47 protein-coding genes (1 of these 47 running past the window's edge) are annotated in these 57,671 nt (G+C 44.9%); 16 read left to right on the top strand and 31 right to left on the bottom strand.

Annotation, left to right across the window (positions count from 1 at the left end):
• From ACP2WE_RS21905 to ACP2WE_RS21915, 3 genes are all read right to left on the bottom strand, one after another.
• Positions 1-5,059: trifunctional serine/threonine-protein kinase/ATP-binding protein/sensor histidine kinase (locus ACP2WE_RS21905; protein WP_425217658.1), on the bottom strand; the 5,059-nt coding region annotated here is incomplete at its 3' end.
• 49 nt (positions 5,060-5,108) lie between these two features.
• Positions 5,109-6,467, bottom strand: coding sequence for a cytochrome P450 (locus tag ACP2WE_RS21910; RefSeq protein ID WP_425217659.1), 1,359 nt, complete (start codon positions 6,465-6,467; stop codon positions 5,109-5,111).
• 23 nt (positions 6,468-6,490) lie between these two features.
• Entirely contained in the window at positions 6,491-8,353 is a 1,863-nt protein-coding gene (locus ACP2WE_RS21915) for an iron uptake porin (RefSeq protein WP_425217660.1), read from the bottom strand.
• 198 nt (positions 8,354-8,551) lie between these two features.
• On the opposite strand from ACP2WE_RS21915, the gene ACP2WE_RS21920 reads away from it, so the two are divergent.
• A complete protein-coding gene (locus ACP2WE_RS21920) occupies positions 8,552-9,034 on the top strand; it encodes a hypothetical protein (protein WP_425217661.1) in 483 nt (160 codons plus the stop codon).
• Between the two features lie 7 nt (positions 9,035-9,041).
• On the opposite strand, the gene ACP2WE_RS21925 is transcribed toward ACP2WE_RS21920, so the two are convergent.
• Positions 9,042-9,905 carry a response regulator gene (locus ACP2WE_RS21925; RefSeq protein WP_425217662.1) on the bottom strand — a complete coding sequence of 288 codons (864 nt, stop codon included), beginning with the start codon at positions 9,903-9,905 and terminating at the stop codon, positions 9,042-9,044.
• A 479-nt stretch (positions 9,906-10,384) separates the two neighbouring features.
• Between ACP2WE_RS21925 and ACP2WE_RS21930 the strand changes: the two genes are divergently transcribed.
• Positions 10,385-16,012, top strand: a complete 5,628-nt coding sequence (locus ACP2WE_RS21930) for a trifunctional serine/threonine-protein kinase/ATP-binding protein/sensor histidine kinase (protein ID WP_425217663.1) — start codon at positions 10,385-10,387, stop codon at positions 16,010-16,012.
• 41 nt (positions 16,013-16,053) lie between these two features.
• Here the strand turns inward: ACP2WE_RS21930 and ACP2WE_RS21935 are convergent, their stop codons facing one another.
• The 5 genes from ACP2WE_RS21935 to ACP2WE_RS21955 form a co-directional block, all read right to left on the bottom strand.
• Positions 16,054-18,441: a response regulator gene (locus tag ACP2WE_RS21935; protein WP_425217664.1), complete on the bottom strand. Its 2,388-nt coding sequence runs from the start codon at positions 18,439-18,441 to the stop codon at positions 16,054-16,056.
• A 162-nt stretch (positions 18,442-18,603) separates the two neighbouring features.
• Positions 18,604-22,002: a PAS domain S-box protein gene (locus ACP2WE_RS21940; protein ID WP_425217665.1), complete on the bottom strand. Its 3,399-nt coding sequence runs from the start codon at positions 22,000-22,002 to the stop codon at positions 18,604-18,606.
• A 705-nt stretch (positions 22,003-22,707) separates the two neighbouring features.
• A complete protein-coding gene (locus tag ACP2WE_RS21945; RefSeq protein ID WP_425217705.1) occupies positions 22,708-23,286 on the bottom strand; it encodes a transposase in 579 nt (192 codons plus the stop codon).
• A 268-nt stretch (positions 23,287-23,554) separates the two neighbouring features.
• Positions 23,555-25,024 (bottom strand): glycoside hydrolase 100 family protein, encoded by a 1,470-nt coding sequence (locus tag ACP2WE_RS21950; protein WP_425217666.1) that lies wholly within the window; start codon positions 25,022-25,024, stop codon positions 23,555-23,557.
• 32 nt (positions 25,025-25,056) lie between these two features.
• Positions 25,057-25,989 (bottom strand): cation diffusion facilitator family transporter, encoded by a 933-nt coding sequence (locus tag ACP2WE_RS21955; protein WP_425217667.1) that lies wholly within the window; start codon positions 25,987-25,989, stop codon positions 25,057-25,059.
• An 83-nt stretch (positions 25,990-26,072) separates the two neighbouring features.
• On the opposite strand from ACP2WE_RS21955, the gene ACP2WE_RS21960 reads away from it, so the two are divergent.
• The 4 genes from ACP2WE_RS21960 to ACP2WE_RS21975 all read left to right on the top strand — a co-directional run bounded on the left by ACP2WE_RS21960 (position 26,073) and on the right by ACP2WE_RS21975 (position 32,120).
• On the top strand, positions 26,073-26,828 hold the full coding sequence (locus ACP2WE_RS21960) for a sucrose-phosphate phosphatase (protein ID WP_425217668.1): 756 nt from the start codon (positions 26,073-26,075) through the stop codon (positions 26,826-26,828).
• A gap of 444 nt (positions 26,829-27,272) precedes the next feature.
• Positions 27,273-28,343: a glycosyltransferase family 4 protein gene (locus ACP2WE_RS21965; RefSeq protein ID WP_425217669.1), complete on the top strand. Its 1,071-nt coding sequence runs from the start codon at positions 27,273-27,275 to the stop codon at positions 28,341-28,343.
• 170 nt (positions 28,344-28,513) lie between these two features.
• The gene (locus ACP2WE_RS21970) at positions 28,514-29,851 is read left to right on the top strand and encodes a glycosyltransferase (protein ID WP_425217670.1); all 1,338 of its coding nucleotides are present in this window, start codon (positions 28,514-28,516) and stop codon (positions 29,849-29,851) included.
• A 25-nt stretch (positions 29,852-29,876) separates the two neighbouring features.
• Complete coding sequence (locus ACP2WE_RS21975; protein WP_425217671.1) at positions 29,877-32,120, top strand: amylo-alpha-1,6-glucosidase; 2,244 nt, start codon at positions 29,877-29,879, stop codon at positions 32,118-32,120.
• Positions 32,121-32,461: 341 nt separating this feature from the next.
• On the opposite strand, the gene ACP2WE_RS21980 is transcribed toward ACP2WE_RS21975, so the two are convergent.
• The 19 genes from ACP2WE_RS21980 to ACP2WE_RS22070 all read right to left on the bottom strand — a co-directional run bounded on the left by ACP2WE_RS21980 (position 32,462) and on the right by ACP2WE_RS22070 (position 47,761).
• Positions 32,462-32,917: a hypothetical protein gene (locus ACP2WE_RS21980; protein WP_425217672.1), complete on the bottom strand. Its 456-nt coding sequence runs from the start codon at positions 32,915-32,917 to the stop codon at positions 32,462-32,464.
• A 104-nt stretch (positions 32,918-33,021) separates the two neighbouring features.
• Positions 33,022-33,168, bottom strand: coding sequence for a lmo0937 family membrane protein (locus ACP2WE_RS21985; protein WP_330483207.1), 147 nt, complete (start codon positions 33,166-33,168; stop codon positions 33,022-33,024).
• A 50-nt stretch (positions 33,169-33,218) separates the two neighbouring features.
• Positions 33,219-33,689 (bottom strand): BON domain-containing protein, encoded by a 471-nt coding sequence (locus ACP2WE_RS21990; RefSeq protein WP_425217673.1) that lies wholly within the window; start codon positions 33,687-33,689, stop codon positions 33,219-33,221.
• A gap of 28 nt (positions 33,690-33,717) precedes the next feature.
• A complete protein-coding gene (locus ACP2WE_RS21995; RefSeq protein ID WP_425217674.1) occupies positions 33,718-34,284 on the bottom strand; it encodes a general stress protein in 567 nt (188 codons plus the stop codon).
• 184 nt (positions 34,285-34,468) lie between these two features.
• Complete coding sequence (locus tag ACP2WE_RS22000) at positions 34,469-34,651, bottom strand: CsbD family protein (protein WP_425217675.1); 183 nt, start codon at positions 34,649-34,651, stop codon at positions 34,469-34,471.
• Positions 34,652-34,842: 191 nt separating this feature from the next.
• Positions 34,843-35,301 (bottom strand): hypothetical protein, encoded by a 459-nt coding sequence (locus ACP2WE_RS22005; RefSeq protein WP_425217676.1) that lies wholly within the window; start codon positions 35,299-35,301, stop codon positions 34,843-34,845.
• A gap of 125 nt (positions 35,302-35,426) precedes the next feature.
• On the bottom strand, positions 35,427-35,915 hold the full coding sequence (locus ACP2WE_RS22010) for a hypothetical protein (protein ID WP_425217677.1): 489 nt from the start codon (positions 35,913-35,915) through the stop codon (positions 35,427-35,429).
• 80 nt (positions 35,916-35,995) lie between these two features.
• Positions 35,996-36,703, bottom strand: a complete 708-nt coding sequence (locus ACP2WE_RS22015) for a DUF4214 domain-containing protein (RefSeq protein WP_425217678.1) — start codon at positions 36,701-36,703, stop codon at positions 35,996-35,998.
• Between the two features lie 66 nt (positions 36,704-36,769).
• The gene (locus ACP2WE_RS22020; RefSeq protein ID WP_425217679.1) at positions 36,770-36,952 is read right to left on the bottom strand and encodes a hypothetical protein; all 183 of its coding nucleotides are present in this window, start codon (positions 36,950-36,952) and stop codon (positions 36,770-36,772) included.
• Between the two features lie 250 nt (positions 36,953-37,202).
• Positions 37,203-38,417 carry an FAD-dependent oxidoreductase gene (locus ACP2WE_RS22025; protein WP_425217680.1) on the bottom strand — a complete coding sequence of 405 codons (1,215 nt, stop codon included), beginning with the start codon at positions 38,415-38,417 and terminating at the stop codon, positions 37,203-37,205.
• 74 nt (positions 38,418-38,491) lie between these two features.
• Positions 38,492-40,063, bottom strand: coding sequence for a phytoene desaturase family protein (locus ACP2WE_RS22030; RefSeq protein WP_425217681.1), 1,572 nt, complete (start codon positions 40,061-40,063; stop codon positions 38,492-38,494).
• An 18-nt stretch (positions 40,064-40,081) separates the two neighbouring features.
• On the bottom strand, positions 40,082-40,768 hold the full coding sequence (locus ACP2WE_RS22035; RefSeq protein ID WP_425217682.1) for an ABC transporter ATP-binding protein: 687 nt from the start codon (positions 40,766-40,768) through the stop codon (positions 40,082-40,084).
• A gap of 36 nt (positions 40,769-40,804) precedes the next feature.
• Positions 40,805-42,100 carry an ABC transporter permease gene (locus tag ACP2WE_RS22040; RefSeq protein ID WP_425217683.1) on the bottom strand — a complete coding sequence of 432 codons (1,296 nt, stop codon included), beginning with the start codon at positions 42,098-42,100 and terminating at the stop codon, positions 40,805-40,807.
• A 6-nt stretch (positions 42,101-42,106) separates the two neighbouring features.
• Entirely contained in the window at positions 42,107-43,468 is a 1,362-nt protein-coding gene (locus ACP2WE_RS22045; RefSeq protein ID WP_425217684.1) for an efflux RND transporter periplasmic adaptor subunit, read from the bottom strand.
• 34 nt (positions 43,469-43,502) lie between these two features.
• Complete coding sequence (locus ACP2WE_RS22050; RefSeq protein ID WP_425217706.1) at positions 43,503-44,060, bottom strand: general stress protein; 558 nt, start codon at positions 44,058-44,060, stop codon at positions 43,503-43,505.
• 548 nt (positions 44,061-44,608) lie between these two features.
• Positions 44,609-45,136 carry a peroxiredoxin gene (locus ACP2WE_RS22055; protein WP_425217685.1) on the bottom strand — a complete coding sequence of 176 codons (528 nt, stop codon included), beginning with the start codon at positions 45,134-45,136 and terminating at the stop codon, positions 44,609-44,611.
• Between the two features lie 145 nt (positions 45,137-45,281).
• The gene (locus ACP2WE_RS22060) at positions 45,282-46,073 is read right to left on the bottom strand and encodes a M15 family metallopeptidase (RefSeq protein ID WP_425217686.1); all 792 of its coding nucleotides are present in this window, start codon (positions 46,071-46,073) and stop codon (positions 45,282-45,284) included.
• A 192-nt stretch (positions 46,074-46,265) separates the two neighbouring features.
• Positions 46,266-46,979, bottom strand: coding sequence for a TerC family protein (locus ACP2WE_RS22065; RefSeq protein ID WP_425217687.1), 714 nt, complete (start codon positions 46,977-46,979; stop codon positions 46,266-46,268).
• Between the two features lie 155 nt (positions 46,980-47,134).
• Positions 47,135-47,761 carry a hypothetical protein gene (locus ACP2WE_RS22070; RefSeq protein WP_425217688.1) on the bottom strand — a complete coding sequence of 209 codons (627 nt, stop codon included), beginning with the start codon at positions 47,759-47,761 and terminating at the stop codon, positions 47,135-47,137.
• Between ACP2WE_RS22070 and ACP2WE_RS22075 the strand changes: the two genes are divergently transcribed.
• The 5 genes from ACP2WE_RS22075 to ACP2WE_RS22095 all read left to right on the top strand — a co-directional run bounded on the left by ACP2WE_RS22075 (position 47,760) and on the right by ACP2WE_RS22095 (position 50,813).
• Positions 47,760-47,957 carry a hypothetical protein gene (locus tag ACP2WE_RS22075; protein ID WP_425217689.1) on the top strand — a complete coding sequence of 66 codons (198 nt, stop codon included), beginning with the start codon at positions 47,760-47,762 and terminating at the stop codon, positions 47,955-47,957. The two genes, ACP2WE_RS22070 and ACP2WE_RS22075, sit on opposite strands and share 2 nt — an antisense overlap.
• 363 nt (positions 47,958-48,320) lie before the next feature.
• Positions 48,321-48,851, top strand: coding sequence for a DUF1003 domain-containing protein (locus ACP2WE_RS22080; RefSeq protein WP_425217690.1), 531 nt, complete (start codon positions 48,321-48,323; stop codon positions 48,849-48,851).
• Between the two features lie 93 nt (positions 48,852-48,944).
• A complete protein-coding gene (locus ACP2WE_RS22085; RefSeq protein WP_425217691.1) occupies positions 48,945-49,658 on the top strand; it encodes a cadmium resistance transporter in 714 nt (237 codons plus the stop codon).
• Positions 49,659-49,689: 31 nt separating this feature from the next.
• Positions 49,690-49,995 (top strand): helix-turn-helix domain-containing protein, encoded by a 306-nt coding sequence (locus tag ACP2WE_RS22090; RefSeq protein WP_425217692.1) that lies wholly within the window; start codon positions 49,690-49,692, stop codon positions 49,993-49,995.
• Positions 49,996-50,006: 11 nt separating this feature from the next.
• Positions 50,007-50,813: a phosphate/phosphite/phosphonate ABC transporter substrate-binding protein gene (locus ACP2WE_RS22095; protein ID WP_425217693.1), complete on the top strand. Its 807-nt coding sequence runs from the start codon at positions 50,007-50,009 to the stop codon at positions 50,811-50,813.
• On the opposite strand, the gene ACP2WE_RS22100 is transcribed toward ACP2WE_RS22095, so the two are convergent.
• Positions 50,795-52,066, bottom strand: a complete 1,272-nt coding sequence (locus ACP2WE_RS22100; protein WP_425217694.1) for a tetratricopeptide repeat protein — start codon at positions 52,064-52,066, stop codon at positions 50,795-50,797. The genes ACP2WE_RS22095 and ACP2WE_RS22100 overlap by 19 nt on opposite strands.
• Before the next feature lie 328 nt (positions 52,067-52,394).
• On the opposite strand from ACP2WE_RS22100, the gene ACP2WE_RS22105 reads away from it, so the two are divergent.
• Positions 52,395-53,417, top strand: a complete 1,023-nt coding sequence (locus tag ACP2WE_RS22105) for a prohibitin family protein (RefSeq protein ID WP_425217695.1) — start codon at positions 52,395-52,397, stop codon at positions 53,415-53,417.
• A gap of 20 nt (positions 53,418-53,437) precedes the next feature.
• On the opposite strand, the gene ACP2WE_RS22110 is transcribed toward ACP2WE_RS22105, so the two are convergent.
• Positions 53,438-54,355 (bottom strand): LysR substrate-binding domain-containing protein, encoded by a 918-nt coding sequence (locus ACP2WE_RS22110; protein ID WP_425217707.1) that lies wholly within the window; start codon positions 54,353-54,355, stop codon positions 53,438-53,440.
• 195 nt (positions 54,356-54,550) lie between these two features.
• On the opposite strand from ACP2WE_RS22110, the gene ACP2WE_RS22115 reads away from it, so the two are divergent.
• The 4 genes from ACP2WE_RS22115 (at position 54,551) to ACP2WE_RS22130 (ending at position 57,169) form a co-directional block, all read left to right on the top strand.
• On the top strand, positions 54,551-55,279 hold the full coding sequence (locus ACP2WE_RS22115; protein WP_425217696.1) for a cadmium resistance transporter: 729 nt from the start codon (positions 54,551-54,553) through the stop codon (positions 55,277-55,279).
• Positions 55,280-55,322: 43 nt separating this feature from the next.
• The gene (locus tag ACP2WE_RS22120) at positions 55,323-55,970 is read left to right on the top strand and encodes a cadmium resistance transporter (protein WP_425217697.1); all 648 of its coding nucleotides are present in this window, start codon (positions 55,323-55,325) and stop codon (positions 55,968-55,970) included.
• Positions 55,971-56,002: 32 nt separating this feature from the next.
• Positions 56,003-56,617: a hypothetical protein gene (locus ACP2WE_RS22125; RefSeq protein ID WP_425217698.1), complete on the top strand. Its 615-nt coding sequence runs from the start codon at positions 56,003-56,005 to the stop codon at positions 56,615-56,617.
• A gap of 108 nt (positions 56,618-56,725) precedes the next feature.
• Positions 56,726-57,169: a YidH family protein gene (locus ACP2WE_RS22130; RefSeq protein ID WP_425217699.1), complete on the top strand. Its 444-nt coding sequence runs from the start codon at positions 56,726-56,728 to the stop codon at positions 57,167-57,169.
• A gap of 70 nt (positions 57,170-57,239) precedes the next feature.
• Here ACP2WE_RS22130 and ACP2WE_RS22135 read toward each other — a convergent pair whose 3' ends face one another.
• On the bottom strand, positions 57,240-57,671 hold the 3' portion of the coding sequence (locus ACP2WE_RS22135) for a sulfite exporter TauE/SafE family protein (protein WP_425217700.1). Its footprint extends 372 nt past the window's final position; the window shows 432 of its 804 coding nt (coding positions 373-804); its start codon lies beyond the right edge, outside the window; it ends in the stop codon at positions 57,240-57,242.

The raw sequence follows: 57,671 nt of genomic DNA on the forward strand, positions 1-57,671 counted from the left end.
TTAATGAATTCATGACTAGGTTGGTGACGATCTGAGAAATCATACCTGGATAGCTATCGATCTCAATATGGTCGTCACAGAGAATTTTGACGTTGATTTTTGTGCGCTTGAGTTTGGGATGGAGACTAGCCATAACATCTTCAAGATAGGCTTTGAGAGCAAACGGTCGCCTCGATTCGCTAGACTGATCGACGGCCACCTGTTTAAAACTTTGAATTAGTTCGGCGGCGCGATTTAAGTTGGACTGAACGATCGCGCTACTTTGCTGAGCCATTTCCATAAACTTTTCGAGATCGGAGCGTTTCATTGTTCCATTTTTAAGTATCTGGGCAAGCTCTTGGGTTTTATCGGCGATTAAAGAGGCTGCGGTAACCCCAATGCCAATCGGTGTGTTAATTTCATGGGCAACCCCTGCAACTAATTTGCCTAAGGCAGCCATTTTTTCGGATGCGACCAGTTCGTTTTGAGCTGCTTTAAGGGTTGTGAGTGCCTGAGATAGTTCTTGGGTGCGATCGCTGACCAATTGCTCTAAATTTTCGTTAAAACGTTTGAGGTTGGTATATAAACGGGCATTATTGATCGAAATTGCCGCTTGACTAGACAACAGGGTAAGAACTTCAAGGCGATCGCTTGTAAACGCATTGGTGACGAGATCGTTTTCCATATAGAGAATGCCAGCGAGTTCGCCCTGATTGAGCAAAGGGATACAAAGCAAGGATTTTGGTTGATGCGATTGAATGTAGGGATCGTTGGTAAACATACCTTCTTGTGTAGCATTACCAAGCACCATACTTTCTAAGGTACGGACAACATAGTTGATCGCTGAAGCAGGAACCATATTTTCCATAGAACGCGATCGCAGCACTTCCACCTCATCACTTTCAGAAGTACCCGAAGCCTCAATATGGAGTCTGCCCTCATTTTCAAGAATCAAATGACCCACCTGAGCGCCAGCATTCTCGATCAACAGTTTCATCAGTTTTGCTAAGAGCTTTTCTAGATCGATCTCATCAGAAAGAACTTGGAAGGTTTTCACCACGGAGACTAGATCGAGTTTCAGGGAGCCGCCCGTAGTTATGGGTGCGTTTGTGGTTTGGCTAGGGTTAAAGGAGTTAGCGCGAAAAGTAATCGAATTATTGCGAGGAAGGGACTTGCGGTTAGTCAATTGCAAATAGGTTTCTTCTAAGTGCAGCACTTTTGCCCGTGCGCCCCAGTTTTGATAGCACCTGCAAGCATCGGTAAAATAGGCTTGGGCGACTTTATCTTTATTTAGTTGTAGATAAAACTGAGTAGCAAGCTCATTGGCTAGAGCTTCCTCTTGGATATATTCGTTTTCTTGCGCTCCTTTGATGGCGCGATCGTAGAGTTCCATTGCCTGTATTTGTTTACCCTGCAAAGCCGTTCTTTCTGCTTCTACTAGATCGAATTTGTGTTGAAAGTTCATGGGGCAATGTTTAGCCCAACGTTGCATTTTCTTCTGATTTTTGGCAACCTGCCTTAGATATTTACGGCGAGCATGTTTGGGCAAGCTCTTACATAGACCCAAGCACGCAAGGGAATAGTAGAAATTATGGTTTGCAACACCAAATGCGCTGACAATCGATCGCTCAAAGGGCATAGCTTGACGGAAAGAAGCGATCGCGGTTTTGTAATCATAAAAGAAATAGTGAGATACACCCTTGGCAGCACAGGAATAGTAAACGGGAATTCCGTTTTTCTCTGCCAAATATGTCGGAAGGAGATCGAATTCATTGAACCCCTCCCCGACAAGGAAAGGCATATTCTCTCCCAGACCCGCAAAATTGAGGGCTAGCTGATGCCAAGCTCTGTGTTGATCGACAATCTGGGGTTGTTTAATTTTCTGTAATAGCAAGCCATTATAGTTTTGGAAATCTTGAATAACACCATCTAAAGGATCTCCGACAAAAAATCGATGGAGGCAATATGCTGATACGCCAAAGCCAATGGAGTCATATTCGCCAAGTTCGGTACCGAGGTGGATCGCCCTTAGTAAATTGGGTAAAGATTCTCTTAAATGTTCTTTCCAATGTCTCAAACAAGCTTCAAATGCTACGATCGTTAAAGAAGCACTACGCCGAATATTATGCTGCTGGATCAGTTGCAAGCTTACTAATCCAACGCGATAGCCACCTTCGATGTCTTGAAAAGCGACCCATCGGATCAATCCATAGGCAGCACCCTGAATAATTGCATTGGGTGAGATGCCATATTGCAGCGATAAGTTCACGATGCGGAGAATCACCATGCCTACCAGCAAGGGATTTAAATTAATCGCAGAGGTTGCAATTGTGGTCATGATATAGACCGCAGCAAGTTTGTAAGGATCGGTCATGGTTGGCAGAGTCCACCAGTCATCAATCCTTTTGATGCGAGTACGTATTTCCGTGCGTAATAGTTCTACTCCAACCTGAAGCTCGTTGGGATAAGCTGGGAAAGGTTCGCCTAAACGCAAGAGTATGGAATTTACGGTTGCAGGAACTTCGTGGAATTTCTTTTGGGAGGTATAGGCATCGATCTTTACCTTATAGGATTCAATCGTATCGAGAATATGGTGGGCATGGTGAACGATCCGCTCCACCAGTCGATGACATTCATCATAGTCCGTATTCAAATAGGCAGACTCGGCTGCTGCTTGATAAAGGGATAAGCTAAGCTGATAATGCCTTTGCCATCCATCATCGGGAAGAAGCCCAATCCCTATGGCTAGGTGCTTTTGGGCATCCGCATAAGCATTAGAATCCTTGGCTTTTTTACCCGCAAGTAAATTTAATTCGGCTAGTTCGAGACGTTCTTGGGCATCTGTAATCAATCCAATTCCCATATTGAGGTGGTTCGTAATACTAAAAACCTCCTCATCGATCGCCCCCATTTTTCCATTCGATCCCACTTTCTTTAAAAGCTGACGACCAATCTTGAGATGAGTAACCTGCTTTTCTGACTCAGGAATGAGAACATAAGCCGCCTGTTGAACGCGATCGTGGAGAAACTTGTACTCCACCACAAAATTTTCTGCTAGGTCTTGTTCATCATCGACACTCGCAAATTTGTAATTATCCGTTAGCGGTAAGATCAGTCCTTCCAATAAAACGGGTAAAAGATCCTTGGCAACCAATCGATGCGGACGGTCGGCAGCGATCGCCAGAGTCTGCGAATCAAAATAGTTACCAATACAGGCAGCAATTTGGACGATTTTCTGAGAATCGGGAGACAATTTCTGGATATTGTCTGACATCAGATCGACGACATTATCCGTAAACCCCGCCGACTGAATCTGGGCAAGATCCCAACGCCAAGCACTATTTCCTAAATCGAAATCGATCAAACCCTCCGCATAGAGAGACTTCAAGAATTCATTGATAAAAAATGGATTACCCGCAGTTTTATGGAGGACGAGTTCAGCCAAAGGAATAATCTTTTCGCGATCGCATTTCAGCGTATCCGCCAACAGACGATAGACATCCGAGCGTTCGAGCGGTAAAAGTTCGATTTCGTTAACAGATGTTCCAGCATCAGCAATATTCTTAAGCGTTAAACTCAAAGGATGAATCGCATCAACCTCATTACTGCGATAGGCCCCAATAAAAAAGAGAAACTGACTGTCCGCCGAAGTCACGAGTAATTGCAAAAGCTGTAACGAAGCCGCATCCGCCCACTGTAGGTCATCTAAAAAGATAACCAGAGGATGTTTCGGTCTAGTAAAAACCCGAACAAAATTCTGAAACACCAAATTGAAGCGATTTTGAGCCTCTGCGGGCGAGAGTTCTAGGACGGGAGATTGCTTACCAACGATCAGTTCCACTTCAGGAATCACATCGATGATGATTTGTCCGCTTTCTCCTAGGGCTGTAAGCAAGCGATCGCGCCATTTTTGCAGTTGGCTTTCGCTTTCAGTGAGGAGTTGCTTGACGAGTTCGCGAAAGGCAGTAACGAAAGCGCTGTAGGGGATATTGCGTTGAAACTGGTCAAATTTACCAGAAATTAGATAGCCGCGTTTTTGAGTAATTGGCTTGTAGATTTCGGAGACCAGTACAGACTTACCGATACCTGAGTAGCCTGTCACCATCATGACCTCAGATTTACCAATGCATACGCTCTCAAATGCTGTTAGTAATAGCTCAATTTGTGATTCTCTGCCATAAAGTTTCTGCGAAATTTGGAACTTATCGGAAATGTCCTGTTTGCCGAGTCCAAATTCTGAAATTTCGCAATGGTTTTCTAATTGTTTTTTACAGGTTATTAAATCTTCTTTGAGTCCTTGTGCGCTTTGGTAGCGGTCTTCGGCTGTTTTTGCCAAGAGCTTCATCACCATATCAGAGACGACCTTAGGAATCTCTGGATTGTGATTGAAGGGAGGGATAGGAAGTCGGGCAATGTGGCAATGGACTAATTCGATCGGGTCGTCAAATTCAAAGGGAAGGCGATCGGTGAGAAGTTCGTATAGCGTCACGCCCAAAGAATAGAGATCGCTGCGATAGTCGAGGGTGCGATTCATCCTCCCTGTTTGTTCGGGTGAGATATAGGCAAGGGTACCTTCGAGTACTTGGGTGTTGCGAATGGTAGGATTTTTTCGCGACAGGATGTTTGAAATGCCAAAGTCGATGATTTTGACTTGCGCTGTCCGTGGGTTAAGGACGAGGTTGGCTGGATTGATGTCTTTATGAATTACATTTGCGGCATGAATTTCGCTGAGAATGCCTGCTACTTGGGCGGCGATCGCTAAAATTTCTATGAGGGAAAAACTCCGCGAAGATTTTAAGATGCGTAAAGATTCACCGCCAAAATCTTCAAAGGCAATGAATCGAATCCGTTTGTGTTTTGTAAAGCTATAGGCTTTAACAACGCCCTCGATATGGTTTAGTCTGCTACAGATTTCGTATTCCAGTTTATAGCGAACGATTTCTTCGGGTGGCGGGTACTCTGACTTTAAAATTTTCAGGATGACTGGTTGGAAATCGTCTTGACGATTTCCTCGATAAACGATCGATAGATCGCTTTCATACACGAGCGAATTGATTTTGTAGCCAGGAATCTCAATCATGACTGCGATCTTCTAAGCATTCCCCTTATTGTACGGGCAATCCTTTTGCCTATCGCCTTTGGACACGCACAGAAAATTTATTTCCTGGTGAAAGGGTAGGATTGTTAATTGGCTTAACTGTATAGTTTGGAGATTCTAAGGAAAATTCAAACCAATGCAATAAAGTAGCCATAATTAACATAATTTGTACTTCTGCCAAACCCTGCCCTAAGCACAGGTGTGCGCCTGCGCCAAAAGGGGCAAAAGCCCCATTTTGTTTGTGTTCGCTACGTGGCGGCTGAAAGCGATCGATATCAAAATCATAGGGATTGGGGAAAAGCTGAGGTAAGAAATGTGGCACTGTCGTAGCAAGGATCAAATGGGTTCCTTTCTCAACCCGATAGCCTTTAAACACAAAATCAGCGATCGCATGGCGTTGAATTGCAGGAGCCGCAGGGTACATGCGCAGCGTTTCCATTGCTGTCCCATAGAGAGCGTTCAACCCGCGCAATCGATCGGCAGTGGGTATACCCTCCCGAAATAGCAGATCGACCTCCTGTTGCACTCTTGCAAGCGTGTTAGGAGACTTTAGCAGGGCGTAAAGCATGAAAGAACAGGTGTTGGCAACGGTATCGATCCCTGCAAGGTAGGGCCCGACAGCCGCAGCAACCATCTCAGCTTCAGAGAATAAGCGCTGCTGCTGCTTAGAGTCCGCAATCAGATCGTCGATTAAATTGGGCTTCGCATGGTTGAGGTTCCCTTTGCGATGTTTGGCGATCGCGAGCCGAGCCAGTTCGAGCGTCCTTTGTTTGGCACGTTTGTAAGAGGGTTGCCACAGGAGAAATGCTGGCCATTGCCTGACAACAGTGACATTCAACGCAGTTTGCAAGAACTTGACCACATCGCTATGGTACTCAGCGGGCGAGCAATCTGCGAGCAACATGCCTAACTGCTCGCAGATGAGTTTTTGCATAAAGGGTAAGACCTTCAGTCGCTGCGGCGATCGCAAATCTGCGGTGAGATTGCCCATTAATTGAATGATTTCTGGGAAAGCATTAATAATCGCATTGCGCGAATAGCTGGGTTGCAAAAATCGCCGCTGGCGTTGGTGGGCTTCGCCTTCCAAGCCAACGAGCAAGTCCTTCACACCTAGCTCTTGAGAAAATCCTTGCCAAAATTCTTTGCTACTGAGAAATTCGGTGCCGACTTGGTTGACAAACTGGTTAGCCTCTGCTCCCGCCAGTACTGTATATTGGCGATCGACCGCCCGAACTCGGAAAATCGGACCAACCTCATGATATTGCCTGACAAAGAAACCGAGGCTATCCGATCCGAGTTCCAGCGCACTTCCTAAAAAAGGGATACCTTTTACCAAAGGCGGCAGCGGTGCATTGTTAACTTCGCGCGACCAAACTACAGGATCTAGCATTGTCTTTACTCCCTAAATTAACTTTAGAACAAGAACTGCGTGCGCAATACCACTCCCCAAATTGTCGGATTGCTACTGAAGTTATTGGCGTTAAACGTGGCAAACAAAGTAGGTGTCAAAGTGATATATTTCATCACTGGATAGGAATAGGTTAGCTCCACATCGTACTGCGTGCCACCATCGCCGTTCCCTGATACCAGAAAATTGCGCCCAGAAAGCACTTGAAATGGAATGCTAAAGGAAAGCGTACCTAAAGCGCCTTCTTTGCCAAGATCGGGAAAGGCTAAACCAAATTGGAATGCTTGAAGGCTGACATTACCACCCGAGATGGCAGGGTTTACGGGTGCAATGCGGTAATTACTATAGGAATAACGCCCGAATAAGCCAAAGGACTTATTGAGTAGCCAATCAAAGTTAAAGACCAAGTTATCCCCTGTACTGTCTTGCAGACTCCCCCCAAGTCCATCATCCACAACCCCACGCGCTGAATAAGTCAGAAAGAACGGGAAGTTCGGTTGACCGAGGGGCGAAACAGGTGGTGCTTGGTTGTACGTCCGACTGTAGAGAAACCGTAAATTTGCAGAATCGCTGGGGGAATAGGTGAGTTCGGTCAGAATTTGATTGGAGCCGCCAAATAAGCCGCGATTGGGATTGCTAGAGCCATCACCCCCAAAGTATTGAAATGACGCATCGTTACGGGCAAGATAGCCTGCTTTGAGCAGCAGTCGATCGGACATACGCCAACTCACGATCGCACCTGCCCCTGACAAGCCACTATTGGCGATGGTGCTTTGATAGGAGTTCAATCCTCCCGCTCCATTCAGCACAGAGGTAAAGCGATTGACATCAAATTGGCGAAAAGGGAGAATGCGGGGACCAATCTGCACCTTGACATTATCGCTGATGGGAAAGCTATAAAAGAGTTCAAATAAACCCACGCTATTTGCTGGCAAGGGCACAACAGGATTGGAATCGGCATAGGGAACTGCAAATGTACTAGAAAAACCTGCGGAAGCATAGGCACTAGCAGGAGGACTACCATTTCCCATCGCCAAAATCAGGTTGAGCGTATCGCTTCCTGTAAATGAAGAGGTAAACAGGAGATAGGTGGAATGACTGAAGGTGGTGTTGGGCTTGTCTGTAACCGTTCCAACAATTGGGCTTCCAGTCAAGGGATTACGCGCAGCAAAGCGGGCAACGGGCACGCTACCAGGAATTGGCAAACCTTCGGCACGGATATCGCCACCAGCAAAAACACTACTTACATTAAACGAACTGAGGATGTTTAGCTTTGTGGTTGTCGAGAATTGCTGGGCTTCAAGTCGGCTTGTTTTTGCCTCCAGCGCATCAACCCTACCTCTTAATACCGCGAGTTCGGCGGCAAATTCCTCCTGGAGCTTTTTGAGTGCGGCTAGATCCTCTTGACTGACTTTGTCTGCGAGTCCCGCACTCAAAATCTCATTAATTTTATCTAAACAGGCATTCAGTCCAGCCGCAAATTCGTAGCGCGACATCGCTTGTCGTCCGCGATAGGTGCGATCGGGATATCCTGCGATACAGCCATAACGTTCCACCAGACTTTGCAGTGCGGTAAACGCCCAATCAGTGGCTTTAACGTCAGAGAGTTGCGATACCGAAGTTACCTGTGCCGACTGTTGCTTGGGGTCAGGAGTAACAACATGGTTGGGGACATAGTTAGGGATGCGGCGGGACGCATCCTGCAAGGAATTGCTTGGCTCTAATAAAACAGGTTGAGCAGAAGGCGCGATCGCTGTGCCTTTTACATTTCGATCGATTTCCAAAGCAAATGCTTTAGTACCAGTATCTGCAAAAGCTGTCAACATTATAGATATGGCAACAGTGGTAAAATAAATTTTGATGTTCATACAAATTCCTCACACCTTTCCAACACATTCTTAAGCTAGTTTACCTGTAAGAATCACAGAAATCACTTTTTGAGTTTACAGGAATTGGCTTCAAAATCTTAGATTTTCCTAGTCTCTATGCGTTGGATGGGGGGGCGCAACTTGAGTGGAGATCGCATTTTTATGGGAAACATTAAATTATTTGCAGAATAAAAATCTATGTTCCAAACCAAACCTAATTTTATGCTTGCGATCGCACTGACCCTTGCAGGGATAGTCATTCCCTATGGACTACGAACCACAGACTTGATGGGCTTGGCTTTGCCGACAAATGCGTCCAGTCAGGATGCCAAAATAGTGGATAAGATTGATAAATCTGCTGAGTGTAAAGCATTTACCACCATCGTAGACAAGGCTTCGGGAGCCCGTAACACCATGGATCCTTCCGTGGCATTGCGTTATGTCGATGACTTAAAGCAAGATTTACTCGCACTAAAAGTCGAGGATGCCCAGCTTAAATCTTTGCACGAACGTTATTTACAGTTTGCTGGAGATATGGGAGGGAAGTTGGAAAGAGTAAAACGCGACCAAGCCCAAGGAGATTATGCAGCATTGATGCAAGCGATGCCCATGTTAACCGCAACAGGCAATAAAGGCATCGATCTAGAACAAGAACTCTTACAGTACTGTGGAAAATTCTAGGAGATTTCTATCCCAAATCATTCCCCCCAAGATTGTCATTGACTGATGTCCGAAGTTCGTTTAATTCGGCATTCATATCTCTGATCTCGCTGAGATCGCGCGCGATCGTAGAGAGATATTCAACATTGCCATCTTCAGACCTATGAGCAACGATCAACTGGGAAACGGGTATTTCTGTTCCTTGCGAACTTAAAAGTGTGGTTTCACCAGCCCAAAGCCCTTGCTCGATCGCCATCGGTATCCCACGATCGAGCAGGATCTCTTTGGAAGCGCGATCGTGGAAATCGAAAAATAGCAGTTGCGACAGATCGGTATCTAGGGGGAGATTCCGTAATTGTCGCAATTGGGAATTAACCCAAAGTAGATGCCCTTCAAGATCGGTAATGGCTATACAGTCTGGAGAAACTTCTAGAATCGCAATCAGGCGAGTTTGCTCCTGCTTTAAGCGTTCTAATTCTTTTGCTTGCTGATATCGCCGCAGCGCTTCGGTTACGGTGAGGCAAAGATCGATATCATTCCATGGTTTAGAAATATAGCGATAAAGATTGGCATGGTTAACAGTATTACCCACGGCGTCAGCATTTGCCTGTCCAGTCAACAGAACGTTTAACGTTTTAGGATAACGAGAATGTACCTTAATTAAAAGCTCGTCTCCTTTGAGCCCTGGCATAATGTGATCGGAAATTACAAGAGGAATATCAATTCCGTCAGCATGGAGTTCATCTAGCAATGTCAAGGCTTCCAATCCATTTTGGGCTATTTCGATATTATAGTCATCTTGGAAATTGCAAATCAGCAGATCTCTGAGGCTTAACAAAACAGCTTTCTCATCATCTACACAGACAATTGTTGGTTTTATCATTGTTTTCATAATTTGGGATGCCACTCTTGCATCAAAGTTGTTGCATTTTGGAATGCTCTTGCTGTAAGACTTTAAAAAATCAAGTTTTTTGTAATGAAAAAATAAAGACACTAACCGTTGATTTTTTCCCGATCTGCCGCCCTTGGAAATTTTACGATTTTGTGACTCCCGATCGTTTATTCGCTAAAAACTGATTTTACAACTAAGAACAATCAACAATCTCATCATAAAAGGTTACGCTAAAAGTTGACTTCACCCCATCTGGTGGGATACAGAATTTTTGCAGATCTAAAAAACTGCAAATTAAAACAAGTTTTGCAATCATATATATAGCAGTCCTAAATGATTTGAGCGTAGGGGCAATTCATGAATTGTCCCTACGCTCAATGTAGAGGAAAGAATCTCTCATGTATCAAATAGGATCGCTATATAGCGATCCTATTTTCACAAACACTTTCACTAATGCTGTTTGAATCTGGAGGAATGCAATGAGTTGGCAAGGTCTGAGTAATGGCGATCGCATTCCTCAAATAGACGGTTATCAGGTGACTGCAACGCTTTTCTTGGGTGTTAGAACTATGGTTTACCGAGCGGTTCGGCTCGCAGATGGAGCCCCTGTGGTACTAAAAATGCTAAGAGGCGATCGCCCTGCAATTCAAGACACCTTGCGATTGCGCAACCATTACACGATCGCCAAAAAACTAAATTTGTCAGGGGTGGTTCGCCCCATAGGTCTAGAAAGTTTTGGCAATAGCTTGGTTCTGGTGATGCCAGACGAGCGATCTGTTACCCTTCAAGATTACATCGCCACAGGTTCTTTAGATTTAGCTAATTTTTTGCCGATCGCCGTACAACTCGCCGAAATTCTGGATGGACTTTATCAACTTCGCACGATTCATAGAGACATCAAGCCATCCAATATCCTGATCGATCCGACAAACCATCAAGTCAAGCTTACCGATTTTGGACTGGCTTCGCTTTTGCCCCAAGAGACTCAAGCACTGCAAACCCCAAATATTTTAGAAGGAACGTTAGCCTATCTATCGCCCGAACAAACAGGTCGGATGAATCGGGGTATTGATTATCGCACGGATTTTTATTCATTAGGAGTGACGTTCTATCAGTTGCTGTGCGGACAATTACCATTCCAAAGCGACGATCCCTTAGAATTGGTCTATAGCCATTTAGCCAGATCGCCAATCCCCTTGGAATCTCCCCATATACCAAAAGTTCTCTCGGATATCGTGATGAAATTGATGGCGAAAAATGCTGAGGATCGCTATCAGAGCGCAGTTGGATTAAAAACAGATCTGGAAATCTGTCTGGAAAAGTTTAAAAAGACAGGAGCGATCGCTGATTTTGTTTTGGGACAGGTGGACGATCTAGCTCGATTCAATATTCCTCAAAAACTCTATGGCAGGCAAGACCAAATAAAAACTCTCCTAGAAGTCTTCGATCGCATCAGTCAAGGTAGCTGTGAGTTGGTATTGGTGAGCGGCTATTCGGGGGTAGGTAAAACCAAGTTGATTCATGAGTTGCTGCGATCGCTGACCCGTCAAAAAGGATATTTCATTACGGGTAAATTCGATCAGTTCAAGCGAGATATTCCCCTAGATGCTTTGATGCAGGCTTGGCGAGGGTTAATACGCCAGTTGCTAACCGAAAGCCAAGAGCGACTTCAGTATTGGCGGGAAGCATTGCTTAAGGCTTTGGGTGCAAATGCTCGCGTTATCGTTGATGTAATTCCAGAATTAGCGCTGATTATTGGGCAGCAACCACCTGTTCCCGAATTAGGCGCGATCGAGACCAGAAATCGCACAATCCGAACACTCAATCAGTTTACTGGGGTTTTCCAAAGTCCAAATCATCCTGTGGTTGTATTTATGGATGATGTGCAATGGATAGATATTGCATCCTGCCAGTCATTTCAAGGGTTTATACAAAACCCTGAAAATCATCACTGGCTGACGATCGCTGCCTATCGAGATAATGAAGTCAGCTCTGTTCACCCCTTTATGCAGACTGTGGCAGAGATGCGTAAAGCAGGGGTGACTGTGACTGAAATTGAGCTCGAACCCTTAGATTTGCAAGATGTGACCAAACTGCTTGCAGAGACACTCCATACTTCCGTGGAGTCTGTGGCGCTTTTAGCAGTGTTGCTATTTGAGAAAACAGCAGGAAATCCCTTTTTCTTGACCCAGTTGCTCAAGTCGCTATATGAGGAAGGATCGATCTGGTTTGAGGTGACATCCAACCACCAAAAGACAGAGGCAAGACTCGGTGCATGGCAATGGAATTTAGCTCGAATTCAGCAACAGGATATTAGCGAGAATGTAGTCGATCTGATGATTGGCAAAATCACCCAGTTATCAAAGTCAACCCAGAAAATATTGCAGTTGGCTGCTTGTATTGGCAATCCATTTGATTTACACATGTTGGCAACGGTAAGCGAGCGCTCTCTAACTCAAACGGCACAAGAGTTATGGGAGGCAATCCAAACGAGTTTGATCGAGCCTGTGGGAGAGGGCTATCGCTTGGCACAATCGTTGAATGCCGATGAAATTGCTGAGGCTTTGGCGCAAGGGGAAGCGATCGGCTATCGCTTCCTACACGATCGCATTCAACAGGCGGCTTACTCACTAATTGCTGAAGACCAAAAGCAGAGAATCCATCTAACCATCGGTCAGCTATTATTACGCGATTCTTCAACGAGGGAAAGGGAAGAGCAGCTATTTGAAATCGTCAACCATTTGAATGTCGGTAGAGATGCGATTCTCTCCGAGATGCGTACCGCCGCCCTAACGCCAGAATGGGAAAATCTCGCCACATTGAACCTTGCTGCTGGGCGCAAAGCGAAAATGGCTACAGCCTTTGGTGCGGCGATCGACTATCTCGCGATCGGCATCGCCCTTTTACCAGATGATGCTTGGGAAGCTCATTATCCCTTGGCACTGGCACTGCATCAAGAAATTGCGGAAGCGAGTTGCCTCAATGCCGATTTCGAGCAAATGGAACAGTGGGTAAATATCGTTCTACAAAAGGCTAAAAGCCTTCTAGATACGATCGCAGTTCAACAAATTCTGATTATTGGCGCTAAAGCAAAAGGGGAGCTTAAGGATTCGGTTCGGATTGGTTTACAGGTGTTGTGTTCCCTAGGTATCGAATTTCCAGAGCAACCTACTCAGACAGATATTCGACAGGCTTTTGGTGTGACGCGATCGCTCTGTGCAAACATCCCACCTCAGAATTTACTAGATTTGCCAACCATGATCGATCCGCAGATTTTGGCAGCAATGGAAATCTTGACAGCGTTAGTGTCTGCCGCCTATGCATCGACTCCTGCCTTAATGCCATTGCTGATTTTTAAGCAAGTCGAATTATCGATCCGATATGGGAACAGTCCAGTGTCTGTGTTTGCTTATGGTGGCTATGGTTTCATCCTGTGTGGCATCATTGGCGATATCGAGCGTGGTTACGAGTTTGGAGGATTGGCATTAGACCTTCTAGAGCGACTCCAACTGCCATCCTTTAAAGCTCGCGCTGAGTTTGTGTTTAACCATCTGATTAGACATTGGAAAAATGCCCTATTTCAAACCTTGCCGAGCCTGCGGGAAGCCTTTCTGAGTGGGTTGGAAAACGGCAATATTGAGATCGCTTGTTTGAGTGGTATGGCCTATAGCTGTCACGCTTATTATGCGGGGGAGGAGCTAACGGAACTGGCTCAGGCAATGGATATTTATCGTCAAACAATCAAGCAATACAAACATGTTCCTACCCTACTTTGTCAAGAGATTTATCAACAAACTGTATTGAATTTATTGGGGCAGACAGATGTTCCTTATCTCCTGAATGGCACGATCCTTAACTTGGAACCATCCCTTTCGCAACTACAATCCAACAATAATCGCGGTGCATTTTTCCAGTTGCACCTCAATCAAGCTATTCTTTATTATCTCTTTGGCAAAGATCGGGAGGCTGTCCAGACCTCTACCCAAGCTGCCCAATACCTAGACAGCAATGTATCTACGTTCTTAGTTCCTCTCTATTCCTTTTTTGATGCACTAATTCAATTAAACCAATATGCAACGGCATTGCTAGAAGAGCGCCCAGCAATTCTCGATCGCGTGCAACAACATCAGGATAAATTGCACCATTGGGCAGCGATCGCTCCTACAAACCATCAGCATCGTTACGAATTGGTGGCAGCCGAACGATATCGCATATTGGACAACAAAACCGATGCCATAGAAGCCTACGATCGCGCGATCGCTAGTGCCAAGGAAAATAAATTTATTCAAGACGAAGCCTTAGCCAACGAACTTACTGCGAAATTTTTTCTCTGTTGGGGTAAGCCTAAAGCTGCCGCAGGCTATATGCAGGAAGCTTATGATTGCTATCGCCGTTGGGGAGCCAAGGCAAAATTGGTCGATCTAGAAACCCGTTATCCCCAGTTACTAACGTCAATAGTTCAAAATAGAATATCCTCAATCTGGCTTGCTTTGGATGGGGGAACTGATGACGGGAGCGATCGCATCCAAGCTCGTTCTTCTTCCAGTAGCAGCACTTCAATCTTGCTGGATCTAAATACTGTACTCAAAGCATCGCAAGCAATTTTCCAGGAAATCCATTTAGAGAAACTGCTGGCAAAATTGATGCATATCGTCATGGAAAATACGGGCGCACAAACTGGAATGTTAATCTTGAAATCCCATGAAGACTGGCGGATCTCAGTTCGTTGTTCTACAGATGAATCCTGTTATGTGGAATCTTTGCTCCTCGAAGGCAATCAGTGGGTTCCTTTGAGTGCGATCAACTATGTCATACGCACTCAAGAAGTTACGGTCATCGATGATGTGGCAATGCCAAACCCATTTACTTCCGATCCCTATTGGTTAAACCGATCGTGCAAAAGTGTATTTTGCTGCCCCATTTTAAATCAAGGAAAGCTGATTGGCGTTTTGTATTTAGAAAATCAAATTACAGCAGGAGCATTTACGCGCGATCGCCAAGAACTGATGCAACTGATCGCCGCCCAAGCGGCAATTTCGATCGAAAATGCCCAACTTTATCAGACCCTAGAACAAAAAGTAGAAGAGCGCACTCAAGAGCTATCTCAAGCTCTAAGTGACTTACAAGCCACCCAAGCAGAACTGATTCAATCTGAGAAAATGGCAGCCCTCGGACAACTTACCGCCAGTGTTGCCCACGAGATCAACACGCCCTTGGGCGTAATTCGCTGTGCGACAGGCAATATTGTGACGGCATTAACGACTTCTCTTCAACAATTGCCTGCAATGCTGCAACAACTATCTCTTTCACAACAAACGGAGTTTCTAGATTTGGTCAATGCCGCCATTCAAAATCAGAAGCAACTGTCTCTCTCCACCCAGGAAGAGCGACAACTACGGCGTCAACTGCAAATCGAACTATCAGAACGAGGATTTAACGATGCCCCAGGACTTGCCACCAAACTCACCCTGTTGAATGTGGGAAGGGATTTACATCTTTATCAGCATATCCTGCAAGATCCAAACTGTTTAAACATTTTACAACTGGCTTACAGTTTGGTCATGCAACAACAAAATGCCAATAACATCCAACAGGAGGTCGATCGCGCAGCTAAGATTGTATTTGCGCTCAAAACCTATAGCCATCGCAGCAAACTAGGAGAAAGAAGTCTCACCCAAATTACCGAGAGTATCGAAGTAGCTCTGACCCTATACCACAATCGACTAAAACAGGGAATTGAGGTTATCCGTTGTTATGCCGAAATCCCACCGATTTTCTGCGACCCTGACGAACTTACGCAAGTATGGGTAAATTTAATTGACAATGCGATCTATGCCATGGGACAGCAGGGAACGTTAGAAGTCGTGGTGACACAACGAGCAGATCGCGCGATCGCTCAGATTATCGATTCAGGCTCGGGGATTCCTTTAGAATTGCAAGCCAAGATTTTTGAGCCGTTTGTAACCACCAAGCCTAGGGGAGAAGGCAGTGGACTGGGACTAGACATCGTGCGACAGATCGTCCAAAAGCATGATGGTGAGATTGAAGTTCAGAGTCAGCCTGGTCGAACCATGTTTTCAGTTAGTTTTCCGCTAGCCGATACTTAATCCCGAATTCACGTTGACTACCCAAATCGAGCAGATGAGGTTTAGTTTTCATAAATATATTGCACGCCCAAATGTTCTGTGAGTTTCTGTAAAATAATTTTCTCCTGATAGGGTTTGCGAATAAAGTCATCACAGCCTACAGCTAAAACTCTGGTGCGTTCTTCCTCAAAAGCACTGGCTGTAAGCGCTAAAATCTTAGTGGGAGCTTTTTGCTGCTGCCGCTCTTTTGTCCGAATTTGTGAAGTTGCCATATATCCATCAACTTTAGGCATGCGCATATCCATCCAAATTAGGTGGGGTTGCCAGCTATCCCAGAGCGCGATCGCTTCCTCTCCACTGCCAGCTTCTTTGACTTCAAATCCTAAAAGCAAGAGCAACTTAACCAATGGTTGGCGATTTGCCCAGAGATCGTCTACTACTAAAATGCGATATTTCGTTTGATTGGGAGCTAAACCGATCGCTCTACGAGTAATTTGAGAGCTAGAGATTTGAGCTGGTTTAAATGGAATATAAAACTCAAACGTCGATCCCACTCCTAACTGGCTTTCAGCCGTAAGCGCCCCGCCCATTAATTCCACAAATTGGCGACTTATGGGCAGACCTAAACCTGTTCCCTCTTGACGAGGATCTTTGCGTTTGGACTGGATGAAAGGCTGAAACAAAGTATCGATCTCGCTAGATTCAATTCCAGACCCAGTATCTTCCACGGCAAAGAATAGCCGATCGCGGTCGTAAGTCACTCTCAGGGTTACGCTTCCAGCTTCCGTAAATTTAATCGCATTCCCCAGTAGGTTGATCAGAACTTGGGACAGCTTGCTCTTATCTGTTTCGATATACTGAGGCAGCTTGTCAAGCGATCGAATAAATTTGAGCTGTAGATCTTTAAACTGGGCTTGCCGTTGAAACATGCCTTCCAGTCGATCTAATAGTTCGTATAAATCAAAGCTGCCTGCCGTAAAAGTAATTTGACCCGCTTCAATTCGAGCCATTTCTAGAATGTCGTTAATTAAGCTCAAGAGGTGGTTGCCGCTGGCATTAATATGCTCCACTTCTTCTTTCTGATCGAGGTCGAGAGAATCATCTGCAACCAACAATTGACTAAATCCCAAAATTACATTGAGAGGAGTGCGCAGTTCGTGACTCATATTTGAAAGAAAAGTGCTTTTAGCGCGATTTGCTGCTTCCGCCGCTTCTTTAGCTGCTTTTAACTCAGCCGTACGTTCTTCAACGCGAATTTCCAACTCAGTATTGATCTGTTTGAGCGTACTAATATCTCGCATAATCGTAGAGAGATGTTGGACATCCCCATCTTCAGATTTATGTGCGATAATCAACTGAGAAACGGGTATTTCTGTACCTTCCAAAGTAGAAATCGTTGTCTCCCCTACCCAAATCCCTTTCTCAATGGCGTTGGGTATCCCTCGATCGAGCACGATCGCTTTAGAATCATCAGAATTGAAATCAGAAAAGACCAACTGAGATAGGTCGCATTCAGGAGGTAGACCGAGTAACTGTCTCAACTGAAAGTTTATCCAAAGTATGCGCCCTTCAATATTTGCGATCGCAATGAAATCTGGAGATGCTTCCAAAATTGCAATCAGGCGAGCTTGCTCCTGTTCTAATTGCTTGCGTTGGCTAATATTCTCAGCAATACCTACAATACGATAGGTATGACCTGTCTGATCTTGAACGGGGAAGCCGCGATCGCGAATCCAACAGATCTCTCCATCAGGGCGGACAATACGGTATTCCTCAATATACTTATTTTGGACTTGGTTGGAGAATATATTTTGCATGCGCGCGCGATCGTCCTCAACAATGGTTTCTAACCATTGTTGAGGACGATCGTAGATATCCTCACAGGACATACCCCAAACCTGTTCAAAGCTAGGACTGAGATAAATTACCTTACTCCTTTGGGGATTAGTAACCCAAAAGACCTCATCAATGGTTTCTGCCAATTGTCGGAACCGCTCTTCACTTTGGCGTAGCGTTGCTTGGGACAGTTCTAGTTCGTTATCTTGCTGATATCGGCGAAGGGCTTCTGTTACGGTGAGGCAGAGATCGGTATCGTTCCAAGGTTTAGCAATATAGCGATAGAGGCTAGCAAAGTTAACGGCATTGCCTACAGCATCAGCATTCGCTTGTCCAGTCAAGAGGACATTAAGGGTTTTAGGAAAACGAGAATGGACTCTAATTAAAAACTCATCTCCCTTGATGCCGGGCATGATGTGATCGGAAATCACTAGCGGCACATCAACGCCTTCGGCACGAAGTTCGTCAAGTAACTCGAGGGCTTCCAAACCGTCCTGTGCGAGTTCGATATTATAGTCATTGTGAAAGTTTCGAGTCAGTTGATCTCTCAGACTCAATAAAACTGCTCGATCGTCATCTACACAGAGAATTGTTGGTTGCATTGTTGTTTTCATGATTCGCGATCCCACCCTTAAATTACTACATTCATCAATATTCATCAATATTCATCAATTAGATTCATTCGCTACGTTAACCATTTGGCTCCTGTCCTTTACCTCCCCCACAAAAACTCATTCAAATCAAACTTTATTTACCCTACTTTTTATTGAAAAAAATTATGTATTACGAATTGGAAGCCAAACTGTAAATGTGGTTTTGCCCACGCGGCTTTTCACCTCAATCTTACCACTATGTTTTTCAACAATTTTGCGAACGATATCCAAGCCTAAACCGCTTCCTTCACCGATGGGTTTCGTTGTAAAAAATGGCTCAAATATTCTTTCTTTAATATCTGACGAAATCCCACAACCTGAGTCAATAATCTCAACCACAATGTGCCGCTCCCTCTCTGCTACTCGAATCTCTAGTTCGCCCCTATGGTTCATTGCTTGGATGGCGTTATGAATTAGATTAGTCCACACTTGGTTGAGTTCTTCAGGATAACAAAGGATATGAGGAATATCGTCATATCTCTTTATGACCTCAACACCTTGTTTGATCAGGTGTTGGTATATTGTCAAAACAATATCTATCCCGTCCGTAATCGATGTCAGTGTCATCCTGCCTGAGTTGTTATAGCGAGAATAACTCTTAAGTGCAAAAACGATTTTGGCAGCTTGTTCTGCCGCAAAAGTAATGTTTTTCGTGTTTGATTGGATTGAAGAGAGGTTATAGGCAGTTTCAATGACAAAGGAATTATTGCTTTCTTGTAGCAAAGGTAATAAAGGCGTCAGGTCTTGAGAAACACTCATGCGGCTGAGATAATCGCCTAAGATTTCGGCATTGGCGATCGCGTGATTTGTTAGATCGACAGTCAGTTGGCGTCTGAGTTGACGCTCTTCGCGAAAGGAAAGGGAATGTTGAGTTTCATTTACAGTTGTTAATAGGGATAAAAAGTCAGCCCAACGCTCGTCAGATAGCTGCTGCATAACTTGAGGTAGGTTGTGTAATGAACTGTCTAACGCCATCCTAACGTTTTTGATCGAAGACTGAATCACCCCTAAGGGTGTATTTATTTCATGGGCAACCCCTGCCACCAATTGTCCTAAAATTGCCATCTTTTCTGATTGTACGAGTTCAGTTTGGGTATTTTGCAGTTGCTTTAGGGCTAATTCTAGCTCTTGATTTTTCTGCCGAATGGATTCTTCTGACTGTTTGCGATCGCTAATATCTGTAACCGTTCCCACATAGCCAAGAAGCTCGCCATTAGAGGCGGTTTCGGGTATCACTTGGGCGTAGAACCAGATTTGGGTGCCATCGGGTCGAAGATATCTCGCTTCCCCCTTGTAAAAGCCTCCCTGCTGCATGGCTTGACTCCATTCCATCATCAGGCGACCGCGATCTTCAGGGTGCAACGTGTCAACCCACCCCATTCTCATGCCTGCCTCTGCGGATCTCCCTGTCATTTCACACCAGCGATCGTTAACATAGACACATTCTCCTGCAGCATCAAACCGAAAAATGCCGACGGGGGCAGCTTCGGTAAGCGTGGCATAGCGACGTTCGCTCTCGCGCAGAGCAATTTCTACGCGCCTGCGTTCGGTAATATTCATGGAGATGCCAGCGGTACCAATGGACTTGTTAGAATCACCGACGATCGGAGTTTTAATCGTCTCAATCCATAACTCTGTTCCATCCGTAGTGATGAGACCCTCTTCTACGCGCTTTTGTTTGCCAGATTTCATAACCTCGCGATCGTCACGGAGATAAGCTTTAGCTAACTCGAGAGGCCAGATGTCCAGATCGGTCAGCCCAACCAATTGAGAAGGGGTATAGCCACAGGTTTGAGCAAATGGCTCGTTAACTGCCAGAAAGCGACCCTCACGATCTTTGAGCCATGCCATATGAGGAACGTTGTTGAGGAGTGAGAGTACTTGCCGTTCGCGTAATTTAGCGAGTTCCTCACTTTCTTTAAGGGCTTGTTCGTTACGTTTGCGATCGGTGATATCCCGACAAATAGAGATCTGTAGGGTTTCGTCAAGCAAATCAATGCTGTTGGCGCTGACTTCGACATCGCAGATCGAACCATCTTTGCGACGATGGCGGGTTTCAAACTTGACGCTCTTCTTTTTGAGTTTAAATTCCTGCGAGCCCCTTTGAAGCTCCTCTGGTGTCCACTTAGCATCCCAATCAACCACATTGAGCTTTGTGACTTCCTCTGGGGCATAGCCGAGCATCTTGGCAAAACTTGGGTTAGATTCAATCACATTGCCATGTTCGTCGATTACGACAATCCCGTCAAAGGAAGCCTCAAGGAGTAGTTTGCTGCGTTTTAACTCTTGTTCGAGGGCTATTTCTGCCAGTTTGCGAACTTGGATATCTTCAACGATCGCCACAAAATATTGTGGTAATCCCGAGGCGTCTCGAATCAACGATCCAGTCAGATCGATCCACCTTAACTGCCCATCTTTACAGATATAGCGCTTTTCCATCGAAAATGTGGAAATATCGCCATTTAGGAGTTGGCGGACATAGGTTAAGTCTCGCTCGAGATCTTCTTCATAGGTAATTTCTTTAAAGGTTTTCTCTAGGATTTCGGCTTCGGTATATCCGACAATTTCGCAAAAACGTTGGTTGACTTGGAGAAATTGTCCTGAGAGCGAGGCGCGTACAATTCCTACAGCCGCTTGCTCGAACACAGAGCGAAAACGCTGTTCGCTATCTAAAAGAGCTTTTTCTGCCTGCTTGCGATCGCTAATATCGCGAACGACGACTAGAACTTCGCGATCGCCACAGGGAGTAACTCTAACTTCTTCGGTTTGAGCGAGATCGTCTACGACAATCTCTTGCTCGTAGATCTGGAGCATACGGGTTTGGATTGCCTTGGCGATCGCCTGCATTCGTCTTTGCGCTAAATCGGGTGGCAAGCTTCGATCGACCCGCGTACCGATAAAATCGCCAGTCTTGCCTATAACCTTAAAGGTTTCGGTAGAGATAAAGTCTAAGTAAATGCCGTCTTGACTCACTCGCATGACTAAATCGGGTAGGGCGCTTAGTAAAGCCTGGTTTTTTGCCTCGCTTTGGCGGAGGGCCTCTTCTGTTTTTTTGCGATCGCTCAGTTCCCCTTGCAGTTTTTGATTGACTTGCTCTAATTGAATGTTTTTAGATTCGAGTCTTTTTGTGAGGTTACGCAGATCTAAATGTACTTTTACTCTTGCTAATAGCTCTTGAGCCTGAAAGGGTTTAGAAATAAAGTCAACCGCGCCTAGCGAAAACCCTTGAACTTTATCTGCCATATCGCTGAGGGCAGTCATAAAAATAATGGGGATTTCTTGGATCTGAGGATTTGCCTTCATGCGGCGGCAGGTTTCAAACCCATCAATCCCAACCATGAGAATATCTAACAAGATTAGATCGGGGCGAGCATATTGAGCCTGCTCGATCGCCATTTCTCCATCGGTTGCAATGGAAACTTCATACTCCAAATCTGCAAGCATTTGAGACAATACTTTGAGATTATCGGGATTGTCATCCACAATTAAGATAGTTTCGCGAATGCTCTCGGTTGCAGTCATGGATAATGGTTGCGCAGTGCAAGAATATGAACTTAAATCTTTTTGGTTTTAGAATTGCTACCTAGGGAGTAAATCACTTCAGCAATCGTAAGAATGCCAATTTTGTTTCAAGCAAAAAAATGTTTGCCTCAATCTCTTTCGATCGCTGACAAGTTGCTAATACTAAAAGAAATCTTATCAAGAATCCCCTTTACGCGATCGTCAAATCATTTGAACTGTAAGCGATCGCTTCAGATTAAAAATCCCCCCACAACGTCTTTTATGTCATTGATTGCTTAAACAATTTTATGCCATTTTTTAAACGGTCGTTTCTATAATATAAAAACAATGCAAATCCTATGATCTATTTACTAAAAAAATCTTTCTTCGCCCGATTGGGTGAATCTCAGGATTTTTTCTGAAGTAAAAATAGGTAGCCATAAAACCATGTAAGTAAACTATGTAAGTAATTGAAACCGTCAGTCATAAAATCGTTTGGGAAGATAGGACAGACCTCACCTCTAGAGTTAAGCACATAAGCAAGTATTCATTATAGAGCTCCTTAAATTATTTATAAACGTAGTACGGGCTCCTAGCCTTTACAGGCAAGATGCCTGCGCTATAAATTAATTGCAACTCATTTAGGATTGCTATAGATATCTGGGAGACCGATCGAATTGCCTATCTCATTATCTATGCTTTGAAAATCCTTTTTTTTCGATTGCTTTATTCATAACTTTTTCTAACTTTTTTTACCAAATGCTCCCCCTCTAACAGGTAAGATATTTTAAACCTGCCAAGCAACAATGGATATATAGAAATATCAAGAAAAAAATAATGTTCGATGTCAAAGCGTTGACGGTAAGCCTGATAAACTTGCACCACAGATAACTCACCACGTCTTTCACCAACGACAATTAGCCACATGGGGCGAAACAGGGATTGTCCAAATTCATCGACACTCTCGATGCGCAATAAAGTAAAAGGAAATTGGTGTGTCGAGAGAACTTTGGTTCCACGCATTAGCATATTTGACCAAGCCGTAATTGTGACGTGAATAGTTCGATCGTGGCGAGTTTTATATGAAATATGGGACACCTCAGTTGGCTCGTGCCATGTATCTGGAGCTTTGAGGTCAAAACGCTCTCCATACCAAGCAGGATGTCCTCTGTGAGCAGGTGCTTCAGAAATCACAGGACTTTGGTAAAACACACGATTACTACGCGACCTTGCTACGGGCACGAGATTTTTGTGTTGTTGCAATGGTGTCAAGAATTGTTTGTTTCTGTAGGCACTATCAACGATGGCTACGCATAATTCCTTGTCCTAAGGTGAATTAGGGTTACTCAAAACTGCCTTCAGTTTACCAAACACAAATGTGCCTAAATCAAGGCATTTACGCTCATAAGTTTGGATTCGGACTGCTTAGATACGAACAGGAATGGCTAGTCCAAGAGATCGATGATTTTCTGGAGACATGGCGATCTAGGCATCCATTACAATAGAAAAATTACGAAAAAATGCATGGGCGATCGCTATGATTTGAAGTGTGCCAAGGATTCTTAAAGACAGTTTAGAAAAGAGATAATTCCTTGAGCGTAGGCAAATTCATAATATTGACATCATCAGGATTTACTTTCAAAAAGTGATGGGTTAAGAGAAATCCCACAATTGTCCAGGTTTGGTAAAGCCTTGCCTGTTGACCGATCCAAACGCCATTGGGCCCATCAAAATATTCTGCCCAATTTTGTTGAGGGAGTCGTTTGAGAAACAACTCGTAATTATTTTGCAGTAGTAGATGAATCTCTTCGCCATCCGCATGGGATAGATCGTAACGCTGCTTGTGCCTTAGGGTAGCGATCGCAAAGAACCAAAACAGACAGGGCCAATGACCGCCATTGTGATAGCACCAAGGCAAATTTTTGCGATCGTAGCCAGTCTTTTTGCGCCATTCATCATTGTCTAAGGGTGGATGGCAGATGCGGAGAGGCATTTGCGCAAATAGCGCCGTTTGATTTTGGTGCATGAGATGAAACAGCGATCGCTGTTGGGCAGGACTAATGAGGTCAAAAATTGCACTGAGGCAGTTGCCTAAGGTAAAGAAGCGAAAATCAGGTCTGCCCGTGCGAATGTTGCCAACGAGATATCCACCCCGATCGCCAAGCCAATCTTGGAGCCAGTGGGGAATCATCTCCGTTTGAATGTTGTATTCATTCGCGACGCGATCGCCATATTCTTCGGTAGGACGACGGCGCAGGGTTTGGATGATTTTGGAATTGACCCAATAATGCTTGAGCATATAGTTTCTAAGCCTCGTCAACCAAGCGATCGCATAGGAACGTTGGTGAATCTGCTGAGCCTCAAACGAATTTTCCAGATCCCCCTTGAGAACTCTCGATTGAGGTGTGAGATAGCCTTTTTCAGTCAAATCGATTTGAATCAATCCCACCGCACTCGAAAGCGCACCATACAAAAGCACCTGTATTTCTAATGGATTGCCCCAAACATCCAAGGCGCGATCGATCATAAATGCACCATCGGGCACAAATAGCGTGGGAGAGTCCCGAAAAGATGGATGCAGAATCAGATTGAGGAATTTTTGGATTCCTATTTGTACTTCCGAACTCGCTGCCCAAGCGCGATCGCCCGATCGCTGGACATAAATATAAGCCAGAATCACCCACCACAAACTGGCATCTACAGAGCAAACCCTGCCGATCGCCCTTTGTCCGTAATCTGCAACTAACTTCCCTTCTATTTCGACAAAGCTGGTTGGGAATATCCCCTGCGTTTGAAAATGGTTACTTTGCAGTTTTAAGCAGGTATTTAAGAAATGCCGCACAATCTCATGCTTGCCATCAAGCAGCAGATAGATCATCACAGGAACATTGTCCCGTATAAAAATCTCACTATAGTTCAAGTCTTGGGCATTGGCATCTTTGGGAATTGAAGCGATCGCCCCGACATACGCTCCATCTACTTTAACTAGCGCCTTCTCATAAAACAGAGATCTAGCCAATTGAATTACTGATTTTTCTTTCATTAAGTCGTAATGTATTCCTATATTAACCAGTCTTAAACAATATGATCTGGAGCCAGCGTGCAGGTATGATGCGAGTCCCCCAACTCGATTTGGATGGTGGCATGGTCGATATCAAAGCGATCGTACAGTTCGTGACAAAGTTTATGTAGAAATTCATCACCTGGATGCCCTGTAGGTACGATCAGATGTACCGTAAGGCAATTTTCAGTAGTACTCATCGCCCAGATATGCAAATCGTGAACCTCAGTCACCCCTGCAAGTTGAGTCAAATAAGTTCGTACTGCCAGCGGATCGATCGCATCGGGAACTGCATCGAGGATCAAATTGCTAGATTCCTGAAAGAGATGCCAAGTACCAGAGACAATCACTGCAATCACAAGTAGGCTCATGACTGGATCGATCCAATGCCACCCCGTCAACACGATCGCAATTCCAGAGATCGCAACTCCCAGAGATACGAGAGCATCGGCAGCAAGGTGGAGAAAAGCTCCTCGAATATTCAGATCGCCCTTACGACCGACAAAGAACATGGAGGCACTTATAGCATTAATTGCCATTCCCACCAATGCCACGATAATGACCGTGTTTCCAGCCACAGATGGGGATTCGCGTAGCCGTTGAATTGCCTCCCATGCCAACCCACCCGATACGATCAGTAAAAAACTAGCATTTAGGAGTGCTGCCAAAATCGAAGATCGCCGCCATCCAAATGTACGATGTGGAGTTGGTAAGCGACGCACCAGAATACTCGCTCCCCATGCCAGTAGCAACCCTAGAACATCACTCAGATTATGTCCCGCATCGGCAATCAATGCTAGAGAATTTGCCAGAATTCCATAGATAGCCTCAACAATCACAAATCCGACATTGAGTGCAATACTTACTACAAAGGCTCGGTTAAAATTCGTTGGGCTATGGTGGTTATGGTGATTATGGTGACTATGGTGGCTATGGGAATGAGTCATTTGTTCTGAGGTTCACGACTGGTAACGTAGGATGGATGTGGCTTCACTATAAAACAGTTTAAAACATCCTTTTAACCCACAGCATGAAATTTCTATTAGCAACTGACTTAGACAATACTTTAATTGGCGACGATCGGGCAACGATCGCCTTAAATCAGAAACTAGCTTCTGCTCGCGAACAAGTTTGTCTGGTCTATGCAACTGGGCGATCGCTGGTTTCCTATCAAGAACTTTGTAGGGATTTTTTAAAAAGAACGGATCAATCCCTGTTAGAACCAGATTATCTTGTGACTGGTGTTGGTTCGCAAATTTATTCTGAGAACACCTTAGATCGGAAATGGGCTGAGCAGATATCGCGGGGCTGGGAACGAGAAGCGATCGCGCTTTTAGCTAAGTCTATGCCTGAACTTTTACCGCAGTCTCAAAGCGAGCAGAATCAATGGAAACTTAGTTACCTATTGGACTCCAAGCATAATGATGCGATCGTCAAGGAATTAAAGGATCGACTAGACCAAATGGGAATTAAAGCCCAGATAATTTTTAGTAGCGATCGCGATCTAGATATCTTGCCAAAGGATAGTGGAAAAGGAAAAGCCGTCAATTATTTAAGAGATAAATTGCAGATTCCCCGCGAGTATGCGCTTGTATGTGGAGACTCAGGAAATGATATTGCCATGTTTGAACAAATGACGTTGGGTGCGATCGTTCGTAATTCTCAACAGGAGCTTTTGGTATGGCAGCAACTTCATTCTCATCCCTATCGGTATTTGTCGCCATCAGCCTACGCTTGGGGAATATTAGAAGCGATCGCACATTTTAAGATTCCTATTTTTGTATAGCAAAGCACAGAAATCAAATTCCTGTCTGACAGCAATTAAATTGAAAATAGCGATGCCTTTAAACCATAGTTAGGGCGGTAACCCGCACTATCGCAATAGCAACATCTCAGTTAGGTTAGGATTCAGAGGCATAGAAATTCGATTCTCATATTGGATTCATCCCTGCAGCAACCAAGAATTGCATTTACTTTCTCGATTAGAACCAACTTAACAATATAAATCTCATAGAAGGCTTACATTTATGATATCTCAAAGCCTTTCTGGGAAAATTCTTCGCTGAATATATGGAGTGATTTATCCTTCAAAAGATATAGGTTCTCATACATTCGCATATACATCATTTCAAACATCCCCCTGCTACAGTCAAATTATTCAGATCGCAGACACTTACGCTACAGCTACTCTTAATCGGCTGCACGAAAAGCTAGCAGCAGGAGATTAATCATGAGAATTGCCCAAGTTGCCCCTTTATGGGAACAGGTTCCTCCTCCAGCCTATGGAGGTACTGAACTGGTAGTGAGTCTACTCACAGAAGAATTGGTGCGTCGCGGCCATGATGTCACGCTATTCGCTTCAGGAGATTCTACAACTCGCGCCAAATTAGAATCCGTTCATCCTAAAGCTCTAAGGTTAGATACTAGCGTCAAAGACTATGGCATTTATGACATGCTCAACATGAGCCGAGTCTATGAAAAAGCAGATGAATTCGATATCATTCATTCCCATGTTGGTTGTGTAGCAATGCCCTACTCCAACTTGGTTAAAACGCCTACAGTCCATACACTGCATGGTATTTTTACATCTGACAATGAGAAAATGTTCTCCCACGTTCGCAATCATCCTTTTATCAGTATCTCCAACTCTCAAAGAGATGGGAAACTGGGCTTAAATTATGTAGCCACTGTCTATAACGGCATCAATCCAGATACCTATGAGTTTCATCCTCAGCCAGATAGTCCACCCTATCTCGCTTTTTTAGGGCGCATGTCTCCTGAAAAAGGAGCGCATTTAGCAGTGGAAATTGCCAAGAAGACTGGATGGCATCTCAAGATGGCAGGGAAAGTAGATCCTGTCGATTTAGATTATTTCGAGCAGGAAATTAAGCCCCATATTGATGGAATCCAAATTGAGTTTCTGGGCGAGGCGAATCATCAACAAAAGAGTATTCTTATGGGTGGAGCTGTAGCAACACTCTTCCCGATTACATGGCAAGAACCCTTTGGATTGGTGATGATTGAGTCAATGGTGACTGGAACTCCCGTGATTGCGATGAGTTTAGGCTCAGCTCCAGAAGTTATCGCTCAGGGTCGCACTGGATTTCTCTGCCAAAATGTAGAGGAATGCATTGACGCGATCGCCTTAGCAACCCAATTAGATCGGCGTGCCTGTCGCGACCATGTCTTAATCAATTTCACGGCTAAGCGCATGGCAGATGGATACGAATCTGTATATCAAAAGATCTTGGCAGAAAAATATTCGCAAAACGGTCATGCTAGGGCTTTAGTACTGAGATAGTTCTCTTTACACCCAGCCTCTCTCCCCTAGTGGAGAGAGGAGAAAACTCGAAGAAGAGCCTCGGCTCCATACCCCTCAATTTATATGAATTGCAAATATACCCATGTAAGTCCTAGAGGGGATCGGAAGGAATATGAGCTAAAACTTGAAAAAGATAGGAGACAAATATAATGCAGAGCTTGAACAGACAGGCGATCGCCTTGATTTCAGATCATGCCGATCCTGCGGCGGCAGTTGGCGGAGAGGAGGCAGGTGGACAGAATGTCTATGTGCGTCATGTGGGCGAGAACCTCGCGACTCTAGGCTGGCAAGTGGATATGTTCACGCGCAAAGTGCATCCAGATGATGCCGATATCGTTCAACATTCACCCCATTGTCGGACAATCAGGCTCAAGGCAGGAGAAGAATCCTATATTCCCCGAGATCGGTTATTTGACCATATGCCTGAATTTGTGCAATCGTTCCAAACCTTTCAAAGGACTCATGGTTTAAACTATCCCTTGATTCACACAAATTATTGGCTCTCTGCTTGGGTAGGTTTAGAACTTCAAAAAACCAGTGCTATTCAACTGTTACATACTTACCATTCTTTGGGATCGGTGAAGTATCAATCGGTTCAAAATCGCCCTCAAAGTGCCGATACCCGTCTCAAAGTTGAGCGCGAAATTTTAGAAAAAGCGAATTGTGTGATTGCCACCAGCCCTCAAGAAGAAAGTACTTTGCGATCGCAGGTTTCTGCCCATGGAAAAATTGAAATGATTCCCTGTGGTACAGACACGAGTAACTTTCGCTTGATGTCTAAACTAGATGCCCGTAGGCAATTGCAATTAAGCCTCCATGAGAAGATTGTTTTATATGTTGGCAGATTCGATCCGCGCAAAGGCATTGAAACCCTCGTGCGCGCCTGTGCTTTATTGAAGGAAAAGGGCGTAAAAAATCTTAAATTAGTTATAGTGGGCGGTAGTTCGCCCCACATGCCTGATGGTGAAGAGAGAGACAGGATTGAAAAAATTATCTGCGAACTGGGACTGAAACCAGAAATTATCTTTGCAGGTCAAATTGGACATGATGTTTTACCCCTCTACTACACCGCTGCTGATGTCTGCGTGATTCCCAGCCATTACGAACCGTTTGGCTTAGTTGCGATCGAGGCAATGGCATGTGGTACGCCCGTGGTTGCCTCCGATGTGGGTGGGTTGAAGTTCACAATTATTCCTGAAGAAACTGGGTTGTTGGTTCCTCCCCAAGATATAGCCGCTTTTGGCCATGGCATCCATCGCATCCTGTTTGATGAATTATGGGCAAGGAAAATGCGGAAGCAGGCATCAGCAAATGTGATTCAGCGATTTACTTGGGGAGGTGTGGCGATTCAACTCAGCGAGCTCTATCGCCATGTGCTGGCTCAATCCATTATGCACGAGCAACCGAGAAATCTCAGAAGACCTGACTCGAAGAGCGTTCTAAACTCTTCGTTCTCTAAAAAGTCTCTCCTAAGCGTATCTAAGTAAGACGAATTAGTAAAACTGAATAACCATGACAAACATAATTGAAATTGATGGGAGATGTTTTGCCCCTGTCAGTGAGATGCCGATCGCTCCTTGGTCTTGTGTAATTGGCGAACGACCTGTTTCCACGCTTACGCTTAAAGATAATGAGTTGTTTTTGATTACTGATACGTTGGGCAATATTTCTGCTATGGAGTGTCGTTCTGAGGGCATCGAGAGTAGTATGGGGCTATTTTGTCGCGATACTAGATTTCTCAGTAGATTGGAGTTGCAAATTGACGGGCGATCGCCCATTTCATTTAGCAGTACGGCTCGTAAAGGCTTTGCCATGACAGTATTGTGCTCTAATCACCAAATTGGTGAGCTTGAGCATGGGATTAAAACTGAAACGATTGGAATCCACCGCGAACTTGTGATCAAAGGTGGTTTGTTTGAAGAAATGCAAATTGTTAACTACAACACGAAGCCAATTAGTTTTTCCCTCAGCCTCAGCTTTGATGCAGATTTTTCAGATTTGTTTGAAGTCAGAGGTGTTAAGAGGACAAAAAGAGGGAATTTACTCAGATACATTCCGAATTTAGAAAAGGATGCCAAAGAGAAAGAAATCATACTTGCCTATCAGGGGGTAGATGACGTCTTGATGGAGTCTCGAATTCAGTTTAGTTCGCTTCAACCCCACAAAATAGATGGGTATACAGCAATTTGGCAACTAGAGCTCGGTATCCATGAGTCGGTAACGTTGGGATATCGCATTCATCTGTTTACGAACAATCGTCCCACTTCTATGGTAAGCGTACCCATTACCTTCTCTCAAGCAAAAGCAGAAGAGCTATTAGAAGAAAAAACTTGGACGGATCAAATTACCAAAATTCAGACGGACGACGCAGCACTAAATCAGGTAATCGATCGCGCTATACAGGATATTTATTTATTGAGACAAACCTTTGAAGGAAATAAATTTCTCTCCGCAGGTGTCCCTTGGTTTTCAACTTTATTTGGAAGAGATTCAATTATTGCCGCTTCCCAAACCTTAATTTTAGATCCAGCGATCGCCCGTGAAACCCTATCAATTCTTGCCCAATATCAAGGCAAAATTGAAGATGATTGGCGGGACGAATCACCAGGGAAAATTCTGCATGAGATTCGCTTAGGAGAGATGGCACGTTGCCACGAAGTTCCCCACACGCCTTACTATGGTACGGTTGATGCTACACCCCTGTGGTTGATGCTCTATGCTGAGTATTTTGCTTGGACAGCAGATTTAGAGCTGCTTGATAAGCTTTGGTCTCATGCGATCGCGGCAATGGAATGGATCGATCGCAGTTGTAAAGAGACTGGTTATCTTACCTACAGTCGTCGTTCTAAAAAGGGATTAGCCAATCAAGGCTGGAAAGATTCGGAAAATTGCATTGTCAATCGATATGGAGAACTAGCTCAAGGTGCGATCGCACTTTCAGAGGTGCAGGGTTACGTCTATGCGGCAAAAGTACGCATGAGCGAATTGGCTGATAAAAAAAACTTGCCCGACCTAGCTAACCTGTGGCGATCGCAAGCGAAAGACCTAAAAACTCGATTTAATCAAGACTTTTGGCTGGCAGATCAAGATTACTGCGCCCTCGCGCTAGACGGCGATGGCAAGCCTGTCGATAGCATTACTTCTAATCCAGGGCATTGCCTAAATCTGGGCATTTTCGATCTAGAAAAAGCTTTAAGTGTAGCGGCTCGCCTCAAAGCACCTGATATGCACAACGGTTGGGGGATTCGCACGCTCAGTAGCCTTTCCCCAGCCTATAATCCACTGGGCTATCACATTGGTACGGTTTGGCCCCATGATAACAGCTTGATTGCTTTAGGTCTGCGATCGCTCAATCTAGTCGATCAGTCCTTAGATTTGGCACAAGGACTGATCGATATGACTTTAGCGCAGCCTTATCAGCGCCCCCCCGAACTATTTTGCGGCTACGAACATGATGGGTTTAGTTCTCCTGTACAGTATCCTGTGGCTTGCTCGCCCCAAGCTTGGGCAACTGGAACGATCTTCCAATTAATCTCTATGATGACTAATCTTGTGCCTAGTGCCCCTACCAATCAGCTTCATATCCTCGACCCCGCTTTACCAAAGTCGCTCGAACATCTCTCCATTCAAAACCTACGCATTGGGAAGACATTTGTAGATCTAGAGTTTGAACGATCGGGCGTGCGGACAAGTGATACGACGACCTGTCGAGTCAGTAAAAAGCGTGGAAATCTTCGCGTCATTATTGAGGCTTAGAATGTCCATAAGGTATTATCTATAGCAATCCTAAATGAGTTGCAATTCGTCTGTAGCGCAGGCATCTTGCCTGCATGGGCTTTCAGCCTATACCACGTTTATAAGAAATATGGGATTGCAATAGCAAAAGTTTGATTTAATACCATTTTCAAAAAGTAATGCGACGCATTGTTTTTAAAAGACCCTGCGGAGCGCGGAACTCAAACCTCGATCTGTTGCAAATTCAAGTGGAATTGGTATAACGTCGATCGAGGTCGATCCTATAATCACAATCTTCGCTGCGTTTGAGTTCCTTTTACTCAGCAATACGCAGCTCTCTGATACGCGCTTCTTCTCTACGTCTAGTTACATGCATCAACTGATAATGTATATGTATTGCCAATTGCAGGTAAACCACCCACAAACATATTGATCTGATAAGGCTCGACTTGAGAGCGTGGAACACCGACAAGTTGCAACGATTGCCCCACATTAAAGGCAACGCTATTTTTGTTATAAAACTCATCAGCAGTATTGTTACTGTATTTTAGTTTTAGTCTCAAATCATAGGTAGCTTCATTTTTCGATACGATTGTCACCACATAACGATTGTAAACTTTTCCACCAGGAATAGAAAAGTCTGTATTCCAATTATCATTGGTGATCAGAGTACCAAGAGGAGAAACTGTCTTTGTAACTTGGGTTCCCGTTCCACCTACTACATTGAGAGCGTGACAGGTTTCTGCTTTAGCAGAGGGTGTAAACACCCAAAGTGTTGATACGCAAAGTAATCCCAATCCAAAACGATTTAACAGCATACAATATCTCCATCCTTCATAATATAGGGGTTTATCTTTTATTGTTCCGAATTCACGCCAGATTAGGTTCAAAAGAAATTTTAGTAAAGGTTGAGGAATGCTTTCTATAGAACGCTACGTCCTGAAACTAGGTTGTAGACCACACTAATCAAGGCAAGAACCAAAAGGATATGAATCAGCCCACCTCCAAAGCTAATTCCAAATCCAAGTGCCCATAGAACTACTAAAACCACTGTAATTGACCAAAGCATCTGTTTTGCTCCTAAAATAGGTGAGTAATGAATTCATGAAATCTAGCCATTTACTGCTTTTTATCTGGAACGGCGATCGCAACTTTTGCCGCAATATTAACACTCTTGACGCCTTTGATTTGTTTTGCTAAAAATTCGATTTTATCTAGCTGATTTTGAGTTTGTACGGTTCCAGATACGACAACTGCTCCATCTTTGGCAGAAACCGTCAGGCTTCCATTAGGGATATTGGCTTCTAGCTTAGAGCGAACCTCGCTAGAAAGGTCGCTGTTAGCGCGATCTGCATCTCCTCCAGTTAGATTGTTGCGTTGCTCGCGGGCACGAATATCTGAATCGAGTTGATCTTGGCGCACTTTACTAGTCGCATCATTTTGGTTGTCTTGGACTGTTTTCTTCGTCGAAATTGCTCCTGTCTTCTCAGTAGAGTCGGGTGCATTCATACTAGTCTTAGCGTTTTCACTACAGGCGATAGTGCTCATCAGTAGAATGCTGCTAAGGACTAACGTTGAGATTTTTTTCATGATTTAAATCCTTTAATAATTCACAGCTTCATAAACGAACAACTGGATCGATGTAACCCGCAGTAGAAGGGGTAGGGTAAACTTCCCACTCACGAATCTTGCTGGATCTTAGAATTGCTTCAGCCCGAAGAATTTCAGCTTCGGTTCCATCCACGATAACTAAGTAATCTCCACGCACGATAGAATCGTGATAGATCTTGGCTCGTTCTTCTGGTATTCCCAGACCAATTAGACCGCCAACCAAACCACCAGTTGCTGCTCCGATCGCACCGCCAGCAAGTGTGGTGGCGATCGTCGTTGCAACTACGCCTGCCAACATAATGGGCCCCACTCCAGGAATGGCTAAAGTGCCGATTCCAACCAGCAATCCAGTTAGTTCGCCGACGATTCCGCCTACTGTTGCACCAGCGGTTACGCCTCCGTCAAGATGATTTGTTCCTTGAACCTGTGTTTCACCAATGCGATCGCTATCTTTTGCAATAATCGATACCCGATCCATAGCGAATTTGGCATCTCGCAGTTCATTTAGTGCTTTCTCTGCCTCTTGATGGCTAGAGAAGATTCCCACAGCTCGTTTGTCGTTTTTTAAAGTCATTTCAGTTCCCCAAGATACTAGATAATTTTTTTGTAGTCTGTCATGCTAACTTCTGTATAAAATTCAATCTCTATGCATTTACTGAAGATTGATTTGACTTGTGATGTATCGCTCGACGATTTATGTATAAGTGGAAGATTTAAAATGCAATTTAGAAATCTAAACCTTCACAAATAAGACTTTCCTAATCAATAATTTCCTTGGCCTTATCTTTAATATCTTCAAGCGTTTGACGAGCCTTAGCCTCAGCTTGCTTTGCCTTTCCTTCCGCTTGATCTTTAGGATCTCCAGTCAAATCGCCGACTGCTTCTTGAATTTTACCTTCAATGTTTTTGGCGGTTGCCTTGGCTCTATCTTGTAAACTCATGGTATTCTCCTAATTAATTTTGAGGACTGTTCGTTTGAGTTCGGATTATCAACCCTCTACCTAAGACCATCCTGACAGGCGAATGGGTTATTTATTGGATGAATTGAATGAATTGATTCATCACGATACAAAACGTAAGGGAAATAGATTGCTGTTAGAGGCAATTTATGAATTGCCTCTAACATTCTTTGTTAGTTTGGGGATGTATTAGGTTTAGGAGGCGGGGAAACCTGTGGAGCTTGCGAACCCTGAGGTGTTGGACTTGGTCGAGCTGGTTCTGGCTGTGGTGGAACTGTAATTTCGATGTTATTCGTCGAAGGAGATGGTGCTGGTTGGGGAGGTGCCTGTTGTTGCGGTGGAACCGTAATATTGATGGTTGGAGTTGGTATTGGTGAAGGCTGAGCTAGTGGGGTTGCAGGAATGACGATCGGAGAAGGAATAGGAGTTTGGTCGCGGCGATTTAGAAAATATACCGTACTAAGAACCATACCTACCACAACAGCTAAAATAATTCCTAACAAAGTTCCGCTCACAGCATTCTCACTGTCACGAACTTTTTGGATTCCAGATTGCCGCTTGTTCTCGTCAATCCCCCCCTGTACATAGCCTTTGTGACGAGCATCTTTACTGATTGGATCTTCGGGGCTCATAATTATCCTCGTTATCGTTATTCAAAATTCTTCTCTCGCTCAGAACTTATGCACTCCTAGAGGGAGTAGCATAAGATTTCTAGATTCTATTTCTAGCTTCAGCGTTGTTGAAAACACTGTCTTTTCTAGTTTGGAGATGTACTAGGTTTGGGCACAGGTGAACTCTGAGGAGATGGCTGTGTTACTGGCTCCTTCTGGGGTGGAACCGTAATATTGATGTTATTAGGTGGAGCTGGAGTTGGTTGTGGGGGAACCGTAATATTGATATTGTTAGGTGGAGCTGGAACTGGAGCTGGTTGTGGAGGTACCTGTTGTTGTGGAACGGTGATATTTATGGTTGGAGTCGGTATTGGCGAAGGCTGAGCTAGTGGGGTTGCAGGAATGACGATCGGAGAAGGAATAGGCGTTTGGTCGCGGCGATTCAAGAAATAGATTGTACCAACAACCATACCTACGACAACTGCAAGAATAATTCCTATCAGTGTTCCACTCACAGCACTTTCACTATCACGAACCTTTTGAATTCCAGCCTGTCGATTGTTTTCGTCGATTTCACCCTGAACATAGCCTTTGCGACGGGCATCTTCACTGATTGGATCTTCGTTAGGTCTCATAATTATCCTCGTTATCGTTATTCAAAATTCTTCTTTTACTCGGCACTCATGCACTCCCCTAGGGGAGTGCCATAAGATCTCTATCTTCTATTTCTAGCTTCGGGGCTGTTAGAAACTTCACTTCTAACATCATCAATACTTCTGCCATTAGTAATAGAGTTTCGATAGAACTGTAATCCACTGGCATCGGCATCTCGTCCTAAGAACTCTTGAAATATTCTGTTGATAGCCTGCTCGATAGTCAGGTTATTACCTTGGTTGCCATTTCTGTTTCTAGCTTCAGGACTGTTGGCAACTGCATTTCTCACATCCTCAATGCTTCCGCCGTTCATGAGTACATTGCGATAGGTCTGTAAACCTGCGGCATCGACATTCCGACCCAAGTACTGTTGGTATATTCTGTTGATAGCCTGATCGATCGCAAGATTATTGCCTTGGTTGCCATTTCTATTTCTAGCTTCAGGGCTATTAGCAACTGCATTTCTGACATCCTCGATGCTTCCACCGTTTATGAGTACATTGCGATAGGTTTGTAGTCCTGAGGCATCGGCGTTTCGTCCCAAATATTGTTGGTAAATACTGTTGATCGCTCGATCCATCTGTGCGCGATTGTTATAATTGCCATTATTGCCATTGTTAGAGCGATAGTTGAAACTGCCATAGCCAGGGCAGTTAATCGTATATTGAGTACGTATACAGGAAATTCTTTCAGATTGCGCGATCGCAGGAGCGGTACTCGCCAAACTGATGAATACAATAGATGCTGTAGAGAGAATAGAAAGTTTCATGATTAAGATTCCGAGAGATTTATTTTTTTAGAAAGCACAGAACTCCATTTTGATAAGCTATAAAGCTTACAGAACAAATCCAGATGGAGCGTGGGCTGTTTGCCTAAGTCTTATGAACAAGTTGGTTTCTATAATCGCCCTGTCAGGATTTTGGGTTGTCTCAATGAAGTGGACTTGGGCGATCGCAGGAACGACACTGATTAAACTGATGAATGCAATCGTAGTTGCAGACAGAATGGCGGATTTCATGGGTAAGACTCCAAGAGCATTTATTAGCTTTTTGTAAAGTCCAAAAATTCCATTCTGGCAACCTGCAAAGCTTACAGAATATATCCAGATAAAGAGCGGACTGTTTGTCTGAGTTGAACGAACAACCCTGTTTCTGCTATTATCCTGACAGGCTGTTGGGTTCTTTCTTGCATGAATTGAATGAATTGATTGACTACGACACAAAACGTAGGAAAGAATCGATCGTTCTTGCTCTAGAAGGGGTTGAGATTTAACCGATCGATTGTGCAACTCGAAAAGCAGAGGCGATCGCACCTTCATGCAAGCCATCTCCCAGATAGGCTCCTGCGTGATAGGTATGGTTTTCTCCATTGGTTGCAACCACTTCATCTCGATATCGAAAAGATTCGGTGCTAAACAGTGGTGTGTGATGTTTCTGCGTGTGAATGATGCAGTCTTTAGCAATCAAATCTTCTAGTTGAAACGACAAAAAATAAAGCTTGGGTGATGAGATATCGCAAAGCTGATTTAAGCAACTGTTATACCCCCAGTGGGTTTCTGTCTGGAAGAAATCAAATTCCGAGGGATGTTGGATGTCGTAACGATCGTACAGGGAAGCATCTTGATGCAAGATCGTAGTTATATAGTTGGCTTTCCAAGCAGAAAAGCGCTTGATTTCAGCATCTGTAGGATCGGCTAATAGCGACATCACTTGGTCAGGGGGCATGGCAAACACAACTTTATCAAATTCCTGCATCTCACCCTGCGATCGCTCGATTTTCACAGCATCTGGGCTTCTAGTAATATTGGCAATCTCCACATTTAGGACGATATCACCCTTAAAACGCTCTAAAATTTTTTCAATGTAGGTATACACACCTCCTTCGATCCTGAGCCAGTTGACCGCGAGGTAGTCGCGTAACATGGGAATTGCCAGTTCGGCAGGAAAGTCATCAATCAGGTCAAACGGCATCGAGTAGCTATACATGGTGAGTAACTTTAGCCAGATATTGCTAATGCTCTTGTCGTTCACATATTCAAATAGGGGGCGATCGTAGAAATCTTCGATCTCCGCCGATCGCGTTTCTAGCCATAATCCAGCGGAACGAGCATGGAGCAGATCGAATCGGAGATATTCAATCAAGCGTTGGATACCTGTACAGTTCTTATCGATCGCGACTCCCGACAAAAAACGATTGCCATCCTTAGGGTATAAAGCTGAACCGACGCTAACAGGTTCTAGTTTCACACCTAATTCTTCCATAAGCGCGATAAAAGTGTGAAATGCCGTGGGAAATTCTAGGACACCACCTTCTAACATTTCATGGCATTCAGATTGGTTGGGCTTCACATTTTTGTTAAGCGTCCGAATATGGCCTCCCAACACCGGTTGCCGTTCAAATACCGTGACATGATGTTTTTGTTTGTCAAGTAGGTAGGCTGTTACCATGCCGCTAGCACCACCACCGATCACTGCAATTTTCATAACTGACCTCCTAGTTGATGAATATGAACTCCCTTCTAAATTCCTCAATTCTGGGGAACTCTGAAAATCCTTTCTCATCCCAAATTTGCATTATTTTTTACTGAGCTTTCGCTCTTGCCTAAAAGCAAGTCGCCTGATAATCGTTGATACAGTAGCGTTCCTGTCCAGAATGTGGGAGCAAAGCCCGGATAACCAGACGAGGCATTGCAAAAATAGAAATGCTCCAGTGAGGTCTCGTGATTTAATCGTCCTAGTCCCATATTGCGCGGTGTCAGACTAGAGCCATAGGAGTTCCCGTTAGGACACCAGCAGAAGCGTTCGTTGGTGGTAGGACTGCCCGTGATGTGGAAGACCATATGCTCTCTAAAATTCGGGACATAGTGTTTTTCCACGACATCCAGGATGGCATCTAAGATTTCCTGCTTTTTATGCTTATAGGCTTGGCGATCGCTTTCCTGCAATTGCTTAAAGTAAGTGTAATTGGCAACGGTAAGGAATTCGACAATTTGGCAGTCCTCAGGACAATCTTGTCTTGCTTCTGTTAATAGAGTGGGCGTTGTAATCGCAAAACTCGGATTGGAAAAGTCGTGCCGCTCGTACATCTGCGCAAAGGCTTCATTCAGATCCTCATGCCCTGTATGGGAGAGATTCCATTTGCCAAATCCATAGTCTCGCAGGTCGAGGTCTTTGACAACGCAGTAGACCATATAGTTCGATGCAGAATACTCATAGTTGAGTTTGCGGCGCACAGTTTTGGAGAACTTCTTTTCGCCAATCATTTTGGCGGCTTTTTGAGGATCGATATTACAGATTACCGTGTTGCCTTTGAATTCATGGGTTTGATGGGTGATGAGATCGATTGCTTCAACGCCCGTAACCCTGCGATCGGTGACTCTAAATTTTGTAATTTCATGGTTGAGCAGCACCTGTCCTCCGTGGGATTCAATCACATGGACTAACGAATTCACCACATGCTCAAAATGCTGGGTTGGATAAAATGCCCCTGCCTGATAGCCCCGAAATAATGCCACCCAAGCATAGAAAGAGAGCTGATTGGGAGGTAGTAAAAAATCCAGCCATTGCAGCGCCAATAGGGTTTGGGCGGCTTGTGGTAGCTGGAACTTGTCGAATACATCCTGAAGCGTACTGGGGAGATATTGGATGGCACAGGCTACTTCACCTGCATGTTTGAGCAATGCCATGGGCTGAATCGGCGGCGCGAGGTGTTTCATGCCTGCACCAGTTTTCTCGACTTCGTTCACAAATTTGCGAATGCGATCGCTATGGGCAGGAAATAGATCTGACAAGCGCTGGATCAGTTCCTCTGGTTCCGAAGGAATATCTAACGCATACAATGGCATTCGCATATGGTCAAAACCTTCTGGGTCATAGCGTTCAAAGGTGACGTCCTTTTCTAAGCCTAGTTTCTTAAGTACTTGATTCACCATCTGCCCTTCACCGCAATCCCAAACATAGTGAAATTGGGCATTAAAGGTATATTTCTTAGCCATGGTAAAGGTATGACCAAAGCCACCCGGATGCTCGTGGGCTTCAAGAATTTGCACGATCTTCCCTGAGTTTGCCATCAAAGCACCAAAGACCAATGCAGATAAACCGCTACCGACAATCAAATAATCTGGTTCCATAGAAGGGTTCCTCAAGTTTTACGAAAGTTTCTCGGTCTCAACAATTACGCCATCCTGCATATGAATCACCCGCTTTGTCTGAGCTGCCACGGTCGCATCATGGGTGACGAGGGCGATCGTCGTGCCCTGTTGATTTAATTCCGTCAGCAGTTCCATAATTTCGTGGGAAGTTTTAGAATCTAATGCTCCTGTGGGCTCATCTGCCAACACCAAGGCAGGATGGTTTACCAATGCTCTGGCGATCGCAACGCGCTGTTGCTGTCCTCCCGAAAGTTGGCTGGGGCGGTTGCTTAAGCGATCGCCTAGTCCAATCTTTTCTAGGGCAGCGATCGCAAATTTTATGCGTTCCGATCGCGGGACTTCGGCATAAATCATCGGTAGCATCACATTTTCTAAAGCTGTCAACCTCGGCAATAGATTGAACTGTTGAAATACAAAACCAATATATTGATTGCGAATATCTGCGAGTTCATCATCATCCATCGTGGTTAGATCCCTGCCATCCAAGGTATATAAACCGCTTGTGGGACGATCTAGACAGCCAATGATATTCATCAGGGTCGATTTTCCCGAGCCCGAAGTTCCCATAATCGCAACATATTCTCCTTCTTGGATCGATAGATCGATTTCCTTAAGAACGGGCACATCCAATTCACCTAGGTGATAGGTTTTCGTGAGTCCCTCGATCGAGATCATGGTTGCCATGGTTATTATTTCTTGCTAATTATTTCTGGTTTATCGTTATTCGCTGTGTAGTGCTGCGATCGGATCTAATTTGGCAGCATTACGAGCAGGGATCCCCCCCGCAAGAATGCCAACCATGAAGGAAAGCCCAAACCCCGCACCAACCGACCACAAGGGCACAATGAACGGATATTTAAAAATAGTTGCCGCCGCAAACGCCAATCCCACACCCAATCCCACACCGATCGCGCCGCCGATCGTAGAAATGACTATCGATTCTGTCAAAAATTGGCTTAAAATATCGGCGCTCGTTGCACCCACGGCTTTGCGAATCCCGATTTCACGCGTTCGTTCCATCACCGAAACCAGCATGATATTGGCAATGCCAATGCCGCCAACCACGAGGGAAATTCCTGCGATCGCGCCAATCATCACGGTAAATGACCCGATTACATTCGTGAAGGTATTGATGATGTCAACTTGATTGGTAATCCGAAAATCATCGGGGGCTGATAGATGAATGCCATGCCGCAAACGCAGAATATTCGTCACCTGAAACTGCGCTGAGTTGAGTTGATCGGCATCGTTCGCTTCTACCCAAAAGCCATTAATCGCAACACCCGTCAGAGCGTTATTACCCACAATTTGAGCGGACATATTGGTCAGTGGAATATAAATCAGATCGTCCAGATCCTGCCCACCCGCCGATCCCTTGGATTCTGCCACTCCGACGATCGTGTAGCGCTTGCCTCGAATTCGCAAATCGGCTCCGATCGCAGTCTCATCGGTACTAAACAATTCATCGCGCACCTTAGCGCCGAGAAAAGCCACAGGTTTGCCAGCATCCAAATCCCCCTGACTAAAAAAGAGTCCTACTTGGGGATGGATATTTTTCATGACTGGGTAATTCAAATCCGTTCCTAACAAGGTAGTGGAAATATTGGTATTTCCCCTGACCACCTGAATTGAACCACGTTGTAAGAACGCCGAAACCGATTTAGCGGGTGGGACTTGTGCCGCGATCGCTTTGGCATCTTCCCAAGTCAGCGTACTTGCCGAACCCGAACCTTGACTGATGCCACCCGTTCTGGCAGCCCCAGCCGACACGAGCATGACATTCGTTCCTAGCGCCTCGATTTGCAACTCCGTTGACCTCTGCACGCCCTGTCCCACGGCGGTAATCGCAATCACCGAAGAGATGCCAATAATCACGCCCAACATCGTTAAGAATGTTCGCAGCTTGTTGCTCCACAGCGTTTCAGCAGACATGATCAGAACTTCACTGAGAGAAATTCTGCGCTTTCGCGGCTTTCGCGATCGAGCTATTTGCGGTGGATTGATTGGCTTTGTCATGAGTAATTAAGGTCCACCCCTCGGTGCAGACACCTTGCGCGTCCCTGTAGGGAAACTGAGCAAAACCTGTTCGTTACCTTTTAAACCAGACTTTACCTCGGTTTTGTCATTCACCGTTGTCCCGACTGTAATGGGTACAAAGACAGAACCGCCCTTGTCATCCGCCACAAACACGCCCTGTACGTTGTTCTGAGCGACGATCGCACCCGTTGGAACCACCAGAACATTTTTTAACTCTCCAGCCTTGAATTCCACATTCACATTCATGCCCGATCTCAGTAAGCCTTGGGGATCGGGAACCGATGTCTTAACCTCAAAGCTGGTCACATTCTGCACGACATCCGACTGGGTAGCAATTTGCGTCACCTGTCCCGTAAAGGTTTTACCTGGATAGGCATCTGCCAGAATTGTCGCCACCAGCCCCAGACGAATTTGGGAAATGTTGGCTTCAGAAACCTGAGCAACGATTTGGTTTGTAGAGGCAAGGGATAAAATAGAAGAAGAAGTTGCCGAAGTAACCGAACTCCCTGATGTCGTGGGTGTCACAAATGCACCTGGATCGGCAAATTTACGTCCGATCGTCCCACTAAAGGGGGCTCGAAGTACCATGTCGTTGATATTCGATTGAATAATTTGCACTGCCCCTTGAGCTGCAGCGACTTGGGCGCGGGCTTGATCGATGTCTTCCTGTTGGGCTCCCGCCTGCGAAAGATTCAGAGCTTCCCGATCTTGATTGACCTGTGCTTGAGCGCGATCGCGGGTTGTTAGCGCCGTATCAAAAGCCTGTCTGGAAATCGCTCCTTGCTGATTTAACAACTGATTGCGCTGCAAATCATTTTCGGTTAAACGCAGCGCAAATAGAGAATCCTGCAATTTAGCAGTTGCCTGAGCAGTTGCCTGTTGACGGTTGCCTCCAATTACCTTTTGTAGGTTTGCCTCCGCAGCGGCGAGATTTCCTTGAGCCTGACTGAGTTGCCCCTGTAGGTTGGAGTCATCCATATAGGCGAGTATTTGCCCCTCTTTAACAGAATCGCCTTCTTTGACCAACAGTTGTTTCAAAATCCCCGATGTTTTGGGACTCACATTTACCGATTGTTGGGGTTGTACGGTTCCATTCGCAGAAACCACGATCGTCAGAGTACTCCGCTTAACTAAAGCTGTTTGAATCTTATTCTTTGCCTGCTGTTGAGGCACTATAACAAGCTGGTTGTAAGCAAAATAGCCGATACCCATAAAGGGAATCAACACAAATAAGCCAAGTAGCCAAGGTTTCCGTTTGGGTTTATCTAAGATTTTAAGTTTTTTGGGAATGCTCTTGGGCAATACCTCTTTTTCTAGCTCAACATGGGTGGGGGGCCGATCTGGCATGATTTTGTCTCCTTGTACTTATATCTTGAAGATTTCACGACTTCATCAGCGAACAGCCTGGCTCGATTTCTCTTCTTGCGATCGCAGGGGGATAAACTTCCCACTCGCGAATGCCTCGACGTCTTAAAATTGTCCCAGCTCCGAGGATTTCAGCATCTGTGCCATCGACAATAACGAGATAGTCTCCACGCACGACATAATCGTGATAGATCTGCGCTCGATCTTCTGGAATTCCTAGACCGATCAGCCCACCAACCAAACTGCCCGCGACCGTACCGATCGCACCACCTGCCAATGTCGTCGCGATCGCACTGGCAGTTGTCCCTGCCAACATAATTAATCCCACACTAGGAATGGATAAAATACCCAGTCCGACCAGCAATCCCGTCAGTCCTCCAACAGCTCCACCTGCTTCCGCCCCTGTCTTTGCCTCTTCCTCAAAGTGGGTCGCTTCATTCACGTCAGAATTTTTTGCCACGATCGATACCTGATTCATGGCAAATCCAGCGCAGCGCAGTTTAGTGAGAGCAGCCTCTGCCTCTTGGTAACCAGAGAAGATGCCTACAGTGCGTTTATTATTTGTCAAAGTTATTTCTCTATTTTTTAAGCTCATGACGAGTTCCCGATTGAAGTGGAGGACCGCTTGTCTGAGTCGAATGAACAACTCTGTTTCCAAAATCAACCCTTACAGACCGCTGAGTTATTTCCTGAATGAATTGAATGAATTGATTAACTACGATACAAAACGTAGGAAAGGTTTGAGAGAAACTCTTTTAAGCGAATGCTTTACTCCCTCCCCTTTGCAAGGAGATGGCTAAGGCGAGGTACATTTGAAGTGAGAAATGTCCTAACACTATTTTCAAAAAATGATGCAACACATCTTTTTGAAAAGACCGCGCTCTGCGCGGAACACAAAAAACGATCTGTTGTAATACCATTTTCAAAAAGTGATGCAACGCATCTTTTTGAAAAGACCGCGCTCCGCGCGGAACACAAAACCCGATCTGTCGCAATTTCAAGAGAAATTGGTATAAGTTGAAGAAAATTGGTATAAAAATAGAGAGGGGCTAAACCTCAACAGTTTAACCCCTCTCTGATATTTTATTGAGAAAATCTCTAAATCAGAGCAGTCAGCAATTTCTACTTCTTGACAGACTTAAGATAGGCAAGCATTGTGTCTGCATCTGACACTTCAAAAGGGTCAGTGGGACAGTTGTCAGAAAAACCTGGTTCGGTAAACAGCTTTTCGATATTGCCATCATCTACAACCATGGAATAACGCCAAGAGCGCATACCAAAACCGAGGTTGTCTTTAACGACTAGCATTCCCATCTTGCGCGTAAATTCGCCTGAGCCATCTGGTAGTAAAAAGACATTCTTGACACCCTGTTGCTTGCCCCATTGGTACATTACAAAAGCATCATTGACCGATAAACAGATCACTTTATCGACCCCTAGGGATTGCATCTCGGCATATAGCTCTTCATAGCGAGGCAAATGACTGGTAGAACAAGTTGGTGTAAAGGCCCCAGGCAGCGAAAAAACAACGACTCGCTTGCCACCAAAGACATCCTGCGTGGTGAGGTCTTGCCAACGGAAGGGGTTAGAGCCTCCGATAGACTCATCTCTTACACGGGTTTTAAATACGACATCTGGAACTTTATTCATATCTACACTTTCCTTTAAGAAAATTTTGGGTTAAGACGAACTTAAGATGAACTCACAATGAGTACGATTTAACTTTAGCAGCTAGCCGATCGCGCGTAAATTGAACTAAAAGGGTAGATCGAAAAATTTGTTTTTCAGGTTAGGTTTAGGATCGATCCACAGTTAGGGAAGCAGCACCCAGAGGAATATCCAAGATCGGAAAATCTTGCCAGCCCTTCACATCAAAATGCCACCATTCAGTTTGGAGGGGTAAAAATCCATGACGTTGCATTGTGTCTGCGAGCAAACGGCGATTTTTTTGGGCAACTTGGCTACCCCCTTGATAACCTAAGTGCGATCGCTCCGAAAAGTCATCAAACCCACTGGGCATTTCTAGCTCTTTGCCCGTGCGATCGACCAGGGTCAAATCCACTGCTGATGCGCGATTGTGCCGCGACCCGTTTGCTGGATTTGCCACATAGCGATCGTCAGGCAATACTTGCCACATTTGTTTCTGTACCGATAGAGGTCGATAGCAATCGTAGACCTTTAAACCCAAGCCCTGTTTAGCCACCTCGGTTTGTACCTTTATTAACTTTTCGGCTGCTGCCCACCGCAACAAACAACGACTGACTGGATAGACTTTCTGCTTGAGGAAATTATTGGTTGTGGCATAACGTATATCTAGACGAATGCGAGGATCGATCGCTTGGAGATCGACCAACTGCGCTGGACTAGAAGGAATTCGCTCAAGCATAGGTTCTGGATCGATCCCCGAAGGTTTGGCACTGATGGCAGTAGGTTTAACTTCTGGCTTCACATCCATTTTTACGAGATTTCCTCCTGATTCCGAAGACTGAGTTTGAGATTGACAGGCTGGGAATAGACAAAGGACAGCGATCGCAAATGCCAAGGACAAATATTTTGCCCATCGTCTCATTTTTCTTGCAGAGGTCATTAAAAAAGTTCGCTCATCTGGGTAAGGGAATTGCTCGAAAATTTTGAGTTCTGCGCTACGGACAACATTTAAAAAAGCTGCGTCGCAGCTCTTTTAAATGTTATGAGAACTTAAATTTAGCAGATATGCCCATTAGCACAAAATCAAATTTACCCGAATCCTGATATGAGCGAAAATCTAAAGGGCGATCGCTCAATCCTCTTGGATCTCTGATGCAACCTGCTTAGAGAAACCCCAGCTAAATAGAACAGCGATCGTTGCCAGCATCATCCATTCGGGCATTAAATAATCTGATGGCATCACTGCCTTACCCAGAAGGCGGAAACCCACTGTCATCACAGTTAAGTATGCGGCATCTTGCAAGTAAGCGAACTTCGCTAACCACTCCACAAATAAACCCGCTAGAAATCGCAACGCCACCACACCGATGATGCCACCTGTTAAAACAAGCCACAAGCGATCGGAAATAGCGACTGCGGTTGTAATGCTGTCTAGAGAGAAGGCAAGGTCTGTAAGGGCGATCGCTGGAACCACTTGCCATAAAGAATCAGGTGACTTTTTCTCATTCCGCCAGTTTTCAGCGTCAAGATTGTTGTCTGCAAATCGCTCCCAAAAATGTTTAAACGCCAACCAGAGGAGGTATAAAGCCCCCAATAACTCAAATTGCCAAAATTGAATTACCCAAGTTGTCGTCAACAGCAGCAGGGCACGAAGCCCGAAAGCAAAGACAAGTCCCCAATTTAAGGCTCGCCGTTGATGCGCTGGGTCTTCCATATTTTGAACGAGGGCAGCTAAAGCGACTGCGTTATCAGCCGAGAGCACTGTTTCCAAGGCTATCAGTGCTAAGAGAACTCCAGCCATATTTAGCGAAAATCCATCTTTTAGGTAGTTCGCTATTTGTTCCATATCTATTCCTCCGATTACATAACCCTTGACCTAATTTTTAAGGATCGTAGATTGATTAAAACTGTTAATCTTTCCCAGTAATTGGCACATTAATCAATGCCTCTTAGTGCTTAGAATTGCAGGTATTTAGTCCACAATCCTAAGCTCGAAAACATCTAGTCCACAAGCTCTTGACTGGGAATTGTGGCATCAATATCCGTTTGGGATAAGGTGGGAATTGTCCAAGGAGTAGTTTCACCAGTTTTGAACACATGGGCAGGAGCAACACTTAATTCAATTGCACCTGTCGTGGGATTGGTTCTAGCGATTGACTGCGTGCCATCCACAAACTTGACTGCGATCGCTTCCGTTAATTCCTGCACTTCGGTACTTGGGGGAAGAACGACTTTCGCACCTACAGGTAAGAATATGCCATCACAGTCCCAATCATCATCAGTCGTCTGACCAGCACCTAAGAAGTAAAGCTGTGTGGGAGATTTTTTCGGCAGGTTGGCATAGACTGCTAGGGTTCCCGTTGTCTCGTTGTGACATTGCGCCCGTTTTCTCGCAGTTTCCATCACGAGCTTCTGAGCCTGTAACTGTTCCAATTGTTGTTGAAATTGTTCGGGAGTATATCCAGCGAGATCGGGAGTATCTTTCACTTGCTGAAGCTGATTGATGGATTCAGTCACCTCAGCATAGTCAGTTCCTTTCGTGAAATCCTTGTTTGCCCAGGCAGGCGGGTTAATGATTAAATTAAGCAAGAGGACTAAAGCGACTAGAGTAAATTTAAAGAGTTTCATGGGTTTTCCTGAATATTCAAATGCCGATATTTTCCAATTAGAATCAGATGCCTCCGTTCTTGACTTTATAGGGAGCGAACTCATCACTGCTCCTATAAAGGGAAGGAATTCCGCACTACTGGCAACTTCTAGATTGACTAAATTACTTGCTGAAGCTGGCGTGCGATCGCTTTTGGTTGGTATAGTTTCACCTTAAGTCATGTCATCGATAGAAACAAATAGTATTTTTTCGTATAACGATAACTTTGGTTTATCAAATTAGTGTTCCTAAGAAATATAGCAATCCCAAATTTGTAGCGTAGGTATCTTGCCTGCACGGGCTTCAATTCAGTTCGACACCGCGTACTGACTTTCGTAAATATCGGCTCAGACTCCGCTCAGCCAAAACTTTGGCATCATTCTTTCTAAATGTGAGTTTTAGCGAATTGTCTTTAATCACTTCAACTTATCGTTTTAAGAATAAAGAATATTTGCACCTATTGGTGAAGTCTTTTACATTGAACTTATCGAGATATCCAAATGAAATCGCAACAAGCTTCAATTTAAAGGAAATAAGCAAATGTTCTCTATTAAATCAATTACGGACTTCATCTCAGATAGAAATACCACACCTTCTCGCCCCAGAAAGCGTCCATCAGGATATAAGCAATTCGACAGTGGTAAACCAACCCTAGGTCAGTGGCTGGCGGATAAGTTAGCTGCCAAAGTCGGTTCTTGGTCATTTCTAATTGTGCAATCTACGATTCTATCCGTATGGATTGGCATGAATCTGATGCCCGGATTCCCCCATTGGGATGAATCTCCCTTCATTTTGCTCAATCTCGTATTTTCATTTGCTTCTGCCTATACCGCCCCGATTGTTTTGATGAGTCAGAATCGCCAATCAGATGTCGATCGCAAGGATGCTGAATACGATCATCAGGTAAATCTCAAGTCTGGGCAAGACATTGAATGGCTTCATGAAAAAATGGATTCTCTCCAAGAACAACAGATTGCCGAGTTAACGCGCATTGTGAGAGAGCAGCAACTATGCCTCAACGAAATCAGAGCCCGTTTAATTCCAGACGTAAGCAATAGAAGAGTGGGTTAACGCGCCGATTGATTTTAATTCTCATCCCATGCTAGAGCATGCAATCAAAAAAATATTGTCAGATCGCTGACAAATGAAATTAAGGACAAAAAAATGAGTTGGTTACTAACAACAATTCCCGCAGGAATAACCGCTTTCGCAGCTACAAATCTCGACGATTTGGTTATCCTCACCCTGTTATTTTCGCAAGTGAACGCTACATTTCGCAGTCGCCACGTCGTCTTTGGTCAATATCTGGGCTTCTGTGTTTTACTCCTTGCAAGTCTTCCAGGCTTCTTTGGCGGAATGATCCTCCCACAAAATGCGATCGGGTTACTGGGTTTAGTCCCGATCGCGCTAGGACTCAAGCAGCTATTTACTTCCGATCGCGATGCTGAGGATGAAGGCAAAGAAGACATTACGATCGCGCGCCCCGCTTCTATTTTCAGTAATATTTTCTCTCCTCAAGCTTGCAGCGTTGCCTCGATTACGATCGCCAATGGTAGCGACAATATTGGCATCTATGTCCCGATGTTTGCGAATAGCCACTTAGACAACTTACTCGTGACTGTGGGCATCTTCCTAATTCTCGTAGGGGTTTGGTGTTTTGCCACCTTTCAACTCACCCGCCAACCCGGAATTGCCGATCTACTTACGCAATACGGTAGCAATTTCGTTCCTTACGTTTTGATTGGGTTGGGGATCTATATCGTGCTTGACAGCAGCGCTCTGAATCCACTCACCCTTGCCGCAAGTTGCATTGGGTTGATCGGTTTGGTCAAATTGGCTGACTTGCCTGCCTTTGAACAAAATAGAAACCAGCCATAAGTATTTCAGTAAACGTTTGAGAGGTTACACCATGTCTCGTTCGCGCATCCAAATCGTTCCTCATCTAGACAGTTCGCAACTCAATCAACGCTATCAAGATTGTCAAGAACCTAAAAAAAAGAATTACTGGCAGATCATTCGACTGCTCAGCCGCGCCGATATGCCAATGACGACCGAACAAGTTGCTGAAACTATGGGGGTCTCTACAGATTGGATTCGCAAACTGGCTCGTCGCTATAATCGACTAGGCCCGATCGCGATCGCAGACAATCATCAGCACAAATATAATAGAAAGAGTTTGTCGCTTGGCTATGGCGATCGCACAAAAGTAAGCTAAATTCCTCCACTATGCTCACAGGTAAGTTTCTAATTGTTTCCTATCTGTCACCGAACTTATTTTGGTTTTATCAAGCCGTTGCCAGAGCGATTTGCCGTCATTGCTATGTAGAAGTAGAAATTATCGAGGGAAGCTGCGATCCGCTTGACGACCCATTACTACAGAACGACCAACTGGATTTAGCCTTTCTCTGCGGACTGCCTCTACTCAGACACAACCGCCAAGCTGCCAGACCGCTTCAGTTGCTAGCAGCTCCTGTGATGCAAGGCGATCGCTATCAAAATTTACCGATCTATTTTGCGGATATCGTCGTCCATACTGACAGCCATCTATCTACTTTCGCTGACCTCAAGGGAACCAGATTTTGTTATAACGATGCTGGCTCTAATAGTGGCTACAACCTATTGCGTTATCAACTAATTCAGCGCAATCTCACAAATGGATTCTTTGGTTCTGTGCAGCCATCGGGTTCTCACCAGCTATCGCTACAGTGGATTGCCACAGGATTAGCTGACTGCGCCGCGCTCGATAGTGTTGTATTAGAAGAAGAGCTGCGGCATTCATCCGAACTGGCAAAGTCCTTGCGAGTAATTGATTCTATCCCTTCTCCCATGCCGCCGATCGTGGCATCACCTCGCTTGGAAGCTGATACAATCGCGCAATTGCAGGCGATCTTGCTATATCCCGATCCAGAATTGCAGGCAGCCATGACCCAAGCAAAAATCCGTTCCTATGCACGGGTCGCAGAAACGGATTACGCTCCGATCGCCCTTGCCTATGATGCCGCAATTGCAGTGGGTTATGAAGCGATCGCTTGAGCATGGCGAGGATAAAAGTATCGACCACCTTCGAGCATAGCTTGTTTGCTAGCATCCGCATAAATCTGCTCGAACAAGACCCTTTGTGCTTTACTACCCCCCACTTCGTGCAGGCGAGATAGAACAGGTTTGAGTTCTCTGACGGATTTTTTCCAATCGTGGATGGCATGGGCGATCGCACCTTTAGCCACGGGTAGAGCCACCTCTTGCCATGCTTTTTGAAGGCAGGGCTGGACGGTTAAAGTATGGGCTTCCATACTCGATATCATCTCCCTAGCCAAATCGAGGTGATTCGCTCGGGCAAGTGCATAAACATAGTGTAAATCTTGAAAGGGTAACGCATGTTCGTGGATGCGGGGGCACAGGTAGGTGGATAATTCTTGCCAACGGCTACCGACATCGATTCCCTTCAATTCCAAGCGCAGCAGCAGCGATATGGCTCCCACCTGATCTTTGGGAGAACTTTTCTGAGCCCTACCCCAGATGCGATCGTCATAGAGAGAGAGGACTTTAGCGCTGTCACCTTTTGCCAGATAAAAGAGCGCCACATGCCACCAGTTATGGGTATAGAGCATCGAATTGCAGTCTTCCCAAACATCGGCAAGATTTTCCATCCAGACAATGCCTTCCTCATAGCGTCCTTGTGTTTCCATCACATGTGCCACCGCATGATGCGCCCAAGGATCGTAGCGATTCATATCGACAGCAAAGCGGGCGATGCGTTCGGCTTCTGAGAGGCGATCGCATTGTTCCAGTCCAAATGCCAACATGCCCAGAAGGTAGGTATTATTGGGATTGGCGACTAAAGCGTTTCCTGCAATACCCATTAATGCGGCATGATCGCCCATATAAAAGTAATGATATTGACCGCGTTGCACTGCCAAGATGTCACGGGGAAATCTCACGACGAGTTCCTCACAGCAGGCGATCGCCCAATCGATTTTTCCACCTGCCCAGGCTTCGGTTGCCAAAACGTAAAGTCTTTCCCGTTCGTTGGCGCGCTTTAGACGTTTTTGGGCTTCATTGAGATAAGAAAGTGCCTGTTGGTGGCTGCCGGCATTCTCTTGAGCGAGATAATAGGCAGCAGCATGGGCGTTTGCCAAAATGCAGGTAGGATCGGCAGCAACGGCTTGGAGGATGCTGGACTCAGCCCGATCTCTGTAACACAGACATTGCTCGACATGGGCAGCGATCGCTGCGATCGCTTGTTCGGAATCTGTTGTTACATCGAGTCCTTGTGCATCTTTAAGCATAAAAATATTTCTCACGGTCTAGTTTTAAGGAAATAAATCGGGTCTTACGCCCGCCCAACAAAATTGCTTTTTGGCACATAAGTGGCGGCGTAAGTCCGATGAAAGTTAGAAATTAGAAAGCCTTGCAAAATCTACGGCATCTTTGTGGACATACCGTAGATTAAGACCAGTAATAACTTAAAGTCAAGTGCTATAAAATACATACAACTTCGTTTGCCGTTCTAATTGGTATTACAATATGTACTTGGGGTTACTGTAGATTCGTTCCACGAGTGTTTTAAGATCGACACTACTGCCTCAACTTATTCATCTCGCTCTAGGTCGATCTATGTTGACAGAGGAACCCCCAAGTCAAATAAACGCTACGCCTTTAAATGGTGAGATAGCAGAGCTAAGCATCAAATCAGACAGTTCCCCCAGCGCAACCTCAAACGGAACATCCGTTTTAGCGGCAAATTTCAAAACCCCGATCGCAAAGCCGATTCGGAAGACTGCCGATATAGAGATTGCTCGCCGTATTGCTATCTTTTTTTGTCTGATCGCCATTGTTGTGAATTTCTTTGCGATCGTGGGGGCGGGCGAACGTGGCGTATTAATGCAATTTGGTCGCGTGCAGCAGGAGATCTTAGATGAAGGCATTCATTTTGTAGTGCCTTTAATTCATTCCGTGCAAAAGCTAAGCGTGCGGGTGCAGAAGCAACAGATTATTGCAGAGGCTTCCTCTAAAGATTTACAAGATGTGTTTGCAGATATCGCCCTCAATTGGCATATTATTCCAGAAAAAGCGAATGTAATTTTCCAGCAAATTGGAAATGAGCAAGCGATCGTAGAGCGAATTATTCAGCCAGCGGTTGAAGAGGTACTAAAAGCAATAATCGCAAAGTATACAGCCGAAGAAATTATCACCACAAGGGAAGAAGTAAAAGCAGGGGTCGATCGCGCCCTCAGCGATCGCTTGAGCGCCTATCACATTGCTGTGGATGATATTTCTCTCATTCACGTACATTTTTCGCAACAGTTTAGCGATGCTGTAGAGACAAAGCAAATTGCGGAACAAGAGGCGAAACGGGCTAGATTTATTGCCCTAAAAGCCCAGAGGGAAGCAGAAGCAAAAGTAAACTTGGCGAAAGGTGAAGCAGAAGCCCAAAGAATCATACAGCAGACATTAACGCCTGATTTAATTCAGAAGCAAATTGTCGATAAATGGAATGGCAACCTACCGCTTGTGATGGGAGATAAGAGTACTAGTTTATTGGATTTGAGTAAATTCCTGCCGAACAATCCAGCAAATTCCATCTTGCCATCTTTGAGCCAACCAAACGGAAGGCATCCAATGGCAATCGGCAAATAGCCTTATAGCAATCCTTAATCCTAAGCATTCAACATCTCCTCAAAGGTTTTCGAGAGACGAGTCTGGAAGCGTTCCTTGTGCTTTAATTTTAAGAACGGGCGCACAATTTCGAGGGGTTTTCCACTGCCTTGGCGATTATCTACGATCTGGATCGATCGCAGTATAGAAAGGTGCATTTCTTTGGCAACCATCAGTTCAGAAATTGCCGCAGCCACCTCACTACTTTCTACGATCGCTTTGATCATTTCCCCACTGGCTAAGACCAACACTACATTTAGCGATCGCGGATCGATGCCCCAAGATTGCAATGCGCGTTCAAACACCTGTTGTGAACCAGAGCCTGATTCGCGCATCACCCAAGTTGCTTCCTTCAATTCATCCACTGAAACCTCCATGCGTTGAAACCAAGGATGGGACTTGCCAACCACGATTCTCATGCGATCGCGATCGATCGCTTCTTGCTCTAAAACATCCTGTAGCGATGGTTGGACTTCGCCTTCAATTAGTCCCAGATCGAATAAGCCTGCTGCTGTCCCTTCGCAGATTTCTTCGGTATTCGCAAGGGTGCAACTGACAGAAATCTGGGGATATTGACGCTGAAATTTACTGATCTTATAAGGTAGCCAATAGTTTCCAATCGTGAGGCTTGAGCCTAACTTTAGCTCGCCTCGTTGCAGATTATTTAATTCGCGCAGCCCTCTTTCTGTCAGCGCCACTTGATCGAGAATCTTTTGTGCTTCTACTTGCAAAAGTAAGCCAGCTTCGGTCACTTCTATGCGCCGCCCAATGCGGTGGAATAACTTCGCGCCATATTCTGACTCCAGACTTTGAATCGCTGCACTGACGGCAGGCTGCGTAATGTAAAGAAATTCGGCGGCACGGGTGAAGTGGAGATGTTCTGCTACTGCTAAAAAAATGCGTAACTGATCGAGGGTCATTAGGTAAGAACGGAGCAAAGACAATCCTTACCGTACCGTAACAAAAAAATAGATGGAGTATCCATTCGTGCAAGATTGATTGCTTTAACTTATGGTTATGACAAAAAAGAACATTTGTTCCTATTGATTCTGTCCTATATGCTTCTAGTCATGGGTTCAATCGTATCAATCACCGATAACCAATCACCGATAACCATGAACGCATTAATCACTGCAATTCCCACTGGCTTTACTGCCTTTTGTGCCACAAATTTGGATGATATTGTGATTCTGCTTCTGTTTTTCTCGCAGGTAAACGCCACTTTTCGGCGGCGAGATATCGCGATCGGTCAGTATCTAGGGTTTACCGCGATCGCGATCGCCAGTCTTTCTGGATTTTTGGGCAGCTTTTTAATGCCTCGTCCTTGGCTCGGTATGTTGGGAATTCTTCCCATTGCCATTGGGATCGGTCGCTTGCTCGATTGGGATGAGGAAGAATCTAGCGAACCAGCAATTGCAAGAGAACCCGATCTCAACAATTCTTGGTTGTCAAGCTTGCTATCCCCGCAGGTCTATAGTGTGGCAGCCGTTACCTTTGCGAATGGTGGAGATAACATTGGCATCTATGTGCCTCTTTTTGCGAATTGCAGTTTAGCTAGCCTCTCGATAGTTCTTGTCATTTTTTTTACTTTAGTAGGAGTGTGGTGTTATGTAGCCTATCGCTTGACCCAGCTACCCGCGATCGCGGAAGGACTGACTCGCTATGGAAATTACCTCGTACCCTTTGTCTTGATTGGGTTAGGCATGCTGATACTGATTGACAGCCACACCTTAGAATCTCCAAGTTTGACGGTGCTGGCGCTTATGGCAATTTGTCTGAGTTTACTTAATTTAAGTAAAAGCAGCGAGAGGGTTTTAGAACTAGCAAGAAATTGGCTGAGATAATCGATCCTACCTTTGTAGGACGATGTATTGAGAGGATTGCAGCATGCATATTGGTTGGTTAGCTAAAGTAATCGTCGCAGCAGTTACCTGCTTCGTGGCTACAAATATTGATGACTTCATTATTCTCACGATCTTTTATAGCCAAGTTAGCCCCACCTTTCGTCCTAAACACATCTTGATCGGACAGTACCTTGGCTTTGGTGCGCTAATTTTGCTCAGTCTACCAGGTTTTTTTGGAGGTCTGGTCATATCAAGATCCTGGATCGGTCTTTTAGGATTTATGCCGATCGCGATCGGCATTCACACCCTCGTTAGCCACTCAAAACATGAAAATCATGTGCAGACCACATCTTCTCAGTTCTATACCAAATCTCCCCTTGCTAGTTTTCTGGCTCCTCAGACCTATCATGTTGCCGCAGTCACTTTTGCGAATGGAGGAGACAATATTGGAACCTATATTCCCCTCTTCGCGAGTACTAATTTTGTGGGGTTAGGCGTGACTTTATCTACGTTTTTTCTGCTTGTGGCTGTGTGGTGCTATGTCGCCCACCATCTGACTCGCTATGCACCGCTAGCCAATGTTTTAACCCGTTACGGTAAGTCGGTTGTTCCCTATGTGTTGATGGGATTGGGTCTCTATATTTTATTTGAAAGCGAAACATACAAACTCTTGCCCATATTTGCTTCCTGATTGTCAACAAATTATTCTCAAAGGAGAAAACAATGAAAACTTTTCAATTAATCTTTGTCAGTCTATTCGTTTTATTGAACCTTGCGATCGCATCGCCTTCTCTTGCAGACCGAATTCCATACACAGAAAATCCTGACTATATTCAGATCGTCAATAGCCTCACCGAACTCCAAAAAGTAAAGGAAACTGAAGCTACGCCCAGTGAGGAAACTGCCCAGAAAATTACTGCCCTAGAGTTTCAAAAATATGCCCTAGAAACAGGCGTAAACTGGGGACAGTGCCAGAACGAAACTGGAAAACCCCTTGGTGTCTATGGCTCTAAGCGTAAGAAGTTGAAGTCCAATCGCCCGATCAACCTTTATTTTTTAGCAGATGGGCAAACGACAAAGCCTGAGTGGGACTGCGATGGCATCTATATTCCCAGTGACGCAAAAGTCAGCGATCTGGAGGTAACTGCCCCCGCCGTTGCCAAAATTGTGGATGGGACAAAACTCATTGTTAAAGCAAATCCAGAAACGGGTGCGATCGCATTTAATACCCCTGTAAGCTTAGTAAAGTCTGAAGAGACTACATGGTTTATTCCAAATGTGTCACAATCAGAAATTGATGCAAGGGTTCCTAATGCACCCACTGAGGGGAACGATTAGCGATCGCTGCTAAATCTGAGATTTTGTATTCTTCCTGACCCCGATTCTTTATGGGATCGGGGTTGTCTATATTTACTCGTTGTGTGAGATGTAGTTGTATTGGATATCATGAACGAATTATTTGCTAGATTCAAAAAAGACGAAACAAGCAAGAAACAAAAGTCAGAACGGGCAAAACTGCGCAATCCTAACCGCGTCCGCGATCACCTTGCCAACGAACGCACTTTTTTAGCATGGATTCGTACGAGCATTGCGTTAATGGGCATTGGCGTTGTGGTAGTGCGGCTGCGGATTTTGCGCCCACCCCTTTTACCGAATCCGGGCAATGGCTGGAAACTGGGGCTATTCTTTTCTCTGATTGGCTTAGTAACCATATGGCTATCGACACAGCATTACTTTGCCGTTCGCAACGATATTGATGACGACACCTACGAACCGGGCGATCGCTGGGTAATTCTCTTCAGTCTGATGATTACACTTCTCGCCGCAGGAGTGCTTTACTATGTATTCTCCGTTTCCCTAGACCCCACAGGTTTAATGGTTCCAGAGTAATGTAGTTAGATGGCAGATGTAGGGGCAATTCGTGAATTGCCCCTACATTCGGATATTCTACATTCAGAAATTAAATTGGATTGCTAAAGATGAGCTTCCAACTGACTGCGATTAAAAGCGCGTAGATCAGTACTCGCAGCAATCTCTGTGGGGCAATTTGACAGAGTTTGGAACCTAAAAGTACCCCCGGAATCGACCCGAGCCAAATTGGTAGGATGATTCCCCAGTTGACTGTGCCCAGACTTAGATGTCCGAGAGAAGTAAAGAATAGCAGAATAGCAGCTTGGGCTAAATCTGTTCCCACCAGCTTACGCGAGTCAAGTTGAAAAAAGGCTATCAGCACCAGTGCAAACAGCGAACCCGAAGAGACGCTGGTCATACCGACCATACAGCCAAGTACCATTCCCAAAGCGATCGCACCCACACGCCCCAAACCCGTATTTAGATCTAACTTAGGGAATGACGCCATTTGAAACTCTGGTGCGAGGGTTGAAAGGGCAAT

The organism is Tumidithrix helvetica PCC 7403, from assembly GCF_965232925.1.
Taxonomy (GTDB): Bacteria; Cyanobacteriota; Cyanobacteriia; order Pseudanabaenales; family Pseudanabaenaceae; genus Tumidithrix; species Tumidithrix helvetica.

Coding starts and splice junctions, on each gene's coding strand:
- ACP2WE_RS21910 (WP_425217659.1), bottom strand. CDS start 6,467: ATGCTAGATCCTGTAGTTTGGTCGCGCGAAGTTAACAATGCACCGCTG.
- ACP2WE_RS21915 (WP_425217660.1), bottom strand. CDS start 8,353: ATGAACATCAAAATTTATTTTACCACTGTTGCCATATCTATAATGTTG.
- ACP2WE_RS21920 (WP_425217661.1), top strand. CDS start 8,552: ATGTTCCAAACCAAACCTAATTTTATGCTTGCGATCGCACTGACCCTT.
- ACP2WE_RS21925 (WP_425217662.1), bottom strand. CDS start 9,905: ATGAAAACAATGATAAAACCAACAATTGTCTGTGTAGATGATGAGAAA.
- ACP2WE_RS21930 (WP_425217663.1), top strand. CDS start 10,385: ATGAGTTGGCAAGGTCTGAGTAATGGCGATCGCATTCCTCAAATAGAC.
- ACP2WE_RS21935 (WP_425217664.1), bottom strand. CDS start 18,441: ATGAAAACAACAATGCAACCAACAATTCTCTGTGTAGATGACGATCGA.
- ACP2WE_RS21940 (WP_425217665.1), bottom strand. CDS start 22,002: ATGACTGCAACCGAGAGCATTCGCGAAACTATCTTAATTGTGGATGAC.
- ACP2WE_RS21950 (WP_425217666.1), bottom strand. CDS start 25,024: ATGAAAGAAAAATCAGTAATTCAATTGGCTAGATCTCTGTTTTATGAG.
- ACP2WE_RS21955 (WP_425217667.1), bottom strand. CDS start 25,989: ATGACTCATTCCCATAGCCACCATAGTCACCATAATCACCATAACCAC.
- ACP2WE_RS21960 (WP_425217668.1), top strand. CDS start 26,073: ATGAAATTTCTATTAGCAACTGACTTAGACAATACTTTAATTGGCGAC.
- ACP2WE_RS21965 (WP_425217669.1), top strand. CDS start 27,273: ATGAGAATTGCCCAAGTTGCCCCTTTATGGGAACAGGTTCCTCCTCCA.
- ACP2WE_RS21970 (WP_425217670.1), top strand. CDS start 28,514: ATGCAGAGCTTGAACAGACAGGCGATCGCCTTGATTTCAGATCATGCC.
- ACP2WE_RS21975 (WP_425217671.1), top strand. CDS start 29,877: ATGACAAACATAATTGAAATTGATGGGAGATGTTTTGCCCCTGTCAGT.
- ACP2WE_RS21980 (WP_425217672.1), bottom strand. CDS start 32,917: ATGCTGTTAAATCGTTTTGGATTGGGATTACTTTGCGTATCAACACTT.
- ACP2WE_RS21985 (WP_330483207.1), bottom strand. CDS start 33,168: ATGCTTTGGTCAATTACAGTGGTTTTAGTAGTTCTATGGGCACTTGGA.
- ACP2WE_RS21990 (WP_425217673.1), bottom strand. CDS start 33,689: ATGAAAAAAATCTCAACGTTAGTCCTTAGCAGCATTCTACTGATGAGC.
- ACP2WE_RS21995 (WP_425217674.1), bottom strand. CDS start 34,284: ATGACTTTAAAAAACGACAAACGAGCTGTGGGAATCTTCTCTAGCCAT.
- ACP2WE_RS22000 (WP_425217675.1), bottom strand. CDS start 34,651: ATGAGTTTACAAGATAGAGCCAAGGCAACCGCCAAAAACATTGAAGGT.
- ACP2WE_RS22005 (WP_425217676.1), bottom strand. CDS start 35,301: ATGAGCCCCGAAGATCCAATCAGTAAAGATGCTCGTCACAAAGGCTAT.
- ACP2WE_RS22010 (WP_425217677.1), bottom strand. CDS start 35,915: ATGAGACCTAACGAAGATCCAATCAGTGAAGATGCCCGTCGCAAAGGC.
- ACP2WE_RS22015 (WP_425217678.1), bottom strand. CDS start 36,703: ATGAAACTTTCTATTCTCTCTACAGCATCTATTGTATTCATCAGTTTG.
- ACP2WE_RS22020 (WP_425217679.1), bottom strand. CDS start 36,952: ATGAAATCCGCCATTCTGTCTGCAACTACGATTGCATTCATCAGTTTA.
- ACP2WE_RS22025 (WP_425217680.1), bottom strand. CDS start 38,417: ATGAAAATTGCAGTGATCGGTGGTGGTGCTAGCGGCATGGTAACAGCC.
- ACP2WE_RS22030 (WP_425217681.1), bottom strand. CDS start 40,063: ATGGAACCAGATTATTTGATTGTCGGTAGCGGTTTATCTGCATTGGTC.
- ACP2WE_RS22035 (WP_425217682.1), bottom strand. CDS start 40,768: ATGGCAACCATGATCTCGATCGAGGGACTCACGAAAACCTATCACCTA.
- ACP2WE_RS22040 (WP_425217683.1), bottom strand. CDS start 42,100: ATGACAAAGCCAATCAATCCACCGCAAATAGCTCGATCGCGAAAGCCG.
- ACP2WE_RS22045 (WP_425217684.1), bottom strand. CDS start 43,468: ATGCCAGATCGGCCCCCCACCCATGTTGAGCTAGAAAAAGAGGTATTG.
- ACP2WE_RS22055 (WP_425217685.1), bottom strand. CDS start 45,136: ATGAATAAAGTTCCAGATGTCGTATTTAAAACCCGTGTAAGAGATGAG.
- ACP2WE_RS22060 (WP_425217686.1), bottom strand. CDS start 46,073: ATGACCTCTGCAAGAAAAATGAGACGATGGGCAAAATATTTGTCCTTG.
- ACP2WE_RS22065 (WP_425217687.1), bottom strand. CDS start 46,979: ATGGAACAAATAGCGAACTACCTAAAAGATGGATTTTCGCTAAATATG.
- ACP2WE_RS22075 (WP_425217689.1), top strand. CDS start 47,760: ATGGGTTTTCCTGAATATTCAAATGCCGATATTTTCCAATTAGAATCA.
- ACP2WE_RS22070 (WP_425217688.1), bottom strand. CDS start 47,761: ATGAAACTCTTTAAATTTACTCTAGTCGCTTTAGTCCTCTTGCTTAAT.
- ACP2WE_RS22080 (WP_425217690.1), top strand. CDS start 48,321: ATGTTCTCTATTAAATCAATTACGGACTTCATCTCAGATAGAAATACC.
- ACP2WE_RS22085 (WP_425217691.1), top strand. CDS start 48,945: ATGAGTTGGTTACTAACAACAATTCCCGCAGGAATAACCGCTTTCGCA.
- ACP2WE_RS22090 (WP_425217692.1), top strand. CDS start 49,690: ATGTCTCGTTCGCGCATCCAAATCGTTCCTCATCTAGACAGTTCGCAA.
- ACP2WE_RS22095 (WP_425217693.1), top strand. CDS start 50,007: ATGCTCACAGGTAAGTTTCTAATTGTTTCCTATCTGTCACCGAACTTA.
- ACP2WE_RS22100 (WP_425217694.1), bottom strand. CDS start 52,066: ATGCTTAAAGATGCACAAGGACTCGATGTAACAACAGATTCCGAACAA.
- ACP2WE_RS22105 (WP_425217695.1), top strand. CDS start 52,395: ATGTTGACAGAGGAACCCCCAAGTCAAATAAACGCTACGCCTTTAAAT.
- ACP2WE_RS22110 (WP_425217707.1), bottom strand. CDS start 54,355: ATGACCCTCGATCAGTTACGCATTTTTTTAGCAGTAGCAGAACATCTC.
- ACP2WE_RS22115 (WP_425217696.1), top strand. CDS start 54,551: ATGAACGCATTAATCACTGCAATTCCCACTGGCTTTACTGCCTTTTGT.
- ACP2WE_RS22120 (WP_425217697.1), top strand. CDS start 55,323: ATGCATATTGGTTGGTTAGCTAAAGTAATCGTCGCAGCAGTTACCTGC.
- ACP2WE_RS22125 (WP_425217698.1), top strand. CDS start 56,003: ATGAAAACTTTTCAATTAATCTTTGTCAGTCTATTCGTTTTATTGAAC.
- ACP2WE_RS22130 (WP_425217699.1), top strand. CDS start 56,726: ATGAACGAATTATTTGCTAGATTCAAAAAAGACGAAACAAGCAAGAAA.